The organism is Streptomyces sp. NPDC048473, from assembly GCF_043200155.1.
Classification (GTDB): domain Bacteria; phylum Actinomycetota; class Actinomycetes; order Streptomycetales; family Streptomycetaceae; genus Streptomyces.
Map to the genome: position 1 here is coordinate 57,093 of NZ_JBICXE010000016.1, position 55,587 is coordinate 112,679.

The 55,587-nt window shown below is 69.1% G+C and carries 54 protein-coding genes and 4 pseudogenes (2 of these 58 running past the window's edge); 34 read left to right on the forward strand and 24 right to left on the reverse strand.

The genetic code is table 11. From position 1 onward, the window contains the following. The 3 genes in view from pcaC to ACGFU7_RS24680 are tightly spaced (at most 48 nt apart) and all read left to right on the forward strand, a layout consistent with a single transcriptional unit that may run on beyond the window. Positions 1 to 1,120: the 3' portion of a 4-carboxymuconolactone decarboxylase gene (pcaC, locus tag ACGFU7_RS24670; RefSeq protein WP_393698307.1), read on the forward strand. The gene continues 158 nt to the left of window position 1, outside the view; the window shows 1,120 of its 1,278 coding nt (coding positions 159-1,278); its start codon lies beyond the left edge, outside the window; it ends in the stop codon at positions 1,118 to 1,120. 12 nt (positions 1,121 to 1,132) lie between these two features. Next, entirely contained in the window at positions 1,133 to 1,789 is a 657-nt protein-coding gene (locus tag ACGFU7_RS24675) for an MBL fold metallo-hydrolase (protein WP_393698308.1), read from the forward strand. Positions 1,790 to 1,837: 48 nt separating this feature from the next. Further along, entirely contained in the window at positions 1,838 to 2,617 is a 780-nt protein-coding gene (locus ACGFU7_RS24680) for an exodeoxyribonuclease III (RefSeq protein WP_393698310.1), read from the forward strand. 149 nt (positions 2,618 to 2,766) lie between these two features. Here ACGFU7_RS24680 and ACGFU7_RS24685 read toward each other — a convergent pair whose 3' ends face one another. Both ACGFU7_RS24685 and ACGFU7_RS24690 read right to left on the reverse strand, forming a co-directional pair. Then, positions 2,767 to 3,945 (reverse strand): Cmx/CmrA family chloramphenicol efflux MFS transporter, encoded by a 1,179-nt coding sequence (locus tag ACGFU7_RS24685; protein ID WP_393698312.1) that lies wholly within the window; start codon positions 3,943 to 3,945, stop codon positions 2,767 to 2,769. Between the two features lie 501 nt (positions 3,946 to 4,446). After that, positions 4,447 to 5,166: an SDR family oxidoreductase gene (locus ACGFU7_RS24690; protein ID WP_393698313.1), complete on the reverse strand. Its 720-nt coding sequence runs from the start codon at positions 5,164 to 5,166 to the stop codon at positions 4,447 to 4,449. A gap of 48 nt (positions 5,167 to 5,214) precedes the next feature. Here ACGFU7_RS24690 and ACGFU7_RS24695 point away from each other — a divergent pair, with 48 nt between their 5' ends. The 6 genes from ACGFU7_RS24695 to ACGFU7_RS24720 all read left to right on the forward strand — a co-directional run bounded on the left by ACGFU7_RS24695 (position 5,215) and on the right by ACGFU7_RS24720 (position 9,740). Beyond that, positions 5,215 to 5,835 carry a TetR/AcrR family transcriptional regulator gene (locus tag ACGFU7_RS24695; RefSeq protein ID WP_393698314.1) on the forward strand — a complete coding sequence of 207 codons (621 nt, stop codon included), beginning with the start codon at positions 5,215 to 5,217 and terminating at the stop codon, positions 5,833 to 5,835. Between the two features lie 141 nt (positions 5,836 to 5,976). Beyond that, a complete protein-coding gene (locus ACGFU7_RS24700) occupies positions 5,977 to 6,417 on the forward strand; it encodes a DUF6278 family protein (protein ID WP_393698316.1) in 441 nt (146 codons plus the stop codon). A 122-nt stretch (positions 6,418 to 6,539) separates the two neighbouring features. Further along, positions 6,540 to 7,283: an amino acid ABC transporter ATP-binding protein gene (locus tag ACGFU7_RS24705; protein ID WP_393698458.1), complete on the forward strand. Its 744-nt coding sequence runs from the start codon at positions 6,540 to 6,542 to the stop codon at positions 7,281 to 7,283. Positions 7,284 to 7,297: 14 nt separating this feature from the next. Next, positions 7,298 to 8,209, forward strand: coding sequence for a glutamate ABC transporter substrate-binding protein (locus ACGFU7_RS24710; RefSeq protein WP_393698459.1), 912 nt, complete (start codon positions 7,298 to 7,300; stop codon positions 8,207 to 8,209). Positions 8,210 to 8,226: 17 nt separating this feature from the next. After that, positions 8,227 to 8,871, forward strand: a complete 645-nt coding sequence (locus tag ACGFU7_RS24715; RefSeq protein ID WP_393698317.1) for an amino acid ABC transporter permease — start codon at positions 8,227 to 8,229, stop codon at positions 8,869 to 8,871. Next, complete coding sequence (locus ACGFU7_RS24720) at positions 8,868 to 9,740, forward strand: amino acid ABC transporter permease (RefSeq protein ID WP_393698319.1); 873 nt, start codon at positions 8,868 to 8,870, stop codon at positions 9,738 to 9,740. Before ACGFU7_RS24715 ends, ACGFU7_RS24720 begins: the two co-directional genes overlap by 4 nt. Before the next feature lie 59 nt (positions 9,741 to 9,799). Here the strand turns inward: ACGFU7_RS24720 and ACGFU7_RS24725 are convergent. After that, a pseudogene (locus tag ACGFU7_RS24725) lies at positions 9,800 to 10,135 on the reverse strand (CocE/NonD family hydrolase C-terminal non-catalytic domain-containing protein); the annotation flags it as partial. Positions 10,136 to 10,402: 267 nt separating this feature from the next. Here ACGFU7_RS24725 and ACGFU7_RS24730 point away from each other — a divergent pair. Together ACGFU7_RS24730 and ACGFU7_RS24735 are read left to right on the forward strand one after the other, a co-directional pair. Next, positions 10,403 to 10,507, forward strand: a pseudogene (locus tag ACGFU7_RS24730) (IS5/IS1182 family transposase); the annotation flags it as partial. Positions 10,508 to 10,723: 216 nt separating this feature from the next. Continuing rightward, entirely contained in the window at positions 10,724 to 11,083 is a 360-nt protein-coding gene (locus ACGFU7_RS24735; protein ID WP_393698320.1) for a hypothetical protein, read from the forward strand. Between the two features lie 110 nt (positions 11,084 to 11,193). Here ACGFU7_RS24735 and ACGFU7_RS24740 read toward each other — a convergent pair whose 3' ends face one another. The 7 genes from ACGFU7_RS24740 to ACGFU7_RS24770 form a co-directional block, all read right to left on the reverse strand. Then, a complete protein-coding gene (locus ACGFU7_RS24740; protein WP_393698321.1) occupies positions 11,194 to 11,505 on the reverse strand; it encodes an SCO5918 family protein in 312 nt (103 codons plus the stop codon). Positions 11,506 to 11,561: 56 nt separating this feature from the next. Further along, positions 11,562 to 11,966 carry a CBS domain-containing protein gene (locus ACGFU7_RS24745; RefSeq protein ID WP_393698323.1) on the reverse strand — a complete coding sequence of 135 codons (405 nt, stop codon included), beginning with the start codon at positions 11,964 to 11,966 and terminating at the stop codon, positions 11,562 to 11,564. 46 nt (positions 11,967 to 12,012) lie between these two features. After that, positions 12,013 to 13,527, reverse strand: coding sequence for a DEAD/DEAH box helicase (locus ACGFU7_RS24750; protein WP_393698324.1), 1,515 nt, complete (start codon positions 13,525 to 13,527; stop codon positions 12,013 to 12,015). Positions 13,528 to 13,851: 324 nt separating this feature from the next. Then, positions 13,852 to 14,055, reverse strand: a complete 204-nt coding sequence (locus tag ACGFU7_RS24755; protein WP_393698325.1) for a cold-shock protein — start codon at positions 14,053 to 14,055, stop codon at positions 13,852 to 13,854. 567 nt (positions 14,056 to 14,622) lie between these two features. Further along, entirely contained in the window at positions 14,623 to 14,826 is a 204-nt protein-coding gene (locus ACGFU7_RS24760; protein ID WP_019072426.1) for a cold-shock protein, read from the reverse strand. 3 nt (positions 14,827 to 14,829) lie between these two features. Continuing rightward, complete coding sequence (locus ACGFU7_RS24765) at positions 14,830 to 14,958, reverse strand: hypothetical protein (protein WP_393698327.1); 129 nt, start codon at positions 14,956 to 14,958, stop codon at positions 14,830 to 14,832. 118 nt (positions 14,959 to 15,076) lie between these two features. After that, positions 15,077 to 15,415 (reverse strand): MerR family transcriptional regulator, encoded by a 339-nt coding sequence (locus tag ACGFU7_RS24770; RefSeq protein WP_393698329.1) that lies wholly within the window; start codon positions 15,413 to 15,415, stop codon positions 15,077 to 15,079. A 1,444-nt stretch (positions 15,416 to 16,859) separates the two neighbouring features. Here ACGFU7_RS24770 and ACGFU7_RS24775 point away from each other — a divergent pair. Together ACGFU7_RS24775 and ACGFU7_RS24780 are read left to right on the forward strand one after the other, a co-directional pair. Then, complete coding sequence (locus ACGFU7_RS24775) at positions 16,860 to 17,213, forward strand: beta/gamma crystallin domain-containing protein (protein WP_393697446.1); 354 nt, start codon at positions 16,860 to 16,862, stop codon at positions 17,211 to 17,213. 52 nt (positions 17,214 to 17,265) lie between these two features. Beyond that, entirely contained in the window at positions 17,266 to 17,568 is a 303-nt protein-coding gene (locus ACGFU7_RS24780; RefSeq protein ID WP_393698330.1) for a hypothetical protein, read from the forward strand. Between the two features lie 188 nt (positions 17,569 to 17,756). Here ACGFU7_RS24780 and ACGFU7_RS24785 read toward each other — a convergent pair whose 3' ends face one another. The 4 genes and pseudogenes from ACGFU7_RS24785 to ACGFU7_RS24800 form a co-directional block, all read right to left on the reverse strand. After that, entirely contained in the window at positions 17,757 to 18,035 is a 279-nt protein-coding gene (locus ACGFU7_RS24785; protein WP_393698332.1) for a hypothetical protein, read from the reverse strand. A gap of 197 nt (positions 18,036 to 18,232) precedes the next feature. Then, on the reverse strand, positions 18,233 to 18,511 hold the full coding sequence (locus ACGFU7_RS24790) for a hypothetical protein (RefSeq protein WP_393698333.1): 279 nt from the start codon (positions 18,509 to 18,511) through the stop codon (positions 18,233 to 18,235). Further along, positions 18,508 to 19,550: pseudogene (gene nthA / locus ACGFU7_RS24795) on the reverse strand (nitrile hydratase subunit alpha). The gene ACGFU7_RS24790 and the pseudogene nthA overlap by 4 nt, the downstream one beginning before the upstream one ends. Further along, on the reverse strand, positions 19,532 to 19,723 hold the full coding sequence (locus ACGFU7_RS24800; protein ID WP_393698335.1) for a hypothetical protein: 192 nt from the start codon (positions 19,721 to 19,723) through the stop codon (positions 19,532 to 19,534). The pseudogene nthA and the gene ACGFU7_RS24800 overlap by 19 nt, the downstream one beginning before the upstream one ends. Before the next feature lie 398 nt (positions 19,724 to 20,121). Here ACGFU7_RS24800 and ACGFU7_RS24805 point away from each other — a divergent pair, with 398 nt between their 5' ends. The 4 genes from ACGFU7_RS24805 (at position 20,122) to ACGFU7_RS24820 (ending at position 24,925) form a co-directional block, all read left to right on the forward strand. Further along, positions 20,122 to 21,105, forward strand: coding sequence for an amidohydrolase family protein (locus ACGFU7_RS24805; protein WP_393698337.1), 984 nt, complete (start codon positions 20,122 to 20,124; stop codon positions 21,103 to 21,105). A 128-nt stretch (positions 21,106 to 21,233) separates the two neighbouring features. After that, the gene (locus tag ACGFU7_RS24810; protein WP_393698339.1) at positions 21,234 to 22,352 is read left to right on the forward strand and encodes a transposase; all 1,119 of its coding nucleotides are present in this window, start codon (positions 21,234 to 21,236) and stop codon (positions 22,350 to 22,352) included. A 377-nt stretch (positions 22,353 to 22,729) separates the two neighbouring features. After that, a complete protein-coding gene (locus ACGFU7_RS24815) occupies positions 22,730 to 23,368 on the forward strand; it encodes an HD domain-containing protein (RefSeq protein WP_393698340.1) in 639 nt (212 codons plus the stop codon). Positions 23,369 to 23,443: 75 nt separating this feature from the next. Further along, positions 23,444 to 24,925, forward strand: coding sequence for a catalase (locus tag ACGFU7_RS24820; protein ID WP_393698342.1), 1,482 nt, complete (start codon positions 23,444 to 23,446; stop codon positions 24,923 to 24,925). 151 nt (positions 24,926 to 25,076) lie between these two features. Here ACGFU7_RS24820 and ACGFU7_RS24825 read toward each other — a convergent pair. Together ACGFU7_RS24825 and ACGFU7_RS24830 are read right to left on the reverse strand one after the other, a co-directional pair. Next, positions 25,077 to 25,808 (reverse strand): annotated as a pseudogene (locus tag ACGFU7_RS24825) (CocE/NonD family hydrolase); the annotation flags it as partial. 137 nt (positions 25,809 to 25,945) lie between these two features. Beyond that, on the reverse strand, positions 25,946 to 27,160 hold the full coding sequence (locus tag ACGFU7_RS24830; RefSeq protein WP_393698344.1) for an Ig-like domain-containing protein: 1,215 nt from the start codon (positions 27,158 to 27,160) through the stop codon (positions 25,946 to 25,948). Positions 27,161 to 27,386: 226 nt separating this feature from the next. On the opposite strand from ACGFU7_RS24830, the gene ACGFU7_RS24835 reads away from it, so the two are divergent. The 5 genes from ACGFU7_RS24835 (at position 27,387) to ACGFU7_RS24855 (ending at position 32,930) form a co-directional block, all read left to right on the forward strand. Continuing rightward, positions 27,387 to 28,553 (forward strand): lipid II:glycine glycyltransferase FemX, encoded by a 1,167-nt coding sequence (locus tag ACGFU7_RS24835; RefSeq protein WP_393698346.1) that lies wholly within the window; start codon positions 27,387 to 27,389, stop codon positions 28,551 to 28,553. Then, complete coding sequence (gene murJ, locus ACGFU7_RS24840) at positions 28,550 to 30,214, forward strand: murein biosynthesis integral membrane protein MurJ (protein WP_393698347.1); 1,665 nt, start codon at positions 28,550 to 28,552, stop codon at positions 30,212 to 30,214. Before ACGFU7_RS24835 ends, murJ begins: the two co-directional genes overlap by 4 nt. A 66-nt stretch (positions 30,215 to 30,280) precedes the next feature. Then, complete coding sequence (locus ACGFU7_RS24845) at positions 30,281 to 30,964, forward strand: response regulator (protein ID WP_393698348.1); 684 nt, start codon at positions 30,281 to 30,283, stop codon at positions 30,962 to 30,964. Further along, entirely contained in the window at positions 30,961 to 32,397 is a 1,437-nt protein-coding gene (locus ACGFU7_RS24850; protein WP_393698350.1) for an ATP-binding protein, read from the forward strand. The genes ACGFU7_RS24845 and ACGFU7_RS24850 overlap by 4 nt, the downstream gene beginning before the upstream one ends. After that, positions 32,394 to 32,930 carry a hypothetical protein gene (locus ACGFU7_RS24855; RefSeq protein ID WP_393698352.1) on the forward strand — a complete coding sequence of 179 codons (537 nt, stop codon included), beginning with the start codon at positions 32,394 to 32,396 and terminating at the stop codon, positions 32,928 to 32,930. Before ACGFU7_RS24850 ends, ACGFU7_RS24855 begins: the two co-directional genes overlap by 4 nt. Before the next feature lie 36 nt (positions 32,931 to 32,966). On the opposite strand, the gene ACGFU7_RS24860 is transcribed toward ACGFU7_RS24855, so the two are convergent. Next, positions 32,967 to 33,710 (reverse strand): hypothetical protein, encoded by a 744-nt coding sequence (locus ACGFU7_RS24860; protein WP_393698354.1) that lies wholly within the window; start codon positions 33,708 to 33,710, stop codon positions 32,967 to 32,969. A 105-nt stretch (positions 33,711 to 33,815) separates the two neighbouring features. Here ACGFU7_RS24860 and ggt point away from each other — a divergent pair, with 105 nt between their 5' ends. Together ggt and ACGFU7_RS24870 are read left to right on the forward strand one after the other, a co-directional pair. Next, on the forward strand, positions 33,816 to 35,624 hold the full coding sequence (gene ggt / locus ACGFU7_RS24865) for a gamma-glutamyltransferase (RefSeq protein ID WP_393698356.1): 1,809 nt from the start codon (positions 33,816 to 33,818) through the stop codon (positions 35,622 to 35,624). Between the two features lie 147 nt (positions 35,625 to 35,771). Beyond that, the gene (locus ACGFU7_RS24870; protein ID WP_393698358.1) at positions 35,772 to 36,524 is read left to right on the forward strand and encodes a glycoside hydrolase family 75 protein; all 753 of its coding nucleotides are present in this window, start codon (positions 35,772 to 35,774) and stop codon (positions 36,522 to 36,524) included. 21 nt (positions 36,525 to 36,545) lie between these two features. On the opposite strand, the gene map is transcribed toward ACGFU7_RS24870, so the two are convergent. Beyond that, on the reverse strand, positions 36,546 to 37,313 hold the full coding sequence (gene map / locus ACGFU7_RS24875) for a type I methionyl aminopeptidase (RefSeq protein WP_393698360.1): 768 nt from the start codon (positions 37,311 to 37,313) through the stop codon (positions 36,546 to 36,548). A 41-nt stretch (positions 37,314 to 37,354) separates the two neighbouring features. On the opposite strand from map, the gene ACGFU7_RS24880 reads away from it, so the two are divergent. Both ACGFU7_RS24880 and ACGFU7_RS24885 read left to right on the forward strand, forming a co-directional pair. Then, on the forward strand, positions 37,355 to 37,624 hold the full coding sequence (locus ACGFU7_RS24880) for a helix-turn-helix domain-containing protein (protein WP_114247546.1): 270 nt from the start codon (positions 37,355 to 37,357) through the stop codon (positions 37,622 to 37,624). A gap of 181 nt (positions 37,625 to 37,805) precedes the next feature. Beyond that, positions 37,806 to 39,137 (forward strand): hypothetical protein, encoded by a 1,332-nt coding sequence (locus ACGFU7_RS24885; RefSeq protein ID WP_393698362.1) that lies wholly within the window; start codon positions 37,806 to 37,808, stop codon positions 39,135 to 39,137. Between the two features lie 42 nt (positions 39,138 to 39,179). On the opposite strand, the gene ACGFU7_RS24890 is transcribed toward ACGFU7_RS24885, so the two are convergent. Further along, on the reverse strand, positions 39,180 to 40,271 hold the full coding sequence (locus ACGFU7_RS24890; protein ID WP_393698364.1) for a Rieske 2Fe-2S domain-containing protein: 1,092 nt from the start codon (positions 40,269 to 40,271) through the stop codon (positions 39,180 to 39,182). Positions 40,272 to 40,505: 234 nt separating this feature from the next. Here ACGFU7_RS24890 and ACGFU7_RS24895 point away from each other — a divergent pair, with 234 nt between their 5' ends. Genes ACGFU7_RS24895 through ACGFU7_RS24905 form a run of 3 tightly spaced genes read left to right on the forward strand, consistent with a single transcriptional unit; the run spans position 40,506 to position 43,590 of the window. After that, on the forward strand, positions 40,506 to 40,643 hold the full coding sequence (locus ACGFU7_RS24895) for a hypothetical protein (RefSeq protein WP_393698365.1): 138 nt from the start codon (positions 40,506 to 40,508) through the stop codon (positions 40,641 to 40,643). Further along, positions 40,640 to 41,551, forward strand: coding sequence for a carbohydrate ABC transporter permease (locus ACGFU7_RS24900; RefSeq protein ID WP_393698366.1), 912 nt, complete (start codon positions 40,640 to 40,642; stop codon positions 41,549 to 41,551). Before ACGFU7_RS24895 ends, ACGFU7_RS24900 begins: the two co-directional genes overlap by 4 nt. Positions 41,552 to 41,562: 11 nt before the next feature. Further along, positions 41,563 to 43,590 (forward strand): hypothetical protein, encoded by a 2,028-nt coding sequence (locus ACGFU7_RS24905; protein WP_393698368.1) that lies wholly within the window; start codon positions 41,563 to 41,565, stop codon positions 43,588 to 43,590. Between the two features lie 374 nt (positions 43,591 to 43,964). Here the strand turns inward: ACGFU7_RS24905 and ACGFU7_RS24910 are convergent, their stop codons facing one another. The 3 genes from ACGFU7_RS24910 to ACGFU7_RS24920 form a co-directional block, all read right to left on the reverse strand. After that, complete coding sequence (locus tag ACGFU7_RS24910; protein WP_393698369.1) at positions 43,965 to 45,233, reverse strand: aminotransferase class I/II-fold pyridoxal phosphate-dependent enzyme; 1,269 nt, start codon at positions 45,231 to 45,233, stop codon at positions 43,965 to 43,967. 201 nt (positions 45,234 to 45,434) lie between these two features. Next, positions 45,435 to 45,770: a transcriptional regulator gene (locus ACGFU7_RS24915; RefSeq protein WP_393698371.1), complete on the reverse strand. Its 336-nt coding sequence runs from the start codon at positions 45,768 to 45,770 to the stop codon at positions 45,435 to 45,437. Further along, positions 45,767 to 46,186: a hypothetical protein gene (locus ACGFU7_RS24920; RefSeq protein WP_393698373.1), complete on the reverse strand. Its 420-nt coding sequence runs from the start codon at positions 46,184 to 46,186 to the stop codon at positions 45,767 to 45,769. The genes ACGFU7_RS24915 and ACGFU7_RS24920 overlap by 4 nt, the downstream gene beginning before the upstream one ends. Positions 46,187 to 46,411: 225 nt before the next feature. Between ACGFU7_RS24920 and ACGFU7_RS24925 the strand changes: the two genes are divergently transcribed. Continuing rightward, entirely contained in the window at positions 46,412 to 47,254 is an 843-nt protein-coding gene (locus ACGFU7_RS24925) for a nitrilase-related carbon-nitrogen hydrolase (RefSeq protein ID WP_327271931.1), read from the forward strand. Next, positions 47,251 to 48,534: an aspartate aminotransferase family protein gene (locus tag ACGFU7_RS24930; protein WP_393698374.1), complete on the forward strand. Its 1,284-nt coding sequence runs from the start codon at positions 47,251 to 47,253 to the stop codon at positions 48,532 to 48,534. The genes ACGFU7_RS24925 and ACGFU7_RS24930 overlap by 4 nt, the downstream gene beginning before the upstream one ends. Before the next feature lie 323 nt (positions 48,535 to 48,857). Here the strand turns inward: ACGFU7_RS24930 and ACGFU7_RS24935 are convergent, their stop codons facing one another. Beyond that, the gene (locus ACGFU7_RS24935) at positions 48,858 to 50,744 is read right to left on the reverse strand and encodes an alkaline phosphatase family protein (protein WP_393698376.1); all 1,887 of its coding nucleotides are present in this window, start codon (positions 50,742 to 50,744) and stop codon (positions 48,858 to 48,860) included. Positions 50,745 to 51,388: 644 nt separating this feature from the next. On the opposite strand from ACGFU7_RS24935, the gene hydA reads away from it, so the two are divergent. The 3 genes from hydA (at position 51,389) to ACGFU7_RS24950 (ending at position 55,472) form a co-directional block, all read left to right on the forward strand. Next, a complete protein-coding gene (gene hydA, locus ACGFU7_RS24940) occupies positions 51,389 to 52,789 on the forward strand; it encodes a dihydropyrimidinase (RefSeq protein WP_393698377.1) in 1,401 nt (466 codons plus the stop codon). Between the two features lie 11 nt (positions 52,790 to 52,800). After that, positions 52,801 to 53,802 (forward strand): TIGR03842 family LLM class F420-dependent oxidoreductase, encoded by a 1,002-nt coding sequence (locus ACGFU7_RS24945; RefSeq protein WP_393698378.1) that lies wholly within the window; start codon positions 52,801 to 52,803, stop codon positions 53,800 to 53,802. Positions 53,803 to 53,903: 101 nt separating this feature from the next. Beyond that, positions 53,904 to 55,472: an NCS1 family nucleobase:cation symporter-1 gene (locus ACGFU7_RS24950; RefSeq protein ID WP_393698380.1), complete on the forward strand. Its 1,569-nt coding sequence runs from the start codon at positions 53,904 to 53,906 to the stop codon at positions 55,470 to 55,472. Here ACGFU7_RS24950 and ACGFU7_RS24955 read toward each other — a convergent pair. After that, positions 55,435 to 55,587 carry the 3' end of a hypothetical protein gene (locus ACGFU7_RS24955; protein WP_393698381.1) on the reverse strand. 624 nt of this gene lie beyond the right edge of the window, so 153 of the gene's 777 nt are visible here — the last part of the coding sequence; its start codon lies off the right edge, out of view; it ends in the stop codon at positions 55,435 to 55,437. The genes ACGFU7_RS24950 and ACGFU7_RS24955 overlap by 38 nt on opposite strands.

Sequence of the window (55,587 nt, forward strand, 5' to 3'; positions counted from 1 at the left end):
CCCCGGCCACGGCGGCGCCCCCGCCCACCCCGCGACCTCCGTCACCGAACTCTCCGACCGGCTGCTCGCCACCCTCGACGGGCTGGGCGTCCAGCGCTTCGGGTACGCGGGCTGCTCGATCGGCGGCGCGATCGGCGCCGACCTCGCGCTGCGCCACCCGCACCGGGTCGCCTCGCTGGCCCTGGTCGCCGCCTCGCCCCGGTTCGGCAGCGCCGACGAGTTCCGCCAGCGCGGAGTGGTCGTCCGCACCAACGGCCTGGAGCCGATGGCCCGCACCGCACCGGAGCGCTGGTTCACCCCCGGTTTCGCCGCCGCCCAGCCGGCCATCGTCGAGTGGGCCGTCCAGATGGTCCGCACCACCGACCCCGGCTGCTACATCGCCGCCTGCGAGGCCCTCGCCGCCTTCGACATCCGCGGCGAACTCGGCCGCATAACCGTCCCGACCCTCGTCCTGGTCGGCGCCGAGGACCGGGTCACCGGACCGGGCGACGCCCGCACCCTGGTCGCGGGCATACCGGACGCCCGGCTCGCCCTCGTCCCCGGCGCCTCCCACCTCGCCCCGGTCGAGCAGCCCGGAGCCGTCACCGATCTGCTCCTCACCCACTTCTCCACGGCCTGGCAGGACACCCTCGCCGCCATCCCCGTCCCGCCCTTCGCCCCGCAGCTCTCCACCCCCGTGCTGCCCATCGCGGAGATCACCGCCGCCACACCGCGGCCCGAGACCGGGACCACCGGACGCGCCGACCCGTACGAGCCCGGCATGAAGGTGCGCCGCGAGGTGCTGGGCGATGCCCATGTGGACCGGACCATGGCCGCCTCCGACGACTTCACCGGCGACTTCCAGGAGCTCGTCACGCGCTACGCCTGGGGCGAGGTCTGGACCCGGGAGGGCCTGGACCGACGCACCCGCAGCTGTGTCACGCTCACCGCGCTGGTCACCTCCGGCCATCTGGAGAGTCTGGCCGCGCACGTCAAGGCCGCCCTGCGCAACGGCCTCACCCCGGCCGAGATCAAGGAGGTGCTGATGCAGACAGCCGTGTACTGCGGAGTACCGGCCGCGAGCGCCGCCTTCTCGATCGCCCAGATCGTGATTCAGGAAGAAACAACGCCCCGCCCGTAGCAGGATGGGGCCATGAGCACCGCGAACCCCGTGCACCTGACACTGACCAAGAAGACGCACTCCTGTATCCGTCTGGAGAAGGACGGGCAGACGCTCGTCATCGACCCGGGCGGCTTCTCGGAGGAAGACGCTGCCGTCGGCGCCGACGCGATACTGGTGACGCACGAGCACGTCGACCACTTCGACGAGGGGCGGCTGCGCGCCGGTATGGAGGCCAATCCGGCCGCCGAGATCTGGACCCTGCGCAGCGTCGCCGACCAGCTCTCGGCTGCCTTCCCCGGCCGGGTCCACACCGTCGGCCACGGCGACACCTTCTCCGCGGCCGGGTTCGACGTACAGGTGCACGGCGAGCTGCACGCGGTGATCCACCCGGACATTCCGCGGATCACCAACATCGGCTTCCTGGTGGACGGTTCACTCTTCCACCCGGGCGACGCGCTCACCGTCCCCGACCAGCCGGTCGATACCCTGCTGATCCCTGTGATGGCCCCCTGGAACAAGATCTCCGAGGTCATCGACTACGTACGCGAGGTCAAGCCGCGCCGCGCCATCGATATCCACGACGCGCTGCTCGCCGATCTGGCCCGCCCGGTCTACGACAACCTGATCGGCAGCCTCGGCGGCGCCGACCACGGCCGGCTGACCCCGGGGGACTCGACCGGCCTGTGACCGCCGCCGGTCCGGCGACTGTCAGTGGGAGCCGCTAGGTTTACGTGCATGCGCATCGCCACCTGGAACGTCAATTCGATCACCGCCCGGCTCCCACGGCTGCTGGCCTGGCTGGAGAGCACCGGCACGGATGTGCTGTGCATCCAGGAGACCAAGTGCACAGCCGAGCAGTTCCCGGCGGACGAGCTCCGCGAGCTCGGCTACGAGTCCGCGGTCAACGCCACCGGCCGGTGGAACGGGGTCGCGCTGGTCTCCCGGGCCGGCCTGTCCGACGTCGTCAAGGGACTGCCCGGCGGCCCCGAGTACGAAGGCGTGCAGGAGCCCCGGGCGATCTCCGCGACCTGTGGTCCGGTCCGCGTCTGGTCGGTGTACGTGCCCAACGGCCGCGAGATCGAGCACGCACACTACGCGTACAAGCTGCGCTGGTTCGAGGCCCTGCAGAAGGCCGTCGCCGCGGACGCCGCGGGCTCGCAGCCGTTCGCGGTCCTGGGCGACTTCAATGTCGCCCCGACCGACGAGGACGTCTGGGATCCGGCGCTGTTCGAGGGCGCGACCCACGTCACTCCCGCCGAGCGCGCCGCCCTCGCCGCACTGCGCCAGGAGGGCCTGTCCGACGTCATGCCGCGCCCGCTCAAGTACGACCGCCCGTACACCTTCTGGGACTACCGGGAGCTGCGCTTCCCGAAGAACAAGGGCATGCGGATCGACCTCACCTACGGCAACGCGCCCTTTGTCGCGGCGGTCAAGGACAGCTATGTGGACCGTGAGGAGCGCAAGGGCAAGGGTGCGTCCGACCATGCCCCGGTGGTCGTGGACCTCGATCTCTGACGGCCTCCAGCACCTGACGCCTCGGACGGCCGTCGTTGTCAGTGGTCGCCGATACGATGGTTGATGTCCTTATCCCGCTTGCTGGCTGCTTGCTGTGACCAGGACAGCCCCGCCCGTTCAGCGCCGGGCGGGGCTTCACCCATTGCCCGTCAGACCGCGGGAACCCCGTCCCGACCGCGATCGACCGCCCGGCGCATCCCCAGTGACGCCCCGGCGGTGCCCAGCGCCAGGACCATCAGCAGCGCGCTCACCCACAGCGGTGACCGGAATCCGAACCCCGCGCCGATCGCGAGCCCGCCGAACCAGGGGCCGAGCGCGCCGCCCACATTGAACGCGGACGTGGCGAACGAGCCGGACAGGGTTGGTGCGTCGGACGCCAGCCGGAACACCCACGAGATCAGTGCCGTCCCGGTGCCGAACGCGAGCATCCCCTGGACGAAGACGAGCGCGACTGTCGCGACCGGGCTCCCGGCGGTCAGTGCGAACCCGGTCCAGCCGGTGCCGAGTGCGACCAGACCGGCCGTGGTGAGGGCGACCGGCCGTGCGTCGATGATCCGGCCGGCGACGGTGACCCCGACGAACGAGCCCAGGCCGAACAGCGCGAGCAGGGCGGGCACCCAGGCGGCACCGAGCCCGGTGACATGGGTGGCGAGCGGTTCGAAGTAGGAGAACGCGCAGAACGTCGCTCCTTGCACGAGGGCGCTCGTCAGCAGGGTCAGCAGCAGCCGCGGACGGGCCAGCGCCCGCAGCTCGTCGCGCGCGGGTGCGGGTGCGGATTCCGGCCGTGTTCCCGGAATCGTCCTGGCGATCACGACGACAGCCGGCACGGAGACGAGGGCCACGGCCCAGAACGCCGACCTCCAGCCCCAGTGCCCGCCCAGCGCCGCACCGGCGGGCACCCCGGCCACACAGGCGATGGTGACGCCCCCGACCACCACGGACGTCGCGCGTGCCCGGGCCCCGGGCCCGACCATGGAGAGAGCGGTCACCAGGGCCACGGCCCAGAAACCGGCATTGGCCAGCGCTCCGACGACCCGCGTCGCGAGAAGCACCCCATAGCTGGGGGTGAGCGCGCCGATGACATGAACGGCGCTGAAGACACAGAGGAAGAACAACAGGGCACGCCGGCGCGGCCAGTTCCGGCTGAAGAGCGCCATCAACGGAGCCCCGAGGACCATCCCGATCGCGAAGGCCGAGGTCAGCAGTCCCGCGGACGGAATGGATACATGGAGGTCGGCGGCGATGTCCGAGACCAGACCGGACAGCATGAACTCGGATGTGCCCTGGGCGAAGACGGCGAGCCCGAGCGCGTAGACAGCAAATGGCATGAAGGAACCCCATGGACGGCTGATGGATGGACCAGACAGGGGGTGTGGGCCGCGCCCGCCCGTCATGACGAGCGGCAACACGGAAGAACGTCCGGGGTGTTCATGGACGGGACTCGGCAACTCGGCGGGCGCCGGAGCCGGAGAATCTGCGCATGAGTGCATCACGAGCGCATAGGGGGAAAGCGCAGCCCACACCGCGGTGATCCTGCGGCGGCAGCCCGGCGGAAGCGGTCCCACGACCGGTACTCGGCCGTGCGGGATCAACTCGACAGCGGATCAGCCACCGGTGGACCGGCGGCTAGTCTCTGTTGGACTCGGGGCTGGACATGATCGCGAAGCTACCAGCTCGGATCTCCTCGTCACCAGCCCATTTTCCGCCGGAACGCCGGAACGCCGGAACGCCGGAACGCCGGAGCACCGGCACATCCGGGGCACGCCTGTTGCTGCGCGCGCGGAACTCCGCCGACAGGCAAACCCGTCGGCGGAGTCACCGGTGCGGACTCAGCCCAATGACACGAGGCGCGCACCGCCGTCGGACTCGATGACCGTGCCCGTGGTGTTGGCATTGGTCGCGGCGAGAACGACCACCTCGGCGATGTCCTCCGCGGTGCCGACGCGCCGCGCCGGCAGGACCGCGGCGACCTGTGCGAAGTACGCCTGCTTGGCCTCCTCGGACATGCCGTTCCACCACGGGGTGTCGACGACCCCGGGGGAGACCGCGTTCACCCGTATCGGAGCGAGTTCCGTGGCCAGGGGCTTGACCAGGGACTCGACCGCGCCGTTGATCGCGGCGACGCCCGAGGTCCCGGGCAGACCGGCGCGGGCGGTGATCGCGCCGAGCAGAGTGATCGAGCCGTCCTCGGCGAGATGGGGCAGGGCGGCCTTGACCGTGGTGAGGTGCGCCCAGAACTTGGCGTCGAAGGCGCCGCGCAGCACCTCCAGGTCCAGATCGGCGATCGGGCCGATGCCGTCGCTGCCGCTGAGCGTCAGGACCAGCCAGTCGATGGTGCCGATGGACTCGACGAGTGCGCCGATCTCGTCGGCGTTCGCGGCGTCGGCCCGGTGGCCGATCAGCTCGGGGTCGGTGGCCGCGACCTCGTCGAGACGGCTCTTGCTGCGGCCGGCGATGTGGACCGTCGTACCGCGGCGGTGCAGCAGCCGGGCCGAGGCGAGCCCGATGCCGGAGGTTCCCCCGACAACGAGTGCGGTGCGCTGAGACATAGGACATCTCCTAATTCGAACCGTGGCGTCTCGTATTAAGCTAGCACCATGTCGACGGAGAACGCACCCCCCACCACATCCCGGCCCGGCCGCAAGCGGAGTGAAGAGAGCCGGATGGCGATCCTGGCCGCCGCGTTCGAGCTGATGGGCGAGGTCGGATACGCGGGCCTGACCATCGAGGGCATCGCTGCCCGGGCCGGCTGCGGAAAGCAGACGATCTACCGCTGGTGGCGGACCAAGGCCGACGTCCTCCTGGACGCCCTGTCCGCCAAGGGCGAGCTGTACATCACGACCGCCGACCACGGCTCGTACCGCGACGACCTGCGGGCGTTCCTGGACGACACCTACCGGCTCGCCGAGCACCAGCGTGTCAGCGACATCCTGTGCACGCTGATGGCGGAGGCCCAGATCGACGCCGAGTTCGGCGAGCGGTTCCGTACCGGTTTTCTCGAGCGGCGCCGCGACGCGCTCCGGGCGGTCCTCGACCGCGCCGCACACCGCGGCGACCTGCCGGCGCGCCCGGCCCCGTCCACGGTGCTCGACATCGTGTTCGGCACGCTCTGGTACCGCGTCCTGGCCACCCACCATGCCCTCGACGGCGACCTTGCCGACGAGCTGCTGGCCGTTCTCGCACCGGACCCGGCCGCGTCCGGCGGCCGGGAGGGGTGAGTGCTGTCGTGTTGCCGCGGGCGGTTGCGGGCGGCGCGCGCGGCGGCGCGTGGCCGGGGCGCTCGTGTCCGGTTCAGCACTCGAACGACAGGCCGCGCGCCCTGTGGTGCGTAACACGTCAGGGATGCGACCCTGAGTGGTATGAACATCCCTTTCTTGGACAACTGGCGTAAGCGTCACGACGGTACGCGAGGAGCGGGGCTCGCGGCCGCCGTCGCGGCTGATCCTGAGGGCGTGGCCGAGCTCCTCGCCGAGTGCGAGCTGCTGCGTGTCCGGGTGGGGCAGCGGGGGCTCGAACTGGACGACAGCCCGGCCTCGTTGGCGGCTCTCGACCAGTTGCCGCCGCGCTGGCGCGACGATCCCGAGGAGCTGCCCTGGCTGGGCAACGACGCGGGGCTGTACCTGGGCACCGTTCTGGTGCGCAACGTCCCCGGCGCGGTCTGGAACATCTGGCCGAGCGGGCAGCCCGTGGTGCGGCTCGCCTCGGGGCGGGAGATCGATGTGGTCGAGGCCGGGCTGGACTGGGCGATGGCCGGCAGCCCCGAGCTCTCGCAGGTGTACTCGGAGTCGGCTGAGGGGTAGAACTTTCACCAAACCAGATAAGACGCCTTATGCCCCATTTGTGCGTGTCGAAGGCGAAGTCCCTTTTCGCGCTGGATAGTTTGCGCTGACCTCGACATAGCGACAAGTGGGTGGGGCAGCGTATGGCCGTCGATCCGTTGATCGAGCTGCGGGACGTCAACAAGTTCTACGGACAGTTGCACGTACTGCGGGACATCAATCTCACCGTCGGCCGCGGGGAGGTGGTGGTGGTCATCGGTCCCTCCGGCTCCGGTAAATCAACGCTCTGTCGGACCATCAACCGGCTTGAGACGATCGAGTCGGGTCATATCGCGATCGACGGCAGACCTCTTCCCGAGGAGGGGAAGGGGCTGGCTCAGCTCCGGGCCGAAGTGGGCATGGTCTTCCAGTCGTTCAACCTGTTCGCGCACAAGACCGTGCTGGCCAATGTCTCGCTCGCGCAGCTCAAGGTCCGCAAACGGAAGAAGGACGAGGCCGACCGGCGCTCCCGGGAACTGCTGGAGCGCGTCGGACTCGCCTCGCAGGCCGACAAGTTCCCCGCCCAGCTCTCCGGCGGCCAGCAGCAGCGGGTGGCCATCGCGCGGGCCCTCGCCATGGACCCCAAGGCGCTTCTCTTCGACGAGCCCACCTCGGCACTCGACCCGGAGATGATCAACGAGGTGCTGGAGGTCATGCAGCAGCTCGCCCGGGACGGCATGACCATGGTCGTCGTCACGCACGAGATGGGCTTCGCCCGCTCCGCCGCCAACCGCGTCATCTTCATGGCCGACGGTCGCGTCGTCGAGGACCGCACTCCCGAGGCGTTCTTCACCGCTCCGGAGAGTGACCGCGCCAAGGACTTCCTGTCCAAGATCCTCAAGCACTGACGGGGGGCTCCGTGTTGCGTACGAGAAGAGTTCTGGCCGCCTGCGCCGGTCTCCTGCTGGCCGTGCTCGCCGCCGGGTGCGGCAAGGAGGGCAGCCCGCCGGTGAAGGGCCCGAAGCCCGAGCAACTGCCCGTGTACAAGGTCGACACCAGTTTCCGGCTGCCCGGATCACCGACCTGGAAAAAGGCGAAGAAGCGCGGATACCTCCGGGTCGGGGCCAAGGAGGACCAGCCCTATATGGGCGAGAAGGACCCTGCCACCGGTGTCTACTCCGGCTTCGACATCGAGATCGCCAGGATGATGTCGGCCTCGCTCGGCTTCGCCCCGAAGACGATCCGTTTCAAGACCATCGCCTCCGCCAACCGCGAGACGGCGCTTCAGAACGGCCAGATCGACTACTACGTCGGCACCTACACCATCAACGCCATGCGCAAGAAGCTCGTCGGCTTCGCCGGGCCCTACTTCATGGCCGGGCAGTCGCTGCTCGTCCGCACCGACGAACACGACATCAACGGCCCTCAGGACCTGGCCGGCAGGACGGTCTGCTCGGCGGCGGGATCGACGCCGTACCAGCGCATCGCCGCCGACTACCCGAAGGCGATCCTGGTCGCCTACGACACGTACTCGATCTGCGTCGACAACCTGCTGACGTACCAGGTCGACGCCGTCACCACCGACGACGCGATCCTGCTGGGCTTCGCCGCCAAGGCGCCCAAGGAGCTGAAGGTGGTGGGCAAGCCGTTCTCCGAGGAGCCGTACGGCATCGGTGTCCCGCGCAGCGACAACGCGCTGCGGTTCGCCCTCAACGACGCCCTGGAGGCGAACGAGAAGAACGGCAACTGGAAGAAGGCGTTCGAGGCCACACTCGGCCTGTCCGGGGTGCCGGCGCCTACTCCGCCGCCCATCGACCGCTACCCGGCGACCTGAGAGGGCGGGCATCGACCATGGACGTACTCACACAGAACTTCTCGCTCTACGGCAAAGGCTTCCTCGGCACGGTCGAGCTGACCGTCTACTCCTCGATCCTGGCCCTGCTCCTCGGCTTCTTCATGGCCTCCTGCCGAGTGGCACCCGTCGGCTCGCTCCGGGTGCTCGGCACGGTCTGGGTGACGGTGCTGCGCAACACCCCGCTGACGCTGCTCTTCTTCGCCGTCCTGCTCGGACTGCCGCGCTTCGGCCTGGTGCTTCCCTTCAAGGTCTTCGCGGTCCTCGCGCTCGGCTGTTACACCTCCGCGTTCATCTGTGAGGTGCTGCGCTCCGGCATCAACACCGTGCCGACGGGGCAGGGCGAGGCGGCCCGCAGCCTCGGTATGACGTTCGGCCAGACGCTGAACGACATCGTGCTGCCGCAGGCGTTCCGCTCGGTGATCCCGCCGATCGGCTCGACGCTGATCGCCCTCGCCAAGAACTCGGCGATCGCCGGGGCGTTCAGCGTCACCGAGCTGCTCGGCACCTACAAGACCCTCAACGAGCTGGGTTACAGCATCATCTGGACCTTCGTCTGGATCGCCGTCGGCTACCTGATCATCACCCTGTCCATCAGTGCGCTCTTCAATGTGCTGGAGAAGCGCTGGGGAGTCGCCCGATGACCACCCGCACCGCTCCGTCCCCCACCGCGCTCTACGACATCCCTGGCCCGGTCACCCGTAAACGCCACCGCTTGTACGGGATCGGCTCGACGGCCCTGATCCTCGCACTGGTCGGCTGGGTCATCTATCTGCTCTTCGACACCGAACAGTTCACCAGCGCCAAGTGGACACCCTTCGAGTACAAGGGTATTCAGGAGCTGCTGCTGCGCGGACTGGGCAACACCCTCAAGGCGTTCGCGTACGCCGCGGTGCTCTCCCTCGCGCTCGGGGCGGTGCTCGCCGTCGGCCGGCTCTCCGACCACCGGGTCGTGCGCTGGGTCTCGACGCTTCTGGTCGAGTTCTTCCGGGCCATGCCCGTACTGGTGATGATCTTCTTCATCTTCGTGGCGCTGAAGGTGCAGCCGCTGCCCGCGCTGGTCACCGGTCTGACCCTGTACAACGGGTCGGTGCTCGCCGAGGTGTTCCGTACCGGAATCAACTCGGTGGAGCGCGGCCAGCGCGAGGCCGCATGCGCCCTGGGGATGCGCAAGACGCAGGTCACCACGTTCGTACTGGCCCCGCAGGCGGTGCGCGCCATGCTGCCCACGATCATCAGCCAGCTGGTGGTGGCGCTGAAGGACACCTCGCTCGGCTATCTGATCACCTACGAGGAATTCCTCCATGCGGGCAAGCTCATCGCGTCCAATCTCGACTACGATCTTCCCTTCATCCCTGTGGTGATGGTGATCTCGCCGATCTACATCGGGATGTGCATGCTGCTCTCCTGGTTCGCGACCTGGGTGGCCAGGCGGGAGCGGCGCAATCCGAAGACGAAGGCCGTGGAAGTCGCACCGGCCGAACCAGGAACGCTGCTGCCGGGAGTGCAGTAGCCGGGATCCGCTGCGAAGCGGTCCCCGAGGAGCAGTGCCCGCCCGGCAGCAGCCGGTGATCACTTCTCGCGCAAGGGAACGGACACGTACGACGGGTCCACCGGGGGCGAGGAGAAGGTCAGCTGTGAGCCGGCCGGGTTGTGCTCGATGTACAGCGGGTCGACGGTGTCGATCACCAGGGCGAGCCGGTGACCGGCCGGGACATCGTAGGCGGTGGAGAACAGCTCCAGGTCTACGGGGAACGGCCGGCCCGGCCTCTGTCCGTGGAAGGTATAGGGGGCGTTACTGACCAGCTTGCCGAGGCCGAGCGGCCCTTCGTCGTAGAAGAGATACGCGACGAAGGTGCCGCTCTCCTTGTTGCTGGTCAATGTGGTGTGGAGCCTGGCCGTGCCCGGATGTGCTGTTCCGACGCGCGCGGGATCCACGAACCGCTGCGAGCAGCGCCTGCCTCCCGCCGACCCGGCTGGCCCACCACCAGGTCCCCTCCGGCCTGTCGGAGACACCGAACATCTCCGCCGCCTGGCCGTGCGGGCCGGTGATATCGATGATGCTTCCGCCGAAGACGGAGCCGGTCGTCCCGTAGCGAAAGAACGCATCATGCACCTGCCATAAACGGGCTCCGACGGGGCAGCGGAGACGCACCATCCGCACGAAAGACAGTCCGGGATCCGGAGCCGACCGCGGGCATCATCGACGCGCAGTCGGTCAAGGCCGCCACGACCGTGCCCGCCTCCTCGCGCGGCTTCGACGGCGGGAAGAAGACATCCGATGCGGAAGACGTGTCAAGCAACTGCCAGAAATGGGGCCTCGATCGCGCTCGGTGTCCTTTCTTCCCTAACGCTGCATGTGTGTGCGGTGGCTAGCTGGGCGAAGAAGGAACGCAGCGGTCCGCGGCGTCCTCGTCTGCGCAGTTCGATCTTGCATTTTCCATGTCGCACCACTGCTCAAGCCGACCGGACGGCCGGTGATCAGAATCGCCTCTCATGTCGAAGCCTGACGAACTGCTCGTTGACGTCGCCACCCTGGTGGAGTCCGGGCACAGCAATCAGATGTCTCTGACCGTGGTCACCGGTGGTGCAGTCATCACGGGTCGGCTGGCTCCCGAAGCCGTCTGGAGGCAGCGGGTGTCGCAGGTCCTGGCGGACTCGGCCCTCCTGAGCGATTTCTCCGCCGTCTTCACCGCTACGACGCGCGAGGAGGGGCCGCCCACGCATCTGCATTTCCATGTGGCGCGAATTCTTCAGGGCACGGTGGGGATCCCGGAGACGGGCGGGATGTACCGCGTGGCGATCGAGGACGTCAGTGCCTGGACCATGGGCGACTTCAGCTACTCCGATCACTGACCCCGCCGCTGCGCGCTGAGAATCCCGTCGGTACGCGGTGAGGGTCCGACCGGCACATCCCGGTCGGACCCTCACCGCTGTTCTGGTGGCGGCTCGCGCCTACCCGTCGGTCAGACGGCCGCAGGGGCGCCGAGCATCGCGGAAGCCTGTTGGAACGGGCTGAGGACGCGCGTGGGCGCGGCGGTCCGGGGAAGGCCGGGGCAGGTGAAGCCGAGCTGGGTCATGGCCCGGAGGGCTTCGCCGGCGCTGAAATCGCGGCGGTCCTGGCCTGTGATGATCTGCCCGACCTGCTTGACGGGGTAGGTGCGGCGGCCGATGATCACGGACTCGCCGATGACCTGCTCGGGCTTGACGCCCTTCATGGATTCCAGGACGCCGCTCCTGGTGAGGTCGAACGGGAAGCGGGCAATGACACAGCGCATGATGCCTCACAGGAGAAGAATGAAGGGGGATGGTTCTGCTGCCGCGGTGAAGCGGTTCAGCGGGCAAGGGCGAGGACGCCCAGAGCGCTGCCTTGTTCGTCGACGACAGGCAGGGCATCGAGCCGGCGGCAGCGCATCGCGTGCTCGGCGTCGGCCATCGCGGCCACGGGCGAGGTGAACGGCCCACGGTCGCCGCGGATGTCGCGCAGCTGGACCCGGTCCGTGTACGCGGAGCTGTCACGGACTGCGGCGAGCTGGGCCTGGGTGACCAGTCCGGTGCACAGGCCGTCGTTGTCGCAGACGAGCAGGTGCCCGGCGCGGGCACTGGCCATGACGGACAGGGCCACCTCGACGGTCATGCCGTCACAGACCTGCGGTCCGGCCGTGTCCATGGCGTCGGCCACCGTCCTGTGAATGGGGGTGGCGCTCGTCGAGCGGGGCTGCACCTGAACCAGCGTCAAAACGTGCCTCCTGCAGAGATGGGTCGGCTTCCTGATCACGAAGGTTCTAGGCCGCCGCATCAAAGGAGGACTGTCGCACGATCACGCGCCGGGCAGCCGAAGCGGGGCTGCGTCGGCCGCGTGAGGCCGCGCTGCGCGTACGCCGCTCGGCCGCCGGCGCGGTGATCGTCACGGGGATACCGGAGGGGGTCTGGGCGCCGGTGATCCGGCTGAGTGCCTCCTCGCCGGAGCGGACCTGGGTGGTCTGGGGCACGATGCCGGCGGCCGACATGAGGCGGGTCATGTCGCGGCGCTGGTTGGGGGTGACCAGGGTGACGACGCTGCCGGACTCGCCGGCCCGCGCGGTACGGCCGCCGCGGTGGAGGTAGTCCTTGTGGTCGGTCGGCGGGTCGACGTTGACGACGAGGTCGAGGTTGTCGACGTGGATGCCGCGCGCCGCGACGTTCGTCGCGACGAGCACGGTGACGTGCCCGGTCTTGAACTGGGCCAGGGTCCGGGTGCGCTGCGGCTGCGACTTCCCGCCATGCAGGGCTGCGGCCCGGACACCGCTGTTCAGCAGGTCCTGCGTCAGCCGGTCGACGGCGTGCTTGGTGTCCAGGAACATGATCACCCGGCCCTCGCGCGCCGCGATCTCCGTCGTCGTCCGGTGCTTGTCGGCGCCGTGGACGTGCAGCACGTGATGCTCCATCGTGGTGACCGCACCCGCGGACGGGTCGACGGAGTGGACGACCGGGTCGGTGAGGTAGCGGCGGACCAGGAGGTCGACGTTGCGGTCGAGGGTGGCGGAGAACAGCATCCGCTGGCCCTCGGGGCGGACCTGGTCCAGGAGCGCGGTGACCTGGGGCATGAAGCCCATGTCGGCCATCTGATCGGCCTCGTCCAGGACGGTGATCGCGACCTGGTTCAGCCGGCAGTCACCGCGGTCGATGAGGTCCTTGAGGCGGCCCGGCGTCGCGACGACGACCTCGGCGCCACCGCGCAGGGCACTGGCCTGCCTGCCGATCGGCATTCCGCCGACGACGGTGGCCAGGCGCAGCTTCACCGAGCGGGCGTACGGGGTGAGCGCGTCGGTCACCTGCTGCGCCAGCTCACGCGTCGGCACGAGGACCAGGGCCAGCGGCTGGTGGGGCTCGGCGCGCTGTCCGGCGGTGCGGGCCAGCACGGCCAGGCCGAAGGCGAGGGTCTTGCCGGAGCCGGTGCGCCCGCGACCGAGGACGTCGCGGCCCGCGAGGGTGTTGGGCAGGGTCGCGCCCTGGATCGGGAACGGGACGCTCACGCCTTGCGCGGTCAGCGCGGCCAGCAGCCGCTCGGGCATGTCGAGGTCGGCGAACGCCCCGACGGCGGGCAGCGCGGGAGTGATCGTCTTCGGCAGGGCGAACTCGCCCTGCACCGCTGCGGGCCGCCGGCCGTGGCCGCCCGAGCGGCTCGGACCCCCAGAACGGCTCGGGGCGGTCGAGCCGAAGCGGCTGCCCCGGCCCGAACCGGAGCCGGAGCCGAAAGCGGGGCCGCCGGTACGGCTGCGGGTGCGGGAGGAGCGGTCGTTCGTACGTGTGGGGTTCATTCAGAACCTTCCTTGATACGGCACGTATCAAGGAATTCCCGCAGCGGAAGAGCAGCGCGGGGAATCGCAAGAACGAGCCGAATGGAATGCGAAAGTGAATCTGACCTGCAGTGGATCCGGTGCGGGTGCAGGCAAGGAAATAGGTGACGTCATGCGGACGTGAAATCCGGGACGCCGACGGGTGCAGCTTTGAAGAGGCCGCATCCCTGGAGAAGGGTCTGCGGGCGGTGGTTGTCCCACAGGTGAAACCTCTGTGGGAAATGCCCGTAGCTGGGGCCCGCACCCCGAGGGATGCGGGCCCCAGCTACGAAGTGCGCGTCAGCGTCAGGCGGGAACGATGTTCTCGGCCGTCGGGCCCTTCTGGCCCGGCGCGATGTCGAAGGTGACCTTCTGGCCTTCCTGGAGCTCACGGAAGCCCTGGGCCGCGATGTTCGAGAAGTGGGCGAACACGTCAGCGCCGCCACCGTCCTGCTCGATGAAGCCGAAACCCTTGGCTGCGTTGAACCACTTCACGGTGCCAGACGCCATGTCATATCTCCCTTGGGGCAGTACGCCGAGATCCGCAATGCACGGATACCGGGTCGCCGCGATGATGCCCCGCCCGGAAAATGACCGGGAAATATAAAAACGCTTCCAGCGGATGAAAAATACCGACGAAGGCGCTTGAAGTTTTGGGAACCAAGACTGCAACTGAGATCGACAGTAGCATGCGGTAGCGGGCTGTGTACGTTAAATAATTCCACTCTGTTCGTTGCGGTAAAAACACTCCCCGCGTGGCGCGTTAAACCCTTACCTCGCGGTCATAGATATTGATCCACCCGTAGCGCAGCATTTCAGGAAGAGCGGTCGCTGTTCACGGCTCGGAGGGCACAACTACTCCGGTGGCACTGTCCTGCCCGACGTCGGCCCCATCGGCCCGTACGCCGGTCTCGACACAGATCAGGGCCGCGCAGCTGTTGCTGCGCGGCCCTGATCACGTGCGCCCCGGATCCCGCCACCGTCGCCTGAAGGCCGGCGCCCGCTGTTCCGGTGAACCAGTCGGACAGCAGGGCCCGCCCGGGGGCAGCCGTACGCTCCAAGCGCGGGCGGGGATGGTCAGGCGGGGTTGATGTTCTCGGCCTGGGGGCCCTTCTGGCCCTGGGTGACGTCGAACGTCACGGCCTGGCCTTCCTGGAGCTCACGGAAGCCCGAGGAGTTGATCGCGGAGTAGTGGGCGAACACGTCCGGGCCGCCGCCGTCCTGGGCGATGAAGCCGAAGCCCTTCTCCGCGTTGAACCACTTCACAGTTCCCGTAGCCATGTCTCATGCCTTCCAGCCGGTGAACGCCTCCCACAACGCGCGGAAGGCGGAGGTGATCGCCCTGGTTCCTGCGGCACAGCACAGCAGAACGCCCACGCCGAAGACGTGGGCGAAGGGGAGCTTCCGAACCATGACAGCTTACGCAGACGCTACACGTCCGCACACCCTGTCACCAGAGGAAACGAGCCATGCGTCACACCCCCGACATGTGTGTGCGGGACCCGCCGGTACCCGGCGGGCGCGCACCACCTCAGACCGCGGGCGGTGAATTCACCGATTCGGCGGCGCGGCGGTATTCGGCGTTGATGCGCTGGGCTTCTTCGAGCTGGTCTTCGAGGATGACGATGCGGCAGGCGGCCTCGATGGAGGTCCCCTGGTCGACGAGCTCACGCGCGCGGGCGGCGATGCGCAGCTGGTAGCGGGAGTATCGGCGGTGTCCGCCCTCGGAGCGGAGCGGGGTGATCAGGCGGGCTTCCCCGATGGCGCGGAGGAAGCCCTGGGTGGTGCCGAGCATGGCGGCGGCCCGGCCCATGGTGTAGGCGGGGTAGTCGTCGTCATCGAGACGGCCGAACGAGTCGTCTGCTGTCATTGCACCTCTCTATGGAACGCGTGGAGGGGCCCTGGTGCCATGTGGCACCAGGGCCCCGAAGGAACTGCTACACCATCTGCCGACCCTGGTACTGCGCCGGCCTTCTGTTTCCGCCAACCCGACCTGAACGCTGTCGGGGGTGCGGGGATCGCGGTTGCTTGACCGGAGACCACCTCACTATCGATGTCCTGCGGTACCCGGGCTCAAGGTTTCCGCCCGGGCGATCCTGATGGCGCTCAACTCCTCCGTTCTTCCCTCTGGATGAACTACTTACCAAACGGGAACTGCGTACTGCTGGTACTGCGAACTGCTGGTGGCCTCAAACAGCGCCACTCTTCGGCAGCCAGCCCCGTCGCCCGTCCTGCATCTGCTCTGGCTTAGAACCCCACTGCCGAACCTCCCGGTACGCGCGCCCGCAGCCGACGCCTTTACCGAGGAACCACTGACAACCTCACTGCTGGTACTGCGAACTGCACTTACCGAACTGCTACTGCGTGAACTGCTCACGGTGGCCCCTGATCACTACGGGCCACCCGGTCCGGTCGTCAGTCCCGTCGCCGTCCTGCAACAACCCTGGCTTCGGAACTCCACCACCGCACCGTCCTGCGAACCGCAACTGCGTGTACTGCTGCCCGGCAGTTCGTCTCTGCCGGACCTTGCTCGATCTCGGCTACGAGAGAAACCATAACCACGCCACCACCCAATGTCTACTCTGGTCGACACAGATTTCCGTGCGCCAGACAGAGAGATAGTCGACCTCGACCACTGAAGGGGCACGTGGCGGCCCCACTCCAGCCAGGGGCACCCGCTCCGACCAGCGCCGTTACGCCGGCCTCGACGCCGCGGACACCGCAGCCTCCCCATCTGACTACGTGGATGATCGGCCGGACGCGCTCAGGCGCCTTGGCCGTTACAGGCGAAGGCCCGCACGGGTTGGGCAAAGTCTTCGGTTCTAGTGGTCGTCGCAACACCCCATCCGATTGCGTGTGAAGACGCTGACACCCGAGCTCTTCGACTGGCCCGTAGCGTTCCAGCTGGCAGAGCAGGCCAACTACGCCACTGACTGATCGTTTAAGAATGAGGTTCGGAGTCGTCTCAAGTGGGACGTGCACGTCGGCTCCACCGTCTGCCGGGCCCATCAGTACGCTGCCGGAGCGGCGCCGTGGTGCGGGGTCGGCGGGGGTTCGGGCTGTTGCTTGCTCGACCGTACGCCACGGCCTTACCTCGGGTTATCACCTTTTTGATGTGTTTTCCCTGGTTATCGCCGGTATAGCCTCGTTCCGTTTGTAGCGTGGAGACAGCATCGTTCGAGCTGCCCGATGGGGTCTCATGGCTGCCTGGCGGGTCGTATCCGTTTGTCGGCTCGACGAAGCACCGTTCCGTCATGACGCAACATCGCCGACAGGGCCGGCCCGTGCGCCGGCCTTCGCGTGAAGGAGAATCTGTGATCTCGAAAAGCAAGAGGGCCGCTCGTTCCGTGGCCGTGGCGCTCGCCACAACTGCCGCGCTCACCGTCAGCATGCCGAGTGGTAACGCCTTCGCCATCGACCACGTCCAATGTGTCGGCGGGGAGAACTTCTTGAAGATCTGGTCGCACTTCGAGGGCCGTCAGAGCGTCGACTGCTACGCGAATGGCGGGAAGACCGACTTCGGCGGGTGGTGGGTCGACCGGATCTCCACGGGCAACAACGACTTGATCTACTACGACGCCAACGGTGACTCGGTGAAGATCGAGCGCTGGCACGACATCACCTTCCCGAACCAGCCACCGAAGGTCGTCGCCATCCAGATCCTGTGACGAGTTGACATCCGGTTGCGGGGAATGACTGTCCGGTCACGCTCTTCCGGGCGTGGCCGGGACACGATGGCTTAAGTCGCACCTCCGGCAGCGGCTGCCCGTAAGCATTCAGCAGCTTGTCGGCAACGTCCTCGCCGAGGCTGCCCGGGACCGTCCTGCAGGACTCCAGTGCGGACGCGACGTACCCCTCCAGCACGTCCGCGGCATCAGCGAGCCGCACCTCGGCAACCGCTGCGCCGTCCAGGCCGGCGGCCGTCGCACGGTCAGCGAGGCAGGCTCCGAGCAGTACCACCGCCCGGGTCCGGAGCGGGTCGTCCAGCAGTCCCGGACGGGGTACGCCCGCGTGCGGGCATGACGCCCGCGTGTTCCAGGCGGGGCACGCGGGTTCGCCCGCCGACTCGCCTCGCACCTGACGCCTACACCCAGCTGGGGCGCGCCTCAGTTGGACTCCAGGGTCCTGAATGGCCAACTATCGGTCGACGAACTGGCCAGCTGCGAACCGACAACAGCCGCTGACCTGCGGGATCGCCGGGAGAGTAATTGTCAATACCGTGGATCGGACGGGGTCATGGCTCTTCGGTTGTCCTCGGGTGAGCCGCGTTCGAGTTGTGTGCGTAGGCCTCTGATCTCGTCGATGAGGCGAGGGACGCTCTGACGGGCGGCGGCGATGAACCGGGCATTCTCGTCCCAGCGTTCGTCTGCTGTGTCGACGTAGCGAAGCTGTTGGACGAGGGTTGCCGCCACAATCTCGTGGTGGTCGAAGTGTGGCCACCGCTCGCCGAGTCCGGTGTCTGGCACGGTGCTGACCGCGACCAGGTTCATGGCCGACTCGTCGTCGAAGCAGCGGACGAACCAAGGGCCTGGGGTTGCCGCTGGGCGAGTTCTTCGCCACCCCACCAGCATCCCGGCGATTTGGTCAGAGAATGGGAGTCCGGGGCCGAGTCAGGAAGTGCGCGGTGCAGGCGCCGATCACGCCGCCGACGCAGATCACCACCCGCATCGGCCCCCGCCGCTGCCGCTCAGTCCGCGATCCGTCGGGACACCGCGTCCGGGCCCAGCAGGCCGGTGCCGACCACCAACTCCTCCAGCGCGGCGGTCCAGCTGTCCCAGTACGGTCGCTGCGGCCGGTCGGCGATCGCGTCCTTGAGGCAACGCCGGAACGGTGTCCAGTCGCCATCGAAGCGGCGCTCCACCACCCCGGTAGCCAGGCCGAGGACCCGATACTGCCGGGGGGCGTCGAACGCCAGCTCGCCGTTGCGGCGGGGTGGGGCCGTCGCCCCGTCAAGATCGAGCGTCACAGCGCCTCCACCCCCACCATCGAGTCCCGGGTCACCAGGCCGGCGAGCGTCTCCTCGGACAGGCCGTCGGTGCCGGCAGGACGTTCCGGCAGCACGAGATACCGGCAGTCGGCGGAGCTGTCCCACACCTGGATCTCAACGAACTCGTCCAGCGGGCAGCCCATCTCGGCAAGCAGGACCCGGGGCTCGCGAACCACGCGGGCGCGGTACGACCGGTCTTGTACCAGTTCGGCGGGAGCCCGAGCACGCCCCACGGGTAGCAGGAACAGAGCGTGCAGACGACGACGTGGTGTACCTCGGGGCTGTTCGCCACGACGACGAGGTGCTCGATCTCCGGTCCCTCGATGCCGAGCTCGTGTACTGCCCTCGTGCCGTTCGCGAGAAGGCGCTCGCGGTAGGACGGGTCCACCCAGGCCCGCGCGACGACACGGGCGCCGTGCATCGGGCCGAGTTGGGTCTCGTACTCCTGTTGCACCGCGTCGATGTCCTCGGGGCTGACCAGCCCCTGCTCGGCGAGCAGTTCCTCCAGCGCGACCGCGCGGCGTTCGACCGGCGCAGGCGGTGTGCCGTGGTGGTGGTCATGGCGTCTCCGGGTAGCTGTCCCAAAGGTCCGCATGCAGGCAGACGCCGGTCTGCCGTCGCCCCAGACCTCACCGGCGTCGAATCGGACCGTGTGGACGGTCTCCTGCACCCGCAGCCTGGAGTGGACCTCCACATCCGGTATGCCCGGAAGCGCATTGACCCGGTGCACTATCTCCGCTCCCCGCAGGTACCCGGGGCACCGGGTGTGCCTCAGCGGATGCCGCTGCCAGACCCGGACACGGTCACCGACGGCGAACCGCGACGCACCGCTGCCCCGGTTCTCCAGCCCGTGCACCCGAAGCGGGTGGGCAAGCGGGAAGGGGCCGCCCGCCCGCTTCTCCAGTTCCTCCCGGCGCAGCACCCCCGACTCGACTGCGATCGTCGCCACAGTGGCGAGCCGGCGCTCGTTAGTACGGGGAGCGGAGATAGTGCACCGGGTCAATGCGCTTCCGGGCATACCGGAAAGAGCACAGCGTCTGGTTTCCAACCCCGCGCCGGCGCCGCGGAGAGCAGCGCCGGCGCGGCGGCCATCGCGGCGACCTCCCAGCGTGCCCGGAACACAGGCTCGTCGGGGTCAACGGTGACGGCACCGAAGTCCATCCGGCCGCCCAGGTCATGCGGACCGTCCATGTACACAGTGTGAGGGATCGGTGGGTGGCGTGCCATCGGGGCGGGGACAGGTGCCCGAAGGGTTCTCGTGGTGTTTGAGACAGGTTGGATTGGCTCCACTCCGAACATGCTCGGCACTCTTGCACGGGCGTACCTTCCCGACCGACGCCGCGAAGGTCGGCCTTGCTCGATGACCTGTCGACACGGCAGCTGTAGATCGTGATCTTTGCGGCTGGTGATCACGTGGCCGCGGCGGCGGTGACTCCGTTCCAGCGGGCGGTGACAGGTAGCTGCGCGATGCTGGAGACGGCGCCGCAAGCGTGACCAGCGGTCGCTGCCTTCTACCGCCGACTGCTTCACTTGGCTGAGCCGCTGACCAGTCCGCCCCCACGTCCGTGATCCAGAAAGGATGAACTCCCATGGCCGACACGACCCGCACACCCCTGGTGGACGTGCACGCGCACTTCCTGACCGAGGAGTACGTCCGGGCAGCGAAGGACGCCGGGAACATCCAGCCCGACGGCATGGCGGGCTGGCCCACCTGGCACGCCGACCAGCACCTCGAACTGATGGATCAGTGGGGGATATCGACCTCGATCCTGTCGATCTCCTCGCCCGGCGTCTGGATCGGCGATGCCGACCAGTCCCGTACCCTCGCCCGGCACGTCAACGACGTTGCCGCGGAAACCCGCCGCGCCCACCCCGACAGGTTCGGACACTTCGCCTCCCTGCCGCTGCCGGACGTCGACGCGGCACTGAACGAGCTGGAGTACGCCATGGACCAGCTTGGCGCCGACGGGGTGATCACCGAGAGTAACCTCCATGGCGTCTATCTCGGCGACAAGCGCTACGAGCCCCTGTTCGCCGAACTCGACCGGCGCCGCACCCCGGTCTTCGTCCACCCCACCTCGCCACCCAACTACGAGAGCGTGTCGCTGGGCCGTCCCCGCCCGATGCTGGAGTTCATCTTCGACGCCACCCGTACGGTCAGCGACCTGGTCTTCAGCGGCCGCCTCCAGCGCTATCCCGACATCCCGTGGGTGTTCACCCACGGCGGCGGCACCCTGCCCCTGCTCACCCAGCGCATGGAACTCTTCCGCAGCGTCTTCGGTGGCGGAAGCGCGGACGGAGCAGACTCGGTGGGCCCGATCCCGGAACAGGTCGGCCGCCTGTGGTTCGACATGGCCGGCACTCTTTTCCCCTACCAGATCCCCGCCCTGACCGCCGCCTTCGGCAGCGACCGCGTCCTGTATGGCAGCGACTACTGCTGGACCCCCGCCAGCGGGACCACCTTCCAGGTCGACTCCGTCGATGCCGCCCCCCAGCCCGACGGCGACACCTGGCGTGCCCTGACCACACGCAACGCCAAGCGCCTCTTCCCCCGTCTGGGCGACCTCACCTGAAGCCCGGGACCCGCGGAGGAGAGGGCAACGTCCGCCCGCAAGCCACTTCCGCACTCGGCCTCGACCTGCGATGTGACGTGGCTCAGCTATCTGCACCGAGGTCTTGGCGCCGGCTTGACAACGACCCGTTGACGATCGAGCACTTCGGCGCAGACCACCTGCCCAGCGCTGCCGGCGGCGACACCGACACGACCAGTAACGCCGCCTGGGGCGTGCCGGTGTACGGCAACGACACAGGCGAGCCGTGCCACGCCTCCACCTTCGCGGCCTCCGAGTGCACCCAGAGCTGGCGGTGGAACCTCGACTTCACCGTCGACCCGCACAAACATCACCAGTTGCGCCTACATGACCGAGACCAACCACTACGGCTGAGGCTCCGCACACACCCTCACCCCGTTCATATGGACGAGCACCTGGTCTGCCGGCTGCGGCCGGGCAGCGCCGGCGCCAACACCGCATCCGGCCACATCGAGGTCTCGACCGAGGCGATACGCCAACTGCCCACCCGCAGAAGACGCAAGGTCCTCTTCCGCGCCGACGGTGCCGGAGCCACCGAAGAGTACCTGCAGTCGATCACAGACGGCGGCGGGAACAAGGCCAACACCTGGCAGTACTCCGTCGGCTGGACCCGCGACGAGGACTTCTGGAACAACCTGGCCAAGGTCCCCGAGAAGACGTGGCCCCCCGCACTGGACGCCAAGGGCACGCCGCGCGAGGATGCCGCCCTGGTGGAGATCACCGACATGCTCGACCTGGAGGGCCGGCCCGAGGGGCTGCGGATCATCGTGTGTCGCGAGCCGGTCCACCCCAAGTACGCCCACGACCTGAAGCCCTACGAAGTGGCGACCGGGTTCCGCTACCAGGCCATCGCCACCAACACTGCGGGGCGTCAGCTGCAGTGGCTCGACGCCTGCCACCGCGTTCACGCTCATGTGGAGTCCGGGATCCGCCGGTCAAAAGCACTCACGCTCACCCGGCTGCCATCACGCAAGTTCGCACTCAACCAGGCATGGTGCACCCTGCTCGCCATCGCCATGGACCTGCTCGCCCGGCTCCAACTCCTCGCTCCCGACGGCAGACTCGCCAGAACCGAGCCCGCGACCTTGCGCACCGACCTCTTCGACATCCTCGCAAAACTCACCCACCACGCCCGCCGCCGCGAGCTGAAGTTCGACCCGGCCTGGCCCGCCAGCCACAACGCCGTCACAGCATGGGACCGCGTCCAAGCTCTACCCGAACCCGGCTGACCCCACCCCCACCACCCCGACACCCCCGGAAGGAGGAACCCCGCACCACCCTCGGCGAGTGGAGGCCGGCGCCGCCCGCGACGACACGCGGGCCACCGCCCTGACCGACCCCACCCAAGCCATCACGCGAACCGGAAGAATACGGACACCCCCACCGACCCCCTCACGCCGGCGCGCACGTGAATGATCGAGGCTCGGCCGTTCACCCGGATGGACGTTGGGCGGCTGGCACGACAGGTCAGGCGCAGACAATGCTGAAATGCTGTCTGTCAAGACCTGGTGAGCGCCGCACTTACCGCCTACCCGAATCGGCACCTCCGATATCGGATCCGTAGACACGCCCTCGTCCATGGGCCGCGCGCAGGAGAGAACCAATTATGAGCGAGAAGATCGCCGGTATCGCTATCCCCGATACGCGACTGGCAGCCGATGCCACGGAACTGGTCCGCGAAGCTGAGCCGCCGCTGCTCTTCGACCACTCTCGCAGGGTCTACTTGTTCGGGATGCTGCAAGGGCTACGGCGCGGCTTGAAGCCCGACCCGGAACTGCTCTACGTCGGAGCGATGTTCCACGACTTGGGTCTGACTCAGACATACCGGACCACTCATCAGCGCTTCGAGATCGACGGTGCGAACGAGGCGCGTCGGTTCCTTACCGAACACGGGGTCGGCGCTGACGACGTGCGCCGGGTATGGACGGCGATCGCCCTGCACACAACACCCGGTGTTCCGGAGTTCATGGAGCCCGAGATCGCGTTGGTCACTGCGGGTGTGGAGACTGATGTGCTCGGAATCGGCCGTGACGACCTGGATCCCGCGGCGCTCAAAGCCGTCACCGATGCGCACCCGCGCCCCGACTTCAAGCGCCGGATTCTGGAGGCCTTCACCGATGGCTTCAAGGACCGGCCCGACACAACCTTCGGCACCATGAACGCCGACGTGCTGGCCAAATTCGTGCCCGGCTTCCAGCGCATCGACTTCGTCGAGGTCATCCAGAGCAACTCCTGGCCGGAGTAGCTGGCGGAAATTACTGCATGTTTCGGCCGACCCGTGTAAACGCCAGGTGCTCCACCGCGAGCAGAGGATGAAGAGATGAGTAATGAACCGCCGGTCACAACCACGGATTCTGGTTGTCCCGTCGCCAGCGACGAGTTCTCGCTCACGGTCGCAGCCAACGGCCCCGTCCTGCTGCAGGATACCTACCTGATCGGAAAGCTGGCCCACTTCGTCCGCGAGGGCGTCCCCGATCGCGTCTATCACGTCAAGGGCGGCGGCGCCTTCGGCTATTTCGAGGTGACTGCCGATGTCACCGAGTGGAGCAAAGCCGCCTTCCTCAACACGGTCGGCAAGCGCACGCCGATTCTTCTCCGCTGCTCGTCGGTGGCCGGCGAAGAAGGCTACCCGGACTCGGACCGCGACGTGAGTGGCTGGGCTCTGAGGTTCTACACGGAGGAGGGCAACTACGACCTCGTCGGCAACAACACCCCGGTCTTCTTTGTGCGTGACCCCATGAAGTTTCCTGATTTCATCCACTCGCAGGAGCGCATGCCCGACACCGGCCTGCGCAGCAACAACATGCAGTGGGACTTCTGGACGCTCTCACCGGAGTCGGCCCACCAGGTGACGATCCTGATGAGCGACCGCGGCACGCCGCGCACCTGGCGCCACATGAACGGCTACAGCAGCGACACGTACATGTGGGAGAACGCCGCGGGTAAGAAGTTCTGGGTCAAGTACCACTTCAAGACCGAGCAGGGGATCGAGAACTTCACCGACGCCGAGGCCAGGGCCATGCGCGCCGAGGACCTCGACTGCCACCGGCGCGACCTGCGGGAGGCGATCGCCCGCGAGGACTACCCGTCCTGGCGCCTCGAGATGCAGATCATGCCCTACGAGGACGCGGCCGACTACCGCTTCAACCCCTTCGACGTGACCAAGGTCTGGCCGCACGAGGACTACCCGCCGATCACCGTGGGGCGCTTGGTGCTCGACCGCAACCCCGAGAACTTCTTCGCCCAGATCGTGCAGGCCTCGTTCGACGTGGCGAACTTTGTCCCGGGCATCGGGCCCAGCCCGGACCGGATGGTGCTGGGGCGGATGTTCGCCTACGGCGACTCGAGCCGCTATCGCACCGGCCCGAACTATGAGCAGCTTCCGGTCAACCAGCCACTCAACGAGGTGCACAACTACAACAAGGATGGCCCGATGCGCTACCGCCACAATGGGAGCCAGCCGGTCTACGCGCCGAACAGCTACGGCGGGCCCAAGGCCGATCCGCAGCGCTACCGCGATCCGAGCTGGTTTGTGGAGGCCGGCGAGATCATGCGCACGGCCTACGAGGCGCACAGGGACGACGACGACTTCATCCAGCCCGGCACGCTCTACCGCCAGGTGATGACGCAGGTCGATCGGGACCATCTGGTCGACAACATCGTCTGGCAGCTGAGCCAGGGAGTGGAGCACTTCATTCAGGAGCGCGCGGTCAACGACTACTGGACGAAAGTGGATCCCGATCTCGGCGCGCGCGTCGCCCAAGGCCTGGGCCTGGGGACTTCGCAGCCGGGCAACGGGTAGCGGAGAGAATCCGCTGGCAGCACTCAAGCAAGCGGTTCTGCTTCTCGGCGACCATCGGCTGCTTCCTGTGGGACCTTGCGTTCCAGGCCCCAGGTGTGCAGTTGCAGGGGGAAGCTTCGGGTCGTGTCTTCGGCAGGGGGCAGTCATGCCCCGGGGAGCGCTTCTTCCCCCAGGCGATCATGTCCTGTTCCTTGGCCAGGTTGGAGCCGAGGAAGTCGGTGAGCGTCTGGTTCAGTTCGTCGCTCGGGCGGCCGGTGAGCACGCCGGCTCCGCCGAGCAGCGCCGCGGCCTGGAGGTGCTGGGTACGGCCGCTGTAGATGGAGTCGATGAGATCGGCCCAGCCGCTGAGGGCGACCACGGCCTTGATCCGCTTGTCGTGCCCGGCGGCGAGGAGGCTGATGCCCGCGCCGTAGGAGACTCCGCCCATGCCGATGCGGTCCGGGCCGGACGGGGTGTTGGCCAGGGCCCAGTCGATGACCGAGGAGGCGTCGGCGAGGTCGGGCGGCCCCGCGACCTCGATCCTGCCGCCGGAGAGCCAGAAGCCCAGCGAGGTGTAACTGACCACCACGTAGCCGGAGTCGGCGAGCTGCTGGGCCTGGGCGAGGTACTCGACCTGCGGCATGGACCAGCCGGTGGGCAGCACGATCAGCGGATACCTGTCGCCCGGCTCCGCGCCGGCGGGCGTGAACACATTGCCCTTGAGGGTGATCCCGCCGGAACCGGGGATGTCGTAGAACTTCAGGCTCGGGGCCGACGCCGCCACGGCTGCGGCGGCGGGCCGGGCGGTGGCCGCCGGGGCCGCGCCGAGGGCGGCTCCGGCGAACAGGACGGCGACTGTTCCGATGGATGCGGTGGTGCGCAGAGCCGGGTACGGGCGTGCCACGCGTCACTCCTCACGCGTGTCGGTGCAAAATGACCCGACGGTAACCCTGGCCTCTTACTCGTGGTGACTCGTCGGTGAGTTGCGTGAGAGTGACGATTATTGGATGGGGTGTCAGCAGTGCGGCGCGGCCGTGCGGCTCACTTCAGCGCACTCTTCGCCTGCCAGTCGGACCATGTCACATTCCACGCCCCGTATCCGTTGCCCTCCGCGACCGTGCCCTTGGCGTCCGCGCCGGTGATCTCGAACGGGTCGCCGACCCGCACCTGCTGGTACAGCGCGGCGGCGTTGGCGTCGCTCATCCCGACACAGCCCGAACTGTGGTTGGCCACCCCGAAGTAGGCGGCGTTCCACGGCGCCGCGTGGGCGTACATCCCCGACCAGGTCAGCCGCATCGACGAGTCGACCATCTTGTCGTAGGCGTCGCCCAGACCGACCGTCTCGGAGCGCATGTTGATCGTGCCCTCCTTGGCCATCAGTACGGCCGTGCCACGCCAGGACGCCTTCTCGCCGCCGGGGGTGCCGGCCGACATGGGCACGTCCATGACGGTCTTCCCGTCCCGCTTCAGCGCCAGCCGGTGACGGTCGAGGTCGACCTTGACCACCTGGTCGGCGCCGATGGTGAAGGTGGTCCGGTAGTCGCGGACGAACCAGCCGCCGGACGGGCCCGAGTCGATGCCGTTGAGATCGGCGTCGAGCGTGACCTTCGTACCGGACTTCCAGTACTCCTTGGGGCGCCAGTCGACGCGGTCCTTGCCGGAGTAGTCCTGCAGCCAGCCCCAGGAGCCCTCGGTGTTGTTCGAGGTGGACACCTTCAGGGCCTTCTCGACCGCGGCCCTGTCCTTCACCGGGTTGTCGAAGACGATCGACAGCGGCTGGGCGACGCCGACCGTGGTGTTCTTGCCGGGGGCCAGCGTCAGCTTGTTGACCTTGTCGGCCCCGGCGGTGGTGAACCCGGCCTTGTCGCTGCCGCCCTCGGTGTCCTTCGCGTCGACGCTGTACGTGGTGCCGGGCGAGGTCAACCTGTCCGACGTCCAGGTCCTGCCGTCGGCGGATATCCGGCCGGTGAGCGCGTCCCCCTCGGCGGCGCTCACCGTGACCGTCTTCAGTTTCCCGGTGCCGAGGGTCACCTTCACCGGCTTGCCGGGGGTGGCGCTGTTGCCCTGGAGGTTCACCGAGACCTTGGTGTCGTGCGCTGGTGCGACCCCGGCCGCCCCCTTGCCCGAGTCCGATGCGGACGCGCCGGAACAGGCGGTGAGCGTGGCGCCGAGCACCGCCGTACCCGCGATCAGGGTGAGCCGGACCGGACGGACGGGCGGGGCGGTACGGCGTATGCGCCGGCGTGCAGAGATCAACGGAAAAACCTCCAAGGCATTGCTTCTCGTCGGTGGAGAGGTATTCACCCGACGATAGGTTCCGCAAAACGGCTGAAAACCGGGAAATCCTCTGTGTGACATGGACCGCAGCGCAACGGTCATCGTCCGGTCACATTCGCCGCTCGGCTCCGTCACGGACCGCTGTGAGCATCCTGTGCAGCCCCGCAGAGCCGACAAAGGGGGCGGACCAGGGAGGGCCACGAACATGTCAGCGCTGCTCGCGACCGGAGACCGCAGCCACGACCACGAGCTACGGATACGCAGCCTGACCGCCGCCGAGCACCGGGCCTTCGTGTCCAGCCGCACGGAGGCAAGCTTTCTGCAGTATCCGTCCTGGGCCTCGGTGAAGGACCGATGGACCTCCGAAATGGTCGGCTGGCACAGCGACTCGGGTGAATTGACCGGAGCCGCGCTGGTGCTCTACCGCCAATTCCCGGGAACCCGCAAATACTTCGCCTATCTGCCCGAGGGCCCGGTGGCCGACTGGGCCGACCCCGACATGGACCGTTGGCTGCGGCCGCTCATGGCGCACCTGCGGAAGGCCGGCGCCTTCGCCGTACGGATCGGCCCCTCGCCGGCGTACCGCCGCTGGGACACCGCCCGGCTCAAAGCGGCCACCGGCCCCGGCCGCAAGGTCGGCGACGTACTGGCGACCGAGGTGGACCCGCTCGGTACGGCCGTCGCCGAACGGCTCCGGGCCCGCGGCTGGCGCCGCTGCGGCGGCGACGGGGGCCAGGACGCCGACGCACAGCCCCGCTATGTCTTCCAGGTGCCCCTTGCCGGACGGACCCCCGACGAGCTGTGGTCGGGGCTCAACCAGGAGTGGCGCCGCAATGTACGCAAGGCCCACAAGGCCGGGGTGCGGATTGTCACCGGCGGCGCGGCCGAACTGCCTGAATTCCACCGGCTGCTGCGGATCACCGAGGAGCGCGACGGCTTCCGGCTCGGCCGCTCCCTCGCGTACTACCAGCAGCAGTACGCCGTACTCAACGCCGAACACCCCGGCCGGATGAAGCTCTATCTGGCCGTCCACCAGGGCGAGATCCTGGCCGCCCACACCATGATCAGCACCGGCCGGCGCGTCTGGTACCAGACCGGCGCCTCCGCCGACCACCGCCGCGAGGTCCGTCCCAGCAACGCACTGCAGTGGAAGATGATGCTCGACGCCCATGGGCTCGGTGCCGATGTGTACGACATGCGCGGGGTACCCTCCACCCTTGACCCCGACGACCGCCCCTTCGGGCTGCTCCGTTGGAAGCTCGGCACCGGAGGACAGGTCGTCGAGACCCTCGGAGAGTGGGAGACATCGGTGGGCGGCACTGCCAACAACACCTTGTACCGGGCGTTCCACGCGTACCTGGCGCGCCGATGACGGCCACCGAGGCGACCTCGGCGAAGGCCGCGGAGCGCAAGTCCGGCTCGGTGCTGCGCAGCGGCGCCGTCATGGCGTCCGGCTCCATCGTGTCCCGGGCGACCGGCTTCATACGCTCGGCGGTCGTCGTCGCCGCGCTCGGCACCGGGCTCCAGGCGGACGGGTACACCGTCGCCAACACCGTGCCCAACATCCTCTACACGCTGCTCATCGGCGGCGCGCTCAACGCCGTCTTCGTCCCCGAGCTGGTGCGGGCCGCCAGGAACCACGCCGACGGCGGCGCCGCGTACACCGACCGGCTGCTCACCATCTGCACGATCGGGCTCCTCGCCCTCACCACGCTCACGGTCGTCGGCGCACCGTGGATCGTCTCGGTCTACGCCCCCGACTACCACGGCGAACAGGCCGATCTCACCATCGCCCTGGCCCGCTACTGCCTGCCGCAGATCCTCTTCTATGGACTGTTCACTCTCCTCGGTCAAGTGCTCAACGCCCGCGACCGGTTCGGCGCGATGATGTGGACCCCGGTCCTCAACAACATGGTGATCATTGCGGTGTTCGGGATCTACCTGACCGTCGCGGCAAACTCCGACGGCACGTTGACCCCGGCGCAGGCCCAGTGGCTCGGCTGGGGGACCACTGCCGGGATCGCCGTACAGACGCTCGCCCTGGTGCCCGCGTTGCGCGCCGCGAAGTTCCGCTGGCGGCCGCGGTTCGACTGGCGGGGCAGCGGACTCACCCGGCCGCTGCGCGCGGCCGGCTGGCTCGTCATGCTCGTGCTGACCAACCAGATCGCCTACTGGGTGGTCACCCGGCTCTCCACCGCCACCGGTCAGCACGCTGTCGAACAGCATGTGCCGGGCGGCGTGGGCTACACCGCGTACAGCTACGCCTTTCAGCTGTGGGTGGTGCCGCACGGCATCGTGACCGTCTCGCTCGTCACCGCGCTGATGCCCCGGATGAGCCGGGCGGCGGCCGACAACGACCTGACCGGTGTGCGGCGCGATGTCTCGTACGCCCTGCGCACCTCGGCTGCGGTCGTGGTACCCGCGGCGGCCGTGCTGTTCGCGCTGGCACCGTGGGTGATCGGGGCCGTGTACGGGTACGGGCGCACGGGCGACGCGGACATTGCCGCGATGGCGGGGATGATGATGGCGTTCGCGCCGGGGCTGATCGCCTACTCCGGGCAGTACGTGCTCTCCCGAGCGTTCTACGCGATGAGCGACACCCGCACCCCGTTCTTCCTCAATCTGGTGGTCGCCGCGCTCAACGCCGGGCTCTCCATTGCCGCGTATCTGCTGCTGCCGGTCCGCTGGGCCGTGACCGGGATGGCCGGGGCGTACTCGGTGGCGCTGTTCGCGGGCTTCGGACTCACCGCGTATGTGCTGCACCGCAGGGTCTGTGGCAACGATGCCGCCCGGCCCTCGCTGGTTCGGTCGCCCGGGCTGTGGGCCCAGCTCCGGCTGGTGGTGGCGTGCGTGCCCGCCGGACTGCTGGGGTACCTGGCCGCTCGCGCCTGCGAGGGGTCCGGTGACTTCGCCGCCGTGGGGGCGGGGGCTGTCGTACTCCTGCTCACGGTGGTGCTGCTGGCACGGCCGCTCCGGCTGCGGGAGATCAGCGCCATGATCGCGGCGGGCCGGGGAAGGCTGCGGCGGGCGTGAACCCGCCGGGCGCACAACCCGCTCACCGGTTCGAATCCATTCCTTGATCGCTGGGATACTGATGCCATGCCGCGCGTGTTGCTGATCGAAGACGACCCCTCCGTACGCGAAGGGGTCGAGCTGGGGCTGCGGCGGCGCGGTCATGAGCTGCGGGCCGTCGAGACAGGTGAGGAGGGGCTCGCCGCGCTGGGGGAGTTCCGGCCCGATCTGGTACTCCTCGATCTGATGCTCCCCGGAATGAACGGGGTCCAGGTCTGCCGCCGGATACGGGAGACCAGCCAGCTGCCGATCATCATGCTCACGGCGCGAGGTGACGACTTCGACGTGGTCGTCGGGCTGGAGGCCGGCGCCGACGACTACATCGTCAAGCCCGCCCGTACCGAAGTGATAGAGGCCAGGATCCGCGCCGTACTGCGCAGGCTCGCCGAACCCGCCGGGCGCAGCGGCATCGAATTCCACGGCGAACTGGCCGTCGACCGCGCCGGGCTCTCGGTGGCCAAGGCGGGGCAGCGCATCCTGCTCGCGCCCTCCGAGCTGAAACTGCTGCTCCACCTCTCGGCCTCGCCCGAGCAGGTCTTCAGCAGGCAGCAGCTCCTCGAATACGTGTGGGAGCACAGCTACCACGGAGACGCGCGCCTGGTCGACGCCTGTGTGCGGCGGCTGAGGCAGAAGATCGAGGACGTGGCGGGCAGCCCGCGCTACATCCAGACCGTCCGCGGTTTCGGCTACCGCTTCGGACCGCTCGTATGAAACTCTTCGCCGCCCGGCTCGGACTGCGGACCCGTCTCATAGGCGCGTTCCTCCTGGTCGCGGCAATCAGCGCCGCCACCACCGCGACCCTGACCTACCGCGAGGCCCGCTCCGCCATCCTTCAGCAGGCCCAGGACACGGCCGTCGCCCAGTTCCGCGACCGGATCGCCGCACAGGCCGTGACCCTGCCGGTGGATCCGGAGCAGCTGCGGCGGGCCTGCCAGAACCTCGCCAGGGAGGGCAAGCCGCACACCTGGAGAGTCTTCGCCGAATACGGGACGATCCGGGTCTCCTCGACGGACCAGCCCACCTCCGGCGTGATCACACCCGCACTGCGCAACGCCGCCCGTGGAAACGCACACGGCTCCTTCCAACGAGTCGTCAAGGACGGCGATCCCTGGCTGACCATCGGGATGCCCGCACTCTTCGACCGGGGCGACGGACGCCAGCCCACCGGGCTCGTCCTCTACGCCGTGATGCCGCTCTCCACCGAGGAGGCCAATGTCAACGCCATGGTCACCGCGGCCCGCGACGGCGCCCTGCCCGCCCTCCTGATCGCCCTGGTGCCCGCCCTGCTCGCCGCCCGCAGTGTGCTGCGCCCGGTACGCGATCTGCGGCGGGCCGCCGCCGGTATCGGCCGGGGCGAGCTCGACACCCGTATCGAGGTCAGGGGCTCCGACGAACTCGCCGAACTCGCCTGGACGTTCAACGAGTCGTCGACAAAGCTCCAGGAGTCGGTGGAGGAGCTCCAGCGGGCGGAGGCGCGGGCCAGACGCTTCGCCTCGGACGTCTCGCACGAACTGCGCACCCCGCTCGCCGGGATGCTCGCCGTCACCGAGGTGCTCGACGAGGACGCCGCCCAGCTGAACCCCGACACCGCGGCCGCCGTCCGGCTGATCAGCGCCGAGACCGGGAAGCTCGCCACCCTCGTCGAGGATCTGATGGAGATATCCCGCTTCGACGCGAAGGCGGCCGATCTCCACCTCGACGAAGTCGACGTCGCCGAGACGATCCGCAAGTCCCTGCAGGGCAGGCACTGGGAGGACCGGGTCCGCACCGAACTCCCGGACGGAGTACGGGCGATGCTCGACCCGCGCCGATTCGACGTCGTGGTGGCCAACCTGGTCGGCAACGCCCTTCGGCACGGCGCGCAGCCCGTCACCGTACGGCTGCGGACCGAGCGGCGGGGTGCGGCTCACTGGCTGGTGACCGAGGTCGCGGACAGCGGGCCGGGTATCGACCCCGCCGTGCTGCCGCACATCTTCGACCGGTTCTACAAGGCCGACGCGGCCCGCACCCGGTCGGCGGGCAGCGGGCTCGGTCTGGCGATCACCCAGGAGAACGTACGGCTGCACGGCGGCACCGTGCACGCCGCGGGCGGGCCCGGGGGCGGCGCGGTCCTGACCGTGGAACTACCACTGGAGGGGCAGTGAGACGCGTACGTATCCTCGGCGGCGCCCTGCTGCCCCTCATGCTGCTGGCGACCGGGTGCGGGATACGGGCGACGGATGTCGTCGAGGTCGGCGATCCGGCGACCGTGGAGGTGCCCTCGGGGAGCCAGCAGGGCACGCTGCTCTACTTCGTGTCCTCGTCGTCCGCGAACCGGCTGATGCCCGTCGTACGGCAGGTCGATGTGACGGTGGAAGGCGACGTCGACGACAAGGGTGCGGTGCATGTGTGGCGTGGCTCCGGCAAGGCGGTCGCCATGCTCTTCGACGGGCCCACCAAGGCCGAGGCCGAGGCGGGCCTGCGTACCGAACTTCCGGACATTCGGGCAGAGTTGAGTCTGGCTCTGGGGCCGGACGGTGTGTCGGTCCGGGTGAACACCGCCGTCACGGAGCTCTCCGAGGTCGCCCGGCAGCAGCTGATCTGCACGGCCGCGCAGGCTCGCACCGCGGACCGGAGCGCGGCGGTGAAAGTGACCGGCACCGACGGTGTCATCGGGCCGGCCCACTGCTCCGTCTGACCGCCCCTCTGTGGGACGCTTCTCCGGCAGCGGAACTCAGCCCGCCGCCCGGTGCGAGGTGCGCGGTGCCGGTACGGGGGTCTGCGCGGCCCGCGTCACATCGGCGACGAGCTCCACCACATCGGGGCCGTACGCCTGCGAGTTGACCACCTTCAGCAGCAGACAGAAGGTGCTGTTGCCGTGCTTGCGGGCCAGCTTCTCGTAGTTGCGGGCCAGATAGCGGGAGGCCGCCTGATTGGTGATCGCCTGCTGTCCGCAGAACAGGAAGACCGGACGGGTGTCCTGACCGAACGTCAGCCTCGCCAGCAGCACGTGTTCGGCGAGGCCCTTCTCAGCCCGGTAGCGTTCTGAACCGACCTGGAAGGCAGCCCGGTCCGGACCGGGCTCCGGATCGGTGTTGATCCGCACACCGGGCAGCAGCGAATGGAGATGGGCGGCCATCCGCCGGTTGGAGCCCGGCCCGCCGACACAGAATTCGGTGCGCTCGCCGAAGCCCTGCTGTGCGATGTCGTGGGACAGGATCTGCGCGTGTGACGAACAGTCCTTGATCAGTGCGGAGAGTTCGAGCAGGGCGAAGACGTCGTGGCGGTGGACGGCGCCGTCGCCGCCCGCGTCGCGGTTGACGACGAGCAGGCACTCGGAGTTGCCCGGCAGCCCGAAGAACGCCTGCTTGCGGCGGAGCTTGCGGCGCCAGAGATAAGTGCGGGCGATCCAGCCCAGCGCGGCGCTGATACCGGCGGCTATCACGCCCAGCACGATGTTGCGTACGTCGTCAGTCATGGGCGGGCATGTTAGCGGGCGATCGGCCTCGGGTTCCCGGCGGTCCTGACGAGTCGGGCGGGGCGGCGTTACCCTGCGGCGGACAAGTCTTCACTGGAGGTGCGCATGCGACGATCCGTCGCGCGGAATGTGTCGTTGCCGGTTGTTCTCGCCGCTGTCGTCACGATCGGGGCAGCCGCCCCGTCCTCGTCAGCGCCACCGACCGCGCCACCCCCCAAGTCTCCTGTCGCGGTGGGTTACGGAGGGGCGGTCGCCAGCGTCGACGCGGATGCCTCGGCCGCGGGTATCGAGGTGCTCCGCAAGGGCGGCAACGCGGTGGACGCCGCGGTGGCGACCGCGGCGGCGCTCGGTGTCACCGAGCCCTACTCGGCAGGTCTCGGCGGTGGCGGCTACTTCGTCTACTACGACGCCAAGAAGCACACCGTGGAGACGATCGACGGCCGGGAGACCGCACCGCGCAGCGCGGACTCCTCGCTGTTCCTGGAGAACGGCAAGCCGCTCGCCTTCGACGACGCGGTCACCAGCGGACTGAGCGTGGGCACCCCCGGCACCCCGGCCACCTGGGACACCGCGCTCGGCACCTGGGGCAGCAAGTCGCTGCGGCAGGTGCTGAAGCCGGCCGAGCGGCTCGCCAGGGACGGCTTCGTCGTCGACAGCACGTTCCGCTCGCAGACCGAGGGAAATCAGGCCAGGTTCGCCGACTTCCCGGCGACCAGCAAGCTCTTCCTGCCGGGCGGTCAACTGCCGGTGGTCGGCTCCGTCTTCAAGAACCCCGATCTGGCGCGTACGTACGAACAGGTGGGCCGCAAGGGCATCGACGAGCTGTACCGGGGCGAGCTGGCCGACGACGTCATACGGACCGTACGTAACCCGCCCGTGGATCCGAAGGCCACCCGGGTCGTGCGTCCCGGCGACCTCACAGCCAAGGACCTGCGGTCCTACCGGGCGCTGCGGCAGGCTCCGACGAAGGTCGGCTACCGCGGCCTCGACGTGTACGGCATGGCACCCTCCTCGTCCGGCGGTACGAGCGTCGGCGAGGCGCTCAACATCCTTGAGTCCACGGACCTTTCGAAGGCGAGCGAGGCGCAGTATCTGCACCGCTACATCGAGGCGAGCCGGATCGCGTTCGCGGACCGAGGGCGGTGGGTCGGCGACCCGGCGTTCGAGGACGTACCGACGCGGGGGCTTCTCAGCCAGCGGTTCGCCGACTCGCGGGAGTGCCTGATCAGGGACGACGCGGTGCTGACCAGCCCGCTGGCGCCGGGGGATCCCAGTCACCCGGGCGACTGCAAGTCCGGCGGCACGGCAGCCCCGACGACGTACGAGGGGGAGAACACCACACATCTGACGACGGCCGACAAGTGGGGCAATGTCGTCGCGTACACCCTGACGATCGAGCAGACGGGCGGCAGCGGCATCACTGTGCCGGGGCGCGGCTATCTGCTCAACAACGAGCTGACGGACTTCTCGTTCGCGCCCGCCAGCCCGGCGGTCCACGACCCGAATCTGCCGGGTCCGGGCAAGCGTCCGCGTTCGTCCATCTCGCCGACGATCGTGCTGAAGCACGGTGAGCCGGTGCTGGCCCTGGGCTCTCCGGGCGGCGCCACGATCATCACGACCGTTCTGCAGTCGCTCATCGGCAAGGTCGACCGGGGGCTGCCGCTGGTCGACGCCATCGCGGCGCCGCGCGCCAGCCAGCGCAACTCGGCGACGACGGAGCTCGAACCGGGGCTGTGGAACAGCCCCGTGCGGGCGGAACTGGAGTCGCTGGGGCATGTCTTCAAGCTGAATCCCGAGATCGGAGCAGCGACCGGTGTACAGCGGCTGCCGGACGGACGGTGGCTGGCGGCTGCCGAGAAGGTGCGCCGGGGCGGGGGTTCGGCCATGGTCGTGAAGCCGAGCGGTCGACCATGACGCTCCGTCAATAACCGTTTGTGCGGGGCTGGTTGGGCGCGACTGTTTCGCGAGGAACCAGCCCCGCAGTCTTGACGGAGACATGGCTTCGGGTCCACCTTGGCCGCGTCGGTAAGGAAAGTTTCCTAATGGAAGGGCACCCCCACTGTGCGTACTCGAACGCTCGCCCTCGCCGCTGCCTCCGGTGCCGCCCTGCTCGCGGCCACACTGACGCCGGCCGCCGAGGCCCACCCGGCCTCGGGCGACGTCATCGCTGCCGCCGCGCCCCGGATGGATTCCGGCGCCGTCGGCCGGGCCGGGGCCGGCATCAAGGAAGGCTCCGTCAGTGCGGCCGATCTGCTGGCCGAGGTCACCTCGTGTTCGCAGATCTCCAACGGCAAGTACCGTACGGACGAGGAGACTTCGGCGACCGTACCGGTCTGCGGCAAGAACGGTGCCGTGTTCTGGAAGGCCGACATGGACATCGACTGCGACGGCCAGGTCACCAACGCCTGCAACGAGAACACCGACCCGTGGTTCCAGGACGACACGGCGTTCCGCACCTCCGACGACAAGCCGCTGAACGCCGAAGAACTGCCGTACGTCGTCGTGCCGAGCAGCAGCAGCATCTGGAACTACAGCAACGCGGGGATCAAGGGCGGTGGCGTCGTCGCCGTCATCTACAACAACAAGGTCGAGTACGCCGTCGTCGGCGACACCGGCCCCAACAAGATCATCGGCGAGGCTTCGTACGCCACCGCCGAGGCACTCGGCATCGACCCCGACCCGGAGACCGGCGGCGCCGAATCCGGCGTCACCTACATCCTGTTCAAGAACTCCGAGGTGTCGCCGATCGAGAGCCACAGCGCCGCCGTCACCGCCGGCGAGGCCCTCGCCGAGCAGTTCATCCAGAACAACTAGACCTGCATAAGGGGAGGTTGATCACAACGCGGTCAGGATGCGCGGACCGTCGTCGGTGATCGCCACCGTGTGCTCGGCGTGCGCAGCCCGGCTGCTGTCGGACGTACGCAGCGTCCAGCCGTCCCGGTCCGGATGGAACGCGTCCTTGCCACTGCCGATCAGCATCGGCTCGATCGCCAGCACCATTCCGTGCCGCAACGGCATGCCGCGACCCGGTCGTCCCTCGTTGGGGACGGCCGGGTCCTCGTGCATCGACCGGCCCACACCATGGCCGCCGAACCCCTCCGGAATGCCGTAACCGGCGCCGCGGCACACCGTGCCGATCGCATGTGCGATGTCACCGATCCGATTGCCGACGACCGCCGCCGCGATCCCCGCCTCCAGTGCCGCGTACGCCGTGTCGATCAGCTGGGTGTCCGCCGGCCGGGCGCGCCCGACGGTGAAACTGATCGCCGAATCGCCCGCCCAGCCACCGAGCGTCGCGCCCGCGTCGATGCTCACCAGATCGCCGTCGCGCAGCCGCTGGTCGGTCGGGATGCCGTGCACGATCGCGTCGTTGACCGACGCGCAGATCACGGCTGGAAACGGGGTGGGGGCGAAATGTGGCCGGTAGTTCAGGAACGGGGACCCGGCGCCCGCCTCGCGGAGGACCCCGCGGGCGACCTCGTCGAGTTCGCGCAACGAGACGCCGACCGCCGCCGCTTCCCGTACGGCCGTCAGCAGCTGCGCCACGACCCGGCCGGTCTCGCGCATCGCTTCGATGGATGTGTCTGTCTTGAGCTGCACCATGCCAATTACTATACCGGTCGCGGCGGTATTAGAATGACGGCATGGTACGAACGCCCCTGACTCCGGAAGAGCGCCGTCGCGGCGAACGCCTCGGAGCGCTGCTCCGCGAGGCGCGCGGCGGGCGCAGCATGGTCGAGATCGCGGCGAGCGCCGGAATCTCCGCCGAGACGCTGCGCAAGATCGAGACGGGCCGCGCCCCGACCCCCGCCTTCTTCACCGTCGCGGCGCTGGCCGGGGCGCTCGGGCTCTCGATGGACGAACTGCTCACGCGCTGCGCTCCGGAGCCGGATGTGGTGCCGCTGGCCGGATAGCCCCTGTCTCCGCCCTCTCCAGCCCTCTCGGGCCTTGATTCCGGGGCGCTCAAGGGGGGCGTGCGCCGCACCGTGCTTCGACCGCACCGCAGTCGAAAAGCGCGCGTAGCCGTGCTGTAACACGGCTGAGGTCGAATGCCTGCGGACTGGAAGGCTCCAGTCGACGTTGGCGAGGGCGACGATGACGGTGCATCAAGGTGCTTGGGAAGTACGGGAGTTCACGCAATATCTACGGGATGTGGTGGCGCTGCTGGACCCCGGGAGCGGCTGGTACGGCGTCTTCTGCCGACGCGATCCCGCAGGGATGCGCGCCTGTCTCGACGGCGCCGAGATTCCACCCTGGGACGTGATGGAGTCGCTCTTCCAGGACCTGGCGGCCGTGCGCAGCACGGCGTACGCACAGCGCGAGTCGGTACGGGCCGCCGAGCTGTACTCCGCCTCGGTGGCCGCCCACGACCGACGGCCCGGTGGACGGCAGGTGCTCGTCGAACGGCTGGAGCTGATGCTGCGCGAGCAGACGTACGCGGCCCAGCGGCTCCGGGCGGCCGGGGCGGGCGGAACGACGACCCCCGCGGAAGAGGTGGCCTGGGCCCGGGACGACCACGAACGCGCCACCGCCCGCTGTACGGAGCTGCGCGGGCGACTGGCCGCGGTGACCGTGCCGACGGGCTGGTTCCGCACGGAGGAGCCGGCACCGGACCTGGGCCGGGACCGGGAACCTGAGCCCGAGCGCGGCCCCGAGCGCGGCCCCGACGAGGCACCACGTACTCCTCGGCCGCCCGCGCCCAAGCCCAAGAAGCCGCGGGGCGCCCGGTTCGCCGGTCTGGACGTCGACGAAGCCGATGGCGACGCAGCTGTGGCGGCACCCGTCCTGCCCTTACCGCCGGCGACGGCTGTCGTACCGCGCGGCGCCCGCTTCGGTGCCGCCCCGGCCGAGGACGACGCGCCTTCGGACCGGACCTCCGCCGCCCCGGACCCCGAGGCACACCGGGCCGCCGCCGGCGCCGTCGCAAGGCTGCTCCGGCTCCGGGCCGAGGGCCGCAGCGGCGAGGCGCATGTCGTGCTCTGCGAGGCGGCCGGCTGGCCCGCGGACCGGCTGCCGGTACTTGCCGTCGAGCTGCACCGGGCGGGCCTCGACGCGGACTGGGCGACCCTGCTGTGGGAGGTGTCCTCGCTGCCGCCTGCCGAACTCGCCGCGGCGGCGGGCGCGCTGGCTGCCGCGGGACGCCCGGACGACTGCGACCACTTGCTGCGCCAGGGGGTGGCGCGGCCGGCCGCGGAGATCGCCGATGCGGTGGTGGCGCTGGACCGGGCGGGGCGGGGGCCGCAGGCGCAGGCGTTGCTGGGTGCCTTCATCCGCGTACGGACTCCGCAGGACGCGGCCCGGGTCGCGGCGGGCAATCCGTACGAGCTCGTACCGCAACTGCTGGCCGCGGCCCGCGCGGTGTCACCGGCGCGGGAGTGGGATGTCGTCCATGCGCTGCGGGTGGCGGGCATCGTGGGTGCCCCCTAGCCGGTGTCCGCAAAGCTCCGCCCGGCACGCAGGGCCGAGGACTCACAACACGCCCGCTCCGTTGCCGCGCTCGCCGTGGCTGAGCCACGTTCCCCCGACCTCCCCCGGCGGCGGATAGAACCGCCGGGCCCAGCGGCGGAACGGGCCGATCGGACCATCACCGGGAGCCAGCCGGGGCGGCTGCTGGTACTGCTTGTGATGCCAGATCGGGAAGTCGGCGGCGGTGAATTCGCAACTGGACCGGAAGATGGAGCGGTCCAGCAGCCGAGCGGCGGTTCGGCTCACCACCCGTGCGAGCGGGGCCGGTAACCGGGCCGGTTCCGCGAAGGCGATGCGGTTCCTCTGCCGGAACTGCATCCGGTTGGGCGCGATGGCCGTCGGCATCACCATCGTGCACATCCGAAGCCCGAGCCGAGGCGTGTACACATCCGCGTGCAGGCAACCGAGTCCGTAGCCGTCCACCTCCACCTCGACGACGAAGCTTCCGAGCAGCGGCGCCGACTCGTGGGCCCGCATGGACACGTGGAACGCGGCGTCGTCGTAGACGACAGGCCCGCCGATCTCAGCCCTGTCCCAGCCGTGCAGGGTGGCGAAATGCCCGAGGTCCACCGAATTCTCGATGACTTCCTGGACATTGCCGGCCAGCTCCCAGGCGGCGCTACGGGCGGGTCGGTGGCCGATCTCGTGCCAGTCGGGGATGAACCAGTCCGGTGCCCGGCCGTCGTGGTGCCGCCAGACGAAGACAGCACCGTTGACCTCGTGCACCGGCAACTGCGCCAACGGTGATCTCGGCGGCTTTGTGTCGTATCCCGTCCGCACGCACGTGCCGTCGGGGCCGAACGCGAAGAAGTGGAAGGGGCATACGAGATCGTCTCCGTCGACCTTCGCCAGACCGAGATGGGCGCCGAGGTGCGGGCAGTACGGACGGATGGCGCGGACCGCCCCCGTACCGAGCCGGTACAGCACCACGTCCTGCCCCGCCAAAGGCCGGGTGAGCACCGCGCCCGGCCGCAACTCGTCGGAGAAGGCCAGCGCGGACCAGCCGCTCGGACAGGGCAGGACCGGCGCCCCCGAAGCGTCGGCCGGCGTCGGCCCCTCGCTGATGGCGCGCCCGTACTCGCGTGACAGTGCCACGGCTTCCCCTCCCAGGATCGGTCGCCTGGAGACTGCCCAGACCGCTCCGAGATTCTCCTGACACGCTGCACATCACTCGAACGGGAGGAAACGCGGAAGGCATTGACGGCGTACGCGTGTCCGCAGACGAGGAGCGGATCGGCAGCTTTTTTCCCCCACCATCCTGCGGGTCGCCGAGCAAGTTCCTGCACGCCGGGCGTCGACGGACGCCCCGGGGACCGGGGCGTCCGCGAGTTGCCGCAGGACCGGCGGGCGGCGGCGCCGGTTGATGCGGCCCAGGACGCGCGCACCGGTGTGATCCTCGCGCTGCTGGCCTTCGTGCTGTCGTTCGGCTTCCTGCGCCTGGTGCAGCGGAAGGGGGCGGCGCTGTGACCGCCACGCACACCCCGGTCCGGCCCGAGGGAAAGGCCCTGACCCCGCCGCCGCGGCCGCCGCGCCGGCCGCTCGCACTGTCCCGCTGGGTGGTGCTCGCGGTCATGGTGCTCACCGCCTGCTACTTCCTGGCACCGGTGTGGTGGCTGCTGGTGTCCGCCACCAAGACCGACTCCGGCCTGTTCGCGGGCAACGGGTTCTGGTTCGGCGGCCACTTCGCGTTCTTCACCAACGTCCGAACCGTCTTCACCGAGCAGGGCGGCATCTTCTGGCGGTGGCTGCTCAACAGCGTCGTCTACGCCGTCGGCGGCGCCGCCCTGAGCACCCTGATCTCCGCGCTGGCCGGCTACGCCCTGGCCAAGTACCCGTTCCGGGGACGGGAGTTCGCGTTCAACGTCGTGCTCGCCGCCGTCCTCGTACCGCAGCCGCTCCTGGCGATCCCGCTGTACCTGATGTTCTCGCCGGTGCACCTGGTCGACACGTACTGGAGCGTCCTGCTGCCGAGCATGGTCAGCCCGTTCGGCGTCTACCTGGCGCGGATCTACGCGGGCGCGTCGGTGCCGGACGAGTTGATCGAGGCGGGCCGGGTCGACGGCGCGGGCGAGACCCGTATCTTCGCCACCATCGCCCTGAGGGTGATGTCGCCCGCCCTGGTCACGATCTTCCTCTTCCAGTTCGTGACCATCTGGACCAACTACCTGCTGCCGGTGCTGATGCTCGCCAACGCCAAGCTGCAACCCGTGACAGTGGGCATCGTCGGCTGGCAATCCCAGCGGGGCGTCGGCAACGCGGTGCCGCCCAACGTGATCATCACTGCGGCACTGGTCTCGGTCGTGCCGCTGGTCCTGCTCTTCCTTTCCCTGCAACGGTTTTGGCGTTCCGGTCTGACGGCCGGGAGCCTCAAGTGAGGAGGAACGCCGTGACGGCGCGCTACCACCTGCGGTTCCAGATCCACCCCTCCCCGGACACCGCCACGGACGCCCGTGCGCTGGCGACGGACTGCGTGGAGAACGGCGTGGACGAGGTCGTGCTGCTGCTTGCCGCCGAGGAAGTCTTCACCGGGCACCTCGCCGGCGCGGACGAGGACCGCTGGTTCGAGACGGCTGCCATCGCACACGAGGAGCTGACCGTCGCCGGAATCGGCGTCAGCCTCAACCCGTGGGCGACGACCGGCCATGCCGACCGGGGCCGGCGCAACCAACTGGGTTTCGCGCCGATGGTCTCCCCCCAGGGCGACGTCGCCGCCGCGCAGGCGTCGTTCGCCTGCCCGCGATGGCGGGACTGGCTGTGCGCGCACTACGGGCGCTTCGCCGAACTGGGCTGCCGGGTGCTGTGGTTGGAGGACGACTTCCGCTACCACAACCACATGCCGCTGCGCTGGGGCGGCTTCGAACCGCCGATGCTGGACCGGGTGGCGGAACTGGCCGGTGAACCGGTCACCCGGGAGCAGCTGGCGGCCGCCGTCACCGCGCCCGGGCCGCCGCACCCGTGGCGGGCGCTGCTCCAACATGTGTGGCGGGAGGCGCAGTTGGAAGTGACCGCGCTGGTCGCCCGGGAGGTGGGGGATCGGTCCGCAGGCCGCTCCCGGCTCGGGCTGATGAGTTCGCGGCTCGGCCCGGCCTCGGTCGAGGGTCGCGACTGGACCGCCCTGTTCGACGCGCTCACCGGCAGCGGCGGGCGGCCCGTCCAGCGTCCGCACTTCGCACCCTATGCCGACGCTCCCGGGCGGGAGTTGAGCGACTCGGTGTGGATGCTGGAGGCGCAGCGGGCGCTGCGCCCGGACGGGGTCACCAGCGAACCGGAGATCGAGAACTGGCCGCACACCGCGTGGTCGAAGTCCGACACGCAGACGTGGTCCGAGATGGTGGCGGCGCAACTCGCCGGCTCCGACGCGCTGCTGCTCAACCTCCACCCGACCTACGGCAGACAGGCCGAGCGCTTCCCGGCGGTGGGCCGGATGCTGCGGCGCTCCCGCCCGGCGCTGGACTGGATCGCGGAACGCCGGCCAGAGCGGGACGCGACAGCCGGTGTGTGGTTGCCGTTTCGAACAGACACCGCTGCGCGCGTGCGCACCGGTGGACCGGGGCGGACCCGGCCGGCGGCCGACGCGGCGCTGGAAGAACTGGCCGTGGACCCCGGGCCGGCCGCGGACTTCCTGCTCCGCTACGGCGTGCCGGTGACCGCGGGACCGGCTCCGGTGGCGGCTTTGTTCGGCGCCGCCGCCTGGGCGTTCGACGATGCCGAGCTGGAGGGGATGCTCTCGCGCGGACTGCTTCTCGACGCAGTCGCCGCGGCGGTGCTCGACGAGCGCGGGTTCGGCGCGGCGATGGGCGTACGCGTGGCCGAGGTCGTGGACCGCGAGGCGCACACCGGGCCGGGTCCGTATGCGAGGGAACTGGTGACCGCCGAGGGGGCGTGCGGGGCGACCGGCGAGGGCACGGCGCTGAGCGTCAACCTCCAGCCGGCGCTGGCCCGGCTGGAGCCGCTGGCCGGCGCCGAGGTCTGGACCCAGGTGGTGGCCGCGGACGGCGCCGCGTGGGGTGCGGGCCGCTGTGCGTTTGCCAACCGGCTGGGCGGGCGGGTGGTGGTGCTCGCGGCGACCGCGCTGCAGAACCTGCCCCGTGACGACGACGGGCAGCGGCTCGCGCACCGTGCGGTCCGCTTCCTGGAGGCGGACCGGCCGGCGCTGCCCCTTATCAGCGGCGGACCGCACCTGATACCCCACCTGTCGCGCTCCCAGGACGGCACTCACCGCCTGGCGGTCGCGAACGGCAGCGCGGACCCGGCCACGATACGAGTGGACGTTGCGTCGCCCCCCGGCGAGGTCCACGCCACTCTGCTCGCCCCGCTGGCCGGACCAGTCGACGCAAAGACTCTGCTGACCCAGCATCGGGTTACTGCGGAGCCAGAGCTTCCGCACCGGGGATGGCTCGTTCTCGAGTGGTGACCACCGCAGGTCCGTTCGGCCCCGCGTTCCCCGTATCCCCGGATCTGTTTCCCTTCCACTGGCGGCTCCACGGTTCGGAGCAGGGACTGTCGCTCCGCCCATGGACAGCAGCTCGCCGTGACCGCAAGGATCGGCGACAGCCGGGAGCATGCTCAACGACGACCTGCGGGTCCAGTGCGCATAAGAAGTGGATTCCCGCGTTTTCGGGCTTACATCTTCCACGGCACCGGCACCGGCACCGGAACTGTCACCGTCGCAGTGGTCCGGCTCCGGTGCCGGAACTGTCACTGTCGCAGTGGTCCGGCTCCGGTGCCGGAACTGTCACCGTCGCAGTGGTCCGGCTCCGGTGCCGCCCGTGATTCGCCGGACAGAACCTAGCGCGCCCGCTGCTCGTACCCCACGAGCCGGACGCAGACGGCGAGCCCCTCGATCGCCTGCTCCAGCTCCGCGAGGCCCGGGTAGCTGGGTGCGATCCGGATGACCGCGTCGCGCGGGTCGTCGCCGTACGGGTGCGTGGCGCCGGCCGGGGTCAGCACGATGCCTGCCTCGGCGGCACGGCGTACGACCTCCTTGGCACAGCCGTCCGGCACCTCAAGGGTCACGAAGTAGCCGCCCTTGGGCGAGGTCCAGGTCGCGAGCCCGGTCCCGCCGAGTTCGGCGTCCAGGATCCGCGCGACCGCCTCGAACTTGGGCTGCAGCAGGGAGCGTTGGCGCTCCATGTGGGCCCGTACCCCGTTCGCGTCCCGGAGGAACAGGACATGCCGCAGCTGGTTGACCTTGTCGGGGCCGATCGACCGCTTGGCGTTGTTGCCGAGCAGCCACTGCACGTTCGCGGGCGACGAGCCGAAGAAGGCGACGCCGGCGCCCGCCGCGGTGATCTTCGAGGTGGAGCCGAACACGAACGCCCGGTCCGGGTTCCCGGCCTCGGTGCAGGCGGCGAGCAGGTCGGCGATCTCGACGGGCTCGTCGGTGAGGTGGTGGGCGGCGTAGGCGTTGTCCCAGAAGATCCGGAAGTCGGACGCGGCGGTGCTCATCGAGGCGAGTCGCGCCACGGTCGCGTCGCTGTAGCAGACGCCGTCCGGGTTGCTGTACTTCGGTACGCACCAGATGCCCTTGATCGCCGGGTCCTCGGCGACGAGCCGCTCCACGGCCTCCATGTCCGGGCCCTCGGCGGTCATCGGCACCTGGATCATGTCGATCCCGAACCGCTCGCAGAGCGCGAAGTGCCGGTCGTAGCCGGGCACCGGGCACAGGAACGCGATCCGCTGCTGCTCCACCCAGCGCGACTCGGCGCCCGGCAGCACGCTCAGCAGGGCGTGCACCAGGCAGTCGTGCATCAGCTCAAGGCTGGAGTTCCCGGCCGCGAGCAGCTGACCGGCCGGCACCTGGAGCAACCCGGCGAAGATCTCCCGGAGCTCGGGCAGCCCCTGCAGCCCACCGTAGTTGCGCACGTCCGTGCCGTCGGCGGAGGTGTGCCGCCCGCCGGGCAGACTCAGCAGGTCCTCGGAGAGGTCGAGCTGCTCCGGTGCCGGCTTGCCCCTGGTGAGGTCGAGCGAGAGCCCGAGTCCCGCGAGGTCCTGGTAGTCCTGGCGGGCCCGTTCAAGGAGCCCGGTCAGGGCGTCGCGGCTCAGCTCGGTGGTCATGGTGGTTCCTCTCACAGGTGCCGCATGGATGGGGGCGCCTGCCGAGAATACAAACCGGGGCGGGGGACCACCGGCCCGGGAGCCGGGAGCCGGGAGCCGGGAGCGGGGAGCGGGGAGCGGGGAGCCGGGAGCCGGGCGAGCGTCAGGCGGCGTCATGAAGACGGCATGCTCGCGCCGGACGAACGATCCGCCGGACGCGCCCTAAAAGCCCTGAGCCCCTGCGATGGCCCGCAGCGCGTCCAGATGGCGTCGGTAGACGGCGAGACCGGTCGCCGTCAGCGAGAGCCACGTCCGGGGCTGCCGGCCGATCCGGCCCTTCTTCACGGCGACATGGCCCGCCCCCTCCAGGGCCGAGACCTGCTTCGACAACACGGAGTCGCTGATCTCCACCAGGTCCCGTACGTAACCGAACTCGGCACGCTCCACGGGGGCGAGCGCCGCCACGATCGACAGCCGCACCGGCGACGTCAGCAGCGGTTCGAGCGCATGGCGCGGATGGGGGCCGGTGGCCCGGGCCGCCGGGGATGCCTCTGTCACACCGAGCGCCTCATTTCCGGCCAGGCTCCGACGGCGAGCGGAATCGCGCAGGTCAGTGCGGCGAGCACGGCCAGCACGACGCTGTCCTTGAACGCTGTCACGGCGAGCACCACGGTCACGCTGTAGAGCACGGTCCATGAGTCGATCAACAGCACGTGTTTCCTTGTCAGACCGCGGCGTTGGGCGGGCTGCCGCTGGGCGAAAACCGACAGGCCCACGACCAGCAGGCCGTTCGCCACGATGGCCGGGTTCGACGCCGGATTGCCGTGCCCCAGGACGACAGCCGGGATCAGGATCAGCTGCCAGGCGGCGAACACCCACAGATACCTGGTGTACCGGCCGCTGCCGGCCCGTGCTCCGCGCTCGACGCGTGCGGCGTCCGCCAGTGATGCCGAGGCGTCGATGTGCTCCGTCATGGTGCGTCCCCTCGTCGACAGCACTTGCCATCATGGCATCTGCTTTCCGCACTGGAAAGGGAATGAACGTGTGGACCGCACGGGTGTGAAACATGATCGACTCCGTCGGTTCACGGCGATGGTCTTGCCCCGCTGTGTGACGGGGCTTACGTTCTCCTCTACGCACGTGTCTACGGGCGTAGAAACGCGTAGAGGCTCTCTGACGCCGCGTCGAAGGAGCAGCTCATGTCCCAAGTCGTACGCGCCGCACTCGTCCAGGCGACCTGGACCGGCGACACCGAATCCATGATCGCCAAGCATGAGGAGCATGCGCGCGAGGCCGCCCGCCGGGGCGCGAAGATCATCGGCTTCCAGGAGGTGTTCAACGCCCCCTACTTCTGCCAGGTGCAGGAACCCGAGCACTACCGCTGGGCCGAGGCCGTCCCGGACGGGCCGACCGTCCGGCGGATGCAGGAACTGGCCCGCGAGACCGGCATGGTGATCGTCGTGCCGGTCTTCGAGATCGAGCAGTCCGGCTTCTACTTCAACACCGCCGCCGTCATCGACGCCGACGGTTCCTATCTCGGCAAGTACCGCAAGCACCACATCCCGCAGGTCAAGGGGTTCTGGGAGAAGTACTACTTCAAGCCCGGAAACGTCGGCTGGCCGGTCTTCGACACCGCCGTCGGCAAGGTCGGCGTCTATATCTGCTACGACCGGCACTTCCCGGAGGGCTGGCGTCAACTCGGGCTCAACGGGGCCCAGTTGGTGTACAACCCGTCTGCCACCTCGCGCGGCCTCTCCAGCTATCTCTGGCAGCTGGAACAGCCCGCGTCCGCCGTCGCCAACGAGTACTTCGTCGCCGCGATCAACCGCGTCGGCCAGGAGGAGTACGGCGACAACGACTTCTACGGAACCAGCTACTTCGTCGACCCGCGCGGCCAGTTCGTCGGCGAGGTCGCCAGCGACAAGGAGGAGGAACTCCTCGTCCGCGACCTCGACTTCGGCCTCATCGACGAGGTCCGCCAGCAGTGGGCGTTCTACCGGGACCGCCGACCCGACGCGTACGAAGGACTGGTGGAGCCGTGAGCAGCCTGCACCGACGCCATCTCGCCGTCAGCCCCGACTGGCTGGCGCTCTACTACAAGAACCCGCTGGAGATCACCCACGGCGAGGGCCGCCACATCTGGGACGCCGACGGCAGGCGCTACCTCGACTTCTTCGGCGGCATCCTCACCACCATGACCGCCCACGCCCTCCCCGAGGTGACCAAGGCGGTCAGTGAGCAGGCCGGGCGGATCATCCACTCCTCCACGCTCTACCTCAACCGGCCGATGGTCGAGTTGGCCGAACGCATCGCCACGCTCTCCGGCATCCCGGAGGCCCGGGTCTTCTTCACCACCTCCGGTACCGAGGCCAACGACACCGCCCTGCTGCTCGCCACCACGTACCGCAGGTCGAACCAGATCCTCGCGATGCGCAACAGCTACCACGGCAGATCCTTCTCCGCGGTCTCCATCACCGGTAACAGCGCCTGGTCGCCCACGAATCTGTCGCCGCTGCAGACGCTGTACGTGCACGGCGGCGTCCGCACCCGGGGACCGTACGCGCACCTCGGCGACGCGGAGTTCATCGCGGCCTGCGTCGCCGACCTGGAGGACCTGCTCGGCCACACCCGCGAGCCCGCCGCCCTGATCGCCGAACCCATCCAGGGCGTCGGCGGGTTCACCTCACCGCCCGACGGTCTGTACGCGGCCTTCCGCCGGGTCCTCGACCGCCACGGCATCCTGTGGATCTCGGACGAGGTACAGACCGGCTGGGGTCGCTCCGGAGAACACTTCTGGGGCTGGCAGGCGCACGGCGAGAACGGGCCGCCGGACATCCTCACCTTCGCCAAGGGCATCGGCAACGGCATGTCGATCGGCGGTGTCGTGGCCCGTGCCGACGTCATGAACTGCCTTGACTCCAACTCCATTTCGACGTTCGGCGGCTCCCCGGTCACCATGGCGGCCGGCCTCGCCAACCTCTCGTACCTCCTCGAACACGATCTGCAGGGCAACGCCCGGCGCGTCGGCGGACTGCTGATCGAGCGGCTGCGTGCGATCGGCGCGGCTTCGGAGTGTGTACGGGAGGTACGCGGCCGGGGCCTGATGATCGGCATCGAGCTGGTGAAACCCGGCACCGACGAGGCGAACCCGGAGGCGGCCGCCGCCGTACTCGAAGCGGCCCGGGAGGGCGGCCTGCTCATCGGCAAGGGCGGCGGTCACAACACCAGCGTGCTGCGGATCGCACCACCGCTCTCGCTGACCATCCCGGAGGCGGAGGAGGGCGCGGAGATTCTGGCGGAGGCTCTTCGATCGGTGGAATGAGCGGAATCGGGGCGGAGCGCGGCGGTCCCGGCCTTGCCCCGCCCCGGTTCCAGGGGTTCTCCGGTTGCACCGGAACGTGCAGTTGTCGCGCTCGGCGGGTGGGGACGGCGGCACAGTAGACGGCCCCGGGAGCGGGAAGCTGTGCGCAGCGCATCGTGGCGCCGGGGGCCGCTGTGCTGTGTGCCCCGGCGGCCTGCTGAGGGCTGCACCGGCGGGAACTGTCACGGTAACCCGGCGCGGGAGCGGTACGGCCGGGGCCGGTGTCCGGCGTATGCGCGGTGTGAACGGGCCCCGGCCGGTGGCTCCGGGGCCCGGCCGGTCGATCAGCCCCGGTGGCCGGTGGGGCGGGTGAGGTCCAGGGTGTGGACCGGGTCGAGCTCGCCGTAGTACGCGAGGTGCTGGTAGCGCACATCGGTGACGGTCAGCGCGGCCTCGGCGACACCCCGCCGCAGGGTCGCCTTGAAGCGCACCGAGCCGTCCTTCTTCGTCGTACCCGTCAGCTTCTGCACCCTGCCGCCGGCCGTCAGCTCGGCCGTGACCTTCGCGCCCTTCACCGGCTTGCCCTGCGCGGTCTTCACCACACCGTTCGCCGTGACCTTCCAGGCCGCGTCGGAGCCGGGCCGGCCGAGCAGCCGGGTGTCGGCCTTCAGCGAGGTGACGGTGAGCTGCGACGGCGGGTTGGGCCGGCCGAAGGCGACCTGGTCGACGGTCCAGAAGGCGCTGTTCGTGCCGGTGTAGCGGAAGCTCAGCCGGGCCGACTTCGCGCCCGCCGGAACAGCGAGCTCAAGGCGCTCGACGGTGTTGGCGTCGCTCCGGTACGACTTCACGAGCTGCGGGGCGCCACCGTCGTACGCCACATACACATCGCCGGTCTGCGGACCGTCGACGCGGTAGTTCGTGGCGTACGAGACGGTCGCCTTCGCCGCCCCGTTCAGCTTGTACGCCGGGCTGACCAGGGTGGAGTCGAACTGTCCGGCGTCGTGCGCCTTGTCGTCCCACTCGTCGGAGTCGGCGACCGCGAACACATTGCGGGCGCGAACGTTCGTCTCGCGACCCTGGCCGAGCTCGGCGTTGGTCCAGAACTCGTCGGAGGCGAAGGACCAGCCGCGCCACTCGGTGACGCCACCGGCAGGCATCTTCGAGTTGTCGATGGACCAGCCATCGGGCGCGGTGTTCGTCCACCCCTTGGCGTCGGCCGGGAGCCTCGTCTCGTCGACGGGCGTACGGAGTGAGCCGCGCAGCGCGTCGAAGGCGTCCGGCTTCAGCTCGCCGAGCGAGGTGCCGTCGAGGTTCCGGCCGGGGTCGGTGGCGACGCCCTCGTGGCGCAGGACGGTGGGCGCGATGTCGGTGATCTTGACGTCGTCGCGTACCGAACCGGGCTCGATGCCCTTGCCCTGGGCGATCACGAACGTGCCGCGCTCCAGCGGGGTGTTGCCGCCGTGGCCGCCGGTGGGGGTGTGGCCATGGTCGGCGGTGACGACGACGAGCCAGTCCTCGGCGGCGTACGTCGGCCGCGAGGTCACGGCGTCGAGCAGCCGGCCGACCTGGGCGTCGGCGGTGTTCAGGGCCTTGAGATAGGCATCGCTCGCGGAGCCGGAGCTGTGACCGGCGCCGTCGACCTCGTCGAGGTGGACAAAGGTGGAGTCGGGGTTGCCGTGCGCGAGGTAGTCCTCCGCCTTGGCGGTGGTGCCCTCGTCGTCGCCGCCCGCGATCCGCAGATCGGTCTTCGCGCCGAAGACGATCTGGGGGATCGGGCTCCAGGTGCCGACGACCAGGGTGGACGTGGCCGGGTCGGCGGTCTCCAGCCGGGTCGCGTAGTCCGGGTACTGGCCGTAGTTGGGGGCCGTGAAATTGTTGTCCTTCACATTGTGCTTGTCGGGCCAGACGCCTGTGGCGATGGACGACCAGCCGGCACCGGAGACGGTCGGGGCCATCGGGTCGGCGTACAGGTTGCTTCGTGCGGTCAGGCCCTTGGCCATCAGCTGCTTGAGATGCGGTACGTCGGCACGCGAGAAGGCGTCGAAGGTGGCGCCGTCGATACCGATGACCAGGGTCTTGGCCTGCTTGGTACCGGACGGCAGACCGGCGTACGGGGCAGCGGCTGCGGCCCCGGAATCCTGGGCGTGCGCGGCCGTGGTGGCGAGCGGCAGTGCGACGGCGGCGACGGTGGCGGCGGCCAGCACCGTACGCGCGGAGCGCGACAGGGACACGTGATCCTCCGGGATCGGTCGGTGGACACCGGACATCGGGGGCGTCCGGTGATGTGTCCGAGGCTCGCCGTCGGTGGTGATCGGACCACGCCGCGTACGGGACGGGCGCATGAACCGTACCCAACATTTGGACCAGACCCGTCATCATTTCGTTATCTTCTGGCGTCGCAATCATCGGCCGATGAACTACCGGCACCTCCTCTATTTCAAGGGCGCCAGGACCGGCTGCTGCCGGGCGAGTTCGCCGAGCGGCTGCATGCCCGCATCCCGCACTCCGAGCTGATCTGGGTGGATGGGGCGGGCCACACGATCCAGGAGGACGCCCCCGCCCGGCTGCTGGGCCACCTGACCGCGGACTTCCGGGCCGCTGCCCTTTCCTGAAGAGCAGACCGCCTGTTCCTGAAGGCGGACCGTTTGCCGTCGGCGGCACACGTATACAACGCGGCGCGGCGCCGTTCCCCAGCTGGGAACGGCGCCGCGCCGCGTCGCGCTGTGGGCCGGTGGAGTGCCAGGCGGGTGAAACAGAAACGTCTTCAGCGGTTAGCCGCAGCGGTATTGCCACAGTGGGTAACCCGCTTCTACGTTCTTCACCACGCACCTTGTCTACGTGCGTAGACCCATTCCGCCACAGTGAGGAGGGGTACATGAGCCGCACCGTCATCCACGGTGGTCTCGTCATCACCGCGTCCGACGAGATCCATGCCGACGTACTCATCGAGGGCGGCCGCATCGCCGCCCTCGCGGCGCACGACACCGACGCGGCCGAGAGCTGGAGCGCCGACCGGACGATCGACGCCACCGGCAAATACGTCATCCCCGGTGGTGTCGACGCGCATACGCACATGGAGATGCCGTTCGGCGGCACCTACGCCGCCGACACCTTCGAGACCGGCACCCGCGCGGCCGCCTGGGGCGGCACGACCACGATCGTCGACTTCGCCATCCAGTCCGTGGGCCGCGCGGTCCGCGAAGGGCTCGACGCCTGGTACGCGAAAGCCGACGGCAACTGCGCCATCGACTACGCCTTCCACATGATCCTCTCCGATGTGAACGAGTCCTCGCTCAAGGAGATGGACCTGCTGGTGTCGGAGGGCGTCACCTCCTTCAAGCTGTTCATGGCCTACCCCGGTGTCTTCTACAGCGACGACGGCCAGATCCTGCGCGCCATGCAACGGGCCTCCCACAACGGCGGCCTGATCATGATGCACGCGGAGAACGGCATCGCCATCGACGTCCTCGTCGAGCAGGCCCTCGCCGAGGGCCGCACCGACCCGCGCTACCACGGCGACGTCCGCAAGGTGGCGTTGGAGGCCGAGGCCACCCACCGCGCCATCCAGCTCGCCCGCGTCGCCGGATCCCCGCTGTATGTCGTGCACGTCTCCGCCGACGAGGCCGTCGCCGAGGTCGCCGCCGCCCGTCACAAGGGACTTCCGGTCTTCGGCGAGACCTGCCCGCAGTACCTCTTCCTCTCCACCGACAACCTCGCCGAGCCGGACTTCGAGGGCGCGAAGTACGTCTGCTCCACCCCCTTGCGCCCCAAGGAACACCAGGAAGCACTCTGGCGGGGCCTCAGGAACAACGAACTCCAGGTCGTCTCCACCGACCACTGCCCCTTCTGCTTCTCCGGCCAGAAGGAGATGGGCCGCGGCGACTTCTCGAAGATCCCCAACGGCATGCCCGGCGTGGAGAACCGGATGGACCTCCTCCATCAGGCGGTCGTGGACGGCCACATCTCGCGCCGCCGCTGGATCGAGATCGCCTGCGCCTCCCCGGCCCGGATGTTCGGCCTCTACCCGAAGAAGGGCACCATCGCCCCGGGCGCCGACGCCGACGTCGTCATCTACGACCCCGCGGCCGAACAGACCATCTCCGCCGAGACCCATCACATGAACGTCGACTACTCGGCGTACGAAGGGAAGCGGATCACCGGCCAGGTCGAAACGGTCCTTTCGCGCGGTGAAGTCGTCATCGACGGACGGAAGTTCACCGGCCGGGCCGGCCACGGCATGTACACCCCGCGCGCCACCTGTCAGTACCTGGACTAGGAGCACCCGTCATGGACTTCGGACTCGTCCTCCAGACCGACCCGCCCGCCTCGGCCGTCGTCGGCCTGATGCGCCGCGCCGAACGCAACGGCTTCCGCTACGGCTGGACCTTCGACTCGGCGGTGCTCTGGCAGGAGCCGTTCGTCATCTACAGCCAGATCCTCGAACACACCGAACACCTCGTCGTCGGCCCCATGGTCACCAACCCGTCCACCCGCACCTGGGAGGTCACCGCCTCCACCTTCGCCACCCTCAACGACATGTTCGGCAACCGCACCGTCTGCGGCATCGGGCGGGGCGACTCGGCGATGCGCGTCGCCGGACGCAAGCCCAACACCCTGGCCCGCCTCGGCGAGTCCATCGACGTCATCCGGGACCTCGCCGAGGGGCGGGAGGCCACCGTCGACGGGCAGCCGGTCCAGATCCCCTGGGTGAAGGACGGCAGACTGCCCGTCTGGATGGGCGCGTACGGCCCGAAGGCCCTTGCCCTCGCCGGACAGAAGGCCGACGGCTTCATCCTCCAGCTCGCCGACCCGTTCCTCACCGAGTGGATGATCAAGGCGGTACGGGACGCGGCGGCACAGGCGGGCCGCGACCCGGACTCCGTGACCATCTGCGTCGCCGCCCCCGCGTATGTGAGCGACGACCTCGACCACGCCCGCGAGCAGTGCCGCTGGTTCGGCGGCATGGTCGGCAACCATGTCGCGGACCTGGTCTCCCGGTACGGCGAGCACTCCGGACTCGTCCCCGAGGCCCTGACCGCGTACATCGCCGGGCGGTCCGGCTACGACTACAGCCACCACGGCCGCGCCGGAAACCCCGACACCACCTTCGTACCGGACGAGATCGTCGACCGGTTCTGCCTGCTGGGCCCCGCCGAGGCACATATCGAGAAGCTCCGGGCCCTGCGCGACCTGGGCGTCGACCAGTTCGCCGTCTACAACATGCACGACGCACGCGAGGCGACGATCGACGCCTACGGCTCCGAGATCATCCCCGCCCTGACCAACTGACCCGTCCGCCCACGGGTGTACGCACCCAACACGGTTGTACGCACCCCCGCGCCCCGCCCCGCCCCGCACGGCACCGCTCCCGAGCGAAGGGTCCAGCCGCCATGACATCGGCCGTCCCACCCACGCCACCCCTCCCACCGCTTCCACCGCAGGACCGGATATCCCACCCGTCGGGCCGCGTCGAACTCGCCCCCGGAGCCGTCCCCGCCGACAACCGGTTCGTCAACGAGGACCTGCTGCCCGTACCGCTGGAACGGCGCCGCTGGACGACATACAACTTCGCCGCGCTCTGGGTCGGCATGGCCCACAACATCCCGTCCTGGCTGCTCGCCTCCGGCCTGGTGGCCCTCGGCATGGACTGGAAGCAGGCCGTCCTCACCATCGCGCTCGCCAACCTGATCGTTCTCGGCCCGATGCTGCTCACCGGGCACGCCGGGCCCAAGTACGGCATCCCCTTTCCCGTTCTGGCCCGCGCCTCCTTCGGTCTGCGCGGCGCCAATCTGCCCGCGCTGATCCGGGCCGCGGTGGCCTGTGCCTGGTTCGGCATCCAGACCTGGATCGGTGGCGTCGGCATCTTCACCCTGTTGGGGAAGATCTTCGGCGGCTGGGCGAAGGCGTCCGAGATCGGCGGGCAGCCGTGGACGCTCTGGCTCTGCTTCGTCGTCTTCTGGGCGCTCGAACTCGCCATCATCTACCGGGGGATGGACACCCTGCGACGGTTCGAGAACTGGGCGGCCCCGTTCGTCATCGTCGGCGCCGTGGTGCTGCTGGTCTGGGTCGCCGTCAAGGCGGGCGGCTTCGGCCCGCTGCTCGACCAGCCGTCGAAACTCGGCTGGGGCAAGGAGTTCTGGCCGGTCTTCTTCCCCTCCCTGATGGGCATGATCGCCTTCTGGGCCACACTCTCCCTGAACATCCCCGACTTCACCCGCTTCGGGGCCGGCCAACGCGCCCAGATCTGGGGCCAGTCGCTCGGCCTGCCCACCACGATGACGCTCTTCGCCCTGCTCTCGGTCCTGGTCACCTCCGGCTCACAGGCCGTTTACGGGGAGGCGATCTGGGATCCGGTCCAGCTCGTCGCCAGGACCGACAATGTCTTCGGGCTGCTCTACGCCCTGGTCACGGTGCTCGTCGCGACGATCTCCGTGAACATCGCGGCGAACGTCGTGTCACCCGCGTACGACCTGGCGAACCTCGCACCCAAACTCATCAACTTCCGTACGGGCGCCCTGACCACGGGTGTCGTCGGCGTGCTCATCATGCCGTGGAAACTCACCGAGACCCCCGAGCTGTACATCTTCACCTGGCTCGGACTGGTCGGCGGACTGCTCGGTACGGTCGCGGGCATTCTGATCGCCGACTACTGGATCGTGCGGGGCACCGTGCTCGACCTCGCGGACCTCTACCGTCCCGGCGGCCGCTACTGGTACGTGAACGGCTGGAACTGGCGGGCGGTCGTCGCGTTCGCCGTCGGCGGCATCCTGGCGATCGGCGGCTCCCACTCGGCCCCCGGCACCGGCCCGTTCCCGGCCGCCGGCCTGATCCCGTTCCTCAAGCCGCTCGCGGACTACGGCTGGGCGGTCGGGCTGGCCTCGTCGCTGGTGCTGTACGTGGTGCTCAGCGGTCGGTCCGGGGTCACACCGGCGACGTCGAGCGGCTCAGCAGTGCACTGATGTCGAACGTCTGGTCCGGCGGCGGCGTGGCCGTGGGCACCGGCTTGTCGAAAGCCGAGAAGCCCACGATCGCGTTCGCCCCGCCGCCCCGCACCGTGATCCTCAGCGGGTACGG

Bases quoted from the DNA above. Each gene is read 5' to 3' on its own strand.
- ACGFU7_RS24760 (WP_019072426.1), bottom strand. From the start codon at position 14,826: ATGGCTACGGGAACTGTGAAGTGGTTCAACGCGGAGAAGGGCTTCGGC.
- ACGFU7_RS24850 (WP_393698350.1), top strand. From the start codon at position 30,961: ATGAAACTCTTCGCCGCCCGGCTCGGACTGCGGACCCGTCTCATAGGC.
- hydA (WP_393698377.1), top strand. From the start codon at position 51,389: ATGAGCCGCACCGTCATCCACGGTGGTCTCGTCATCACCGCGTCCGAC.
- ACGFU7_RS24785 (WP_393698332.1), bottom strand. From the start codon at position 18,035: ATGAACCTGGTCGCGGTCAGCACCGTGCCAGACACCGGACTCGGCGAG.
- ACGFU7_RS24820 (WP_393698342.1), top strand. From the start codon at position 23,444: ATGAGTAATGAACCGCCGGTCACAACCACGGATTCTGGTTGTCCCGTC.
- ACGFU7_RS24695 (WP_393698314.1), top strand. From the start codon at position 5,215: ATGTCGACGGAGAACGCACCCCCCACCACATCCCGGCCCGGCCGCAAG.
- ACGFU7_RS24685 (WP_393698312.1), bottom strand. From the start codon at position 3,945: ATGCCATTTGCTGTCTACGCGCTCGGGCTCGCCGTCTTCGCCCAGGGC.
- ACGFU7_RS24755 (WP_393698325.1), bottom strand. From the start codon at position 14,055: ATGGCGTCTGGCACCGTGAAGTGGTTCAACGCAGCCAAGGGTTTCGGC.
- murJ (WP_393698347.1), top strand. From the start codon at position 28,550: ATGACGGCCACCGAGGCGACCTCGGCGAAGGCCGCGGAGCGCAAGTCC.
- ACGFU7_RS24765 (WP_393698327.1), bottom strand. From the start codon at position 14,958: ATGGTTCGGAAGCTCCCCTTCGCCCACGTCTTCGGCGTGGGCGTTCTG.
- map (WP_393698360.1), bottom strand. From the start codon at position 37,313: ATGGTGCAGCTCAAGACAGACACATCCATCGAAGCGATGCGCGAGACC.
- ACGFU7_RS24950 (WP_393698380.1), top strand. From the start codon at position 53,904: ATGACATCGGCCGTCCCACCCACGCCACCCCTCCCACCGCTTCCACCG.
- ggt (WP_393698356.1), top strand. From the start codon at position 33,816: ATGCGACGATCCGTCGCGCGGAATGTGTCGTTGCCGGTTGTTCTCGCC.
- ACGFU7_RS24715 (WP_393698317.1), top strand. From the start codon at position 8,227: ATGGACGTACTCACACAGAACTTCTCGCTCTACGGCAAAGGCTTCCTC.
- ACGFU7_RS24860 (WP_393698354.1), bottom strand. From the start codon at position 33,710: ATGACTGACGACGTACGCAACATCGTGCTGGGCGTGATAGCCGCCGGT.
- ACGFU7_RS24805 (WP_393698337.1), top strand. From the start codon at position 20,122: ATGGCCGACACGACCCGCACACCCCTGGTGGACGTGCACGCGCACTTC.
- ACGFU7_RS24885 (WP_393698362.1), top strand. From the start codon at position 37,806: ATGACGGTGCATCAAGGTGCTTGGGAAGTACGGGAGTTCACGCAATAT.
- ACGFU7_RS24925 (WP_327271931.1), top strand. From the start codon at position 46,412: ATGTCCCAAGTCGTACGCGCCGCACTCGTCCAGGCGACCTGGACCGGC.
- ACGFU7_RS24750 (WP_393698324.1), bottom strand. From the start codon at position 13,527: ATGAACCCCACACGTACGAACGACCGCTCCTCCCGCACCCGCAGCCGT.
- ACGFU7_RS24920 (WP_393698373.1), bottom strand. From the start codon at position 46,186: ATGACGGAGCACATCGACGCCTCGGCATCACTGGCGGACGCCGCACGC.
- ACGFU7_RS24815 (WP_393698340.1), top strand. From the start codon at position 22,730: ATGAGCGAGAAGATCGCCGGTATCGCTATCCCCGATACGCGACTGGCA.
- ACGFU7_RS24910 (WP_393698369.1), bottom strand. From the start codon at position 45,233: ATGACCACCGAGCTGAGCCGCGACGCCCTGACCGGGCTCCTTGAACGG.
- ACGFU7_RS24690 (WP_393698313.1), bottom strand. From the start codon at position 5,166: ATGTCTCAGCGCACCGCACTCGTTGTCGGGGGAACCTCCGGCATCGGG.
- ACGFU7_RS24700 (WP_393698316.1), top strand. From the start codon at position 5,977: ATGAACATCCCTTTCTTGGACAACTGGCGTAAGCGTCACGACGGTACG.
- ACGFU7_RS24845 (WP_393698348.1), top strand. From the start codon at position 30,281: ATGCCGCGCGTGTTGCTGATCGAAGACGACCCCTCCGTACGCGAAGGG.
- ACGFU7_RS24735 (WP_393698320.1), top strand. From the start codon at position 10,724: ATGTCGAAGCCTGACGAACTGCTCGTTGACGTCGCCACCCTGGTGGAG.
- ACGFU7_RS24800 (WP_393698335.1), bottom strand. From the start codon at position 19,723: ATGGACGGTCCGCATGACCTGGGCGGCCGGATGGACTTCGGTGCCGTC.
- ACGFU7_RS24705 (WP_393698458.1), top strand. From the start codon at position 6,540: ATGGCCGTCGATCCGTTGATCGAGCTGCGGGACGTCAACAAGTTCTAC.
- ACGFU7_RS24880 (WP_114247546.1), top strand. From the start codon at position 37,355: ATGGTACGAACGCCCCTGACTCCGGAAGAGCGCCGTCGCGGCGAACGC.
- ACGFU7_RS24770 (WP_393698329.1), bottom strand. From the start codon at position 15,415: ATGACAGCAGACGACTCGTTCGGCCGTCTCGATGACGACGACTACCCC.
- ACGFU7_RS24835 (WP_393698346.1), top strand. From the start codon at position 27,387: ATGTCAGCGCTGCTCGCGACCGGAGACCGCAGCCACGACCACGAGCTA.
- ACGFU7_RS24720 (WP_393698319.1), top strand. From the start codon at position 8,868: ATGACCACCCGCACCGCTCCGTCCCCCACCGCGCTCTACGACATCCCT.
- ACGFU7_RS24945 (WP_393698378.1), top strand. From the start codon at position 52,801: ATGGACTTCGGACTCGTCCTCCAGACCGACCCGCCCGCCTCGGCCGTC.
- ACGFU7_RS24680 (WP_393698310.1), top strand. From the start codon at position 1,838: ATGCGCATCGCCACCTGGAACGTCAATTCGATCACCGCCCGGCTCCCA.
- ACGFU7_RS24675 (WP_393698308.1), top strand. From the start codon at position 1,133: ATGAGCACCGCGAACCCCGTGCACCTGACACTGACCAAGAAGACGCAC.
- ACGFU7_RS24740 (WP_393698321.1), bottom strand. From the start codon at position 11,505: ATGCGCTGTGTCATTGCCCGCTTCCCGTTCGACCTCACCAGGAGCGGC.